Here is a 57,671-nt window from a genome sequence, read left to right as displayed (position 1 = left end):
ATACCAGCGCCTCGGCATAGAGGATGATCATGAGGCAGGCGGCCATCCACCATGGCGCCCCCATGTTTGTCGTGAACCAGACCGATGCGATCAGCCCCACACACGCGCCGATGAGCCTCAGGCGTTGTCCCCAGGACGGCGAACTCGCGGCGCCGACGATGGCACTGCGATTGGACCAGATGAGAACCATAGCCAGGGCTATGATCGCGCCCATCGATTGCTGGTGTTCCTGCCCGATGTGCCAACCCGGCCGGCGGAAACCATATGCGGTGAACAGCACCCACATGAACTGCTGGGCGAGATACGTCACCCAGATGGTGAGCAGGTTGTCGGTGCTCATCAAATAGCCGAACCCAATCAGGTGGGGAAGAGGCCGCATGTAGATGCGACGCAATTCATTCCACGGCGTCGCGTTCATGGCCTGGAAGGGGTAATAGGTCACCTTCCAGTCGGGGAAGTTCGGCCAGAATGGACTCACCACTACAGGCAGGGCGTACAGAAACCCGATGGCGAACCCGACCCACATGAGTGCACTGCGTAGGAATGTCCGCCGTGCCTCGCCGCTGTCCACGGACAGCTCCAGGGGCAGGTACAGCAGCGGGAACCGCAGGTGCTCCTGGTCGGCCCAGCGGGTGCGGAACAGGTCCAGCAGACAGAAGATGCCGATCCACGAGACCACGAGGAAGAGCGTCCAGGCGGTCAGGGGGCCCGTCCAGGCACTCCAGGGGACGAGGCCATCTCGCGAGGACTCGAAGAACAGGCGGATCACTTCAGGGTCCGAAGGCGCATACCACTCCTGCATCGCCCCGGCAACGTCTTCCAGGTTCTCGTAATACCGCGGGCACGCCAGAAAACCCAGAAGAATCCGGACCATCCGCCGGCCGCTCATGGCAACAGCCAGAACGAGCATGGCGTAGATCGTGAGCATCTCGCCACGGCCCAGCTTCAAACGGTGGTGGATGCACCCGAGCAGGGGATTCAGGGCCGCGAGCAGCAACAGGACCATCACCGCTGGTACCGGCGGCACGCTGCTTTCGATCTCGCCCGCATTGTACACGAGCGCGATTTGCTGCACCGCGAGGCCCGTAAGAACGACGAAAACGAGGCCGAGAAGCAACGCGCGCCCCGACGGCAGGCGCGAATCACGAACACTGTGATCGGGGTTGGCGGACATGTAGCGTCTCCGTTGGTTACTTTGGCGGCGGCATGTTTCGCTGTCACGGGCGCTGTGACCTTCCCCGTGACCGCCCATTCATCAAACCCAGTAGCGCCTGCGCCACATGCTGTCGGCGGCAGGTCCTTTGCCTGTCCCCGCGGAACGACTCCCGTGCACACTGACCTACTTCTCACACAAAGAGGCACCGACATGCCTGCATACACGATCAGCCGCGAAACATACCGCCGCAAGGTCCTGGGCTGCTGGCTGGGCAAGAACGTAGGCGGCACTCTCGGCCAGCCCCATGAGGGCAAACCGGGACCGCTATCACTGACCTTCTACGATCCGGTGCCCGAGGGCGCCATTGCCAATGACGACCTGGACCTGCAATTGGTCTGGCTGGCGAAACTGCGACAGGTAGGCCCGAAGATCACTGAGCGCGACCTTGGGCAGGCCTGGCGTGATCATCTCACCTACCCCTGGGACGAGTACGGTCTGTGCAAGGCCAACCTCTTCCTGGGTATCGAGCCCCCCGTTAGCGGCCAGCATAACAACTGGTTCACCGACAGCATGGGGGCGCCGATCCGCAGCGAGATCTGGGCCTGCGTGGCTCCCGGGAACCCTGATCTTGCCGCCGCACTTGCCTATCAGGACGGATGCGTGGATCACGGCGGCCAGGGGCTCTTCGGCGAGATCTTCTTCGCAGCGCTGGAGAGCGCTGCCTTTGTCATCGACGACCGAGAAGCGCTCCTGGACCTGGGCCTTGAGTTCCTGCCGCCTGACTGCCGCGTGTATCAGGGCGTCGTGGCCTGCCGGGAAAGCCACGCACGCGGGGATGACTGGCTCCAATGCCGCCAGGCGATCATGGCTGCCGTCGGCCACGAGAACTTCACCGACGCCCCGCAGAACATCGCTTTCACCATACTTGGCTGGCTCTACGGCCAGGACGCCGGGGACGCCATGTGCAAGGCCGTCAATTGCGGCCAGGACACGGACTGCACGGGCGCGACCCTCGGGGCAATCCTCGGACTCATCCACGGGCCCGAGTACTTCGACGATAAGTGGACCGCGCCTGTGGGCAACGAGATCAAGATCATGTACGGAACCATCGGCTGCGAGATTCCGGCGACCCTGGATGAACTCACAGACTGGACCTGCGAGGCCGCCGAAGAGATGCTGGAGGCCTACGACTGCCCGGTGCGGATCGGCGACGTGGATGCCCTGAGCGGTCTGGCGTGCGAGCATCTCACTGGTCAGGGGCGGGTGAAGGCCAAACTGAAGAACCTGGACTGGAAGTTGGTTGTGGAAGATCAGGGCCTGCGCCTTGTCACCGACTACGGCGGCGACTGCACCATCGCGCCGGGGGTGAGCATTACGCTGACCCTCACCGCGACGGGGAAACTGCCTGAAGACGCCGCATTCAGCCTGAACGCCCCAGACGGTTGGGCGATCGAGCCCGGCGCGAGCCACCGCGAGCACGGCCTCATGCGCCGCTGCTTCACCCTGAAACAGCCCGCCGGGGCCGTCCCACAGGCCGTATACTTCGTAGATGTTGCGCTCACCGGGAAGGACTGCAATCTGAAGGACCGGGTGGCCATTGCGGGTAAGCGCTCGTGGCGCATTGTCGGACCTGTTGTGGTGGAGGGGGATCTTGCGGACGCGCTGGACATGGCCCTGCCCGAAGACGGCTGGCGCACGGTGCGCACGGACGGTCACGCGCTGGTGTTGGACCCCGGCCTGGATCACGACCGCATCTACTTCGTCCAGACAGTACTGCACAATAATCTACGCGAACCGGGCCGGATCGTTTGCGCCACACCGCAGTTGCAGCGAGTGCTCCTCGAGGGCGAAGAGATCATCCGCAAGAGGGAGCCGACCCGCTTCGTTCCCGCTCCGCATCGGTCGGGTCCGGGCACGGTTTTCGAGATGCCCGAACTACCTGCGCGGATTCCGCTGACCGTGACCCTCGCCGTAAACGCGGGGGCCCGGGCGGAACTGCACTGCTTCCTGACCGAGCGCAATGATCCGCAGCACATCAACCGTAACTGTCCGGTTGTGGGCGTGGTGGGCACGGACGGGTGAGTGGACTTCAGCCGTCCGCCTACACGGTGATTGAGGGCCATTGCTTCCCGAAGCAGTCCTCGCCGCGGAAGCTGTCCGGATGGCTCGCAACTGTCTGCGTAGCACCTGCCCAACCAGTCAAAGGACGTGATCGACCTTGCATTTCCTTCTTGGTCTCGCCCTTTCTCTCGCCGCTGTGTGCGCCCTGCATGGGGCGGAACTGGCCACCGACTTCGAGAAGCCCGAGTCGACGGAGCCGTGGATTCTCCATCAGGAGGGCGACGGCGTTGTTTCCATCGACCATGGCTCACTGCTCATGGACATGACCGCTCCGCGCGTCGGAAAGCACGCCTGGGTGGAACTGGATCGCACGGTAAAGCTTCCGCTCACACTTCGATGGGATCAGCAGATCGCCACCAACTCGCCCCACCTGTACTTGGCTGGTGTCTGGTTCGGGGTGCCGGAGATGTTCCTCGCTGTCGCGGGGCTTTCGGGGCAGCCGCTGGGCAATGTCGCCCACTGCGCCGGGGCCAGGGGGGATAGGGCGCTGGAGCCAGGCCGCTGGTACCGCCTGGAGCTTCAGGTGGGCGCCGACTGGAACGCGCACCTGAAGGCCATCGATCGTGCGACCGGGGAACAGGTCGCCGAGTTCACGCGCCGCATCGGAGGTCTCGTGGGACGCCTGTGCAGGCTGGGCTTCTACCACAACCAGGAGCGCGCGGTTGGTCCCGACGAGTATCCGCAGAACCGCGGCGCAAGCCGCTTCGACAACATCAGCCTCACCGCGGACGCCATCATTGCGGGGCGCATGGAAGACTACCGGGATGCCGAACTGCGGGGCTTTGACCCCCGCGCGCCCATGACCTTCAACCGCGCCACGCGCTGGCTGGGCGAAGGGGATGGCCTGCGCGGGACGGTGCTCGCCTATGACGGCGGCCCGCTGCTCACTCTCACCGGAACCAGGCAGGCCGGGTCGTGGCATCCCAACCGGCTCTGTAAGGTGGAACCCGTCTCCGATACCGAGAGCATCTTCACCCGCCCCAATGATCTCGACGGCTATGACGTTGCCGCCGTGCGCACTTTCCAGTGGTGCATCCGCCAGCGGCCCACGCTGGAGTACCGGATGACCCCTGAAGCGGGCCGCTGCTACCTGTCCATCACCCAGGTCTGCCCATATCTCGGCAACGGGATCGAGCTCTTCCGCACCGAGCCGACCACCGACTCAATCAATGGCTCCGTGGACCTGGACAAACTCTTCGCCGAGCGGGGTCTGGGTGACCGACAGTTCGCGGAAATTGGGGTCTTCATCTATCAAGATCGACCGCCCGCAGGTATGCCGGAAGGTCGCGCGAAGCTATCGATCAGCCTCACCGGGCCCGGCGCGCTCGTGACTTCCCCCCAGATCGTGCGCACATCCGACCGCGCGGCTGATGGGGTGGACATTTACGCCGTTCTCGCTGGGCCGGACGGACAACTCCGCCACGCGCCGGATGCAAGCTTACGCGCGCAGGTCGGCGATAAGCGGATCGCCATGCATGAGCTGGCGGACACCGGCGTCTTCACCTGTCGCCTGCAAGGGCTACCGATGGGGGACACGCCGGTCTCCCTGTCCGCTAACGGCGACGCAGGCAATGAGTACGCGTCATCACTGATCGTTACCCTCACGAACCCTGATGACTTCCTGCGCTGGGCGCCGCCGTTCAGCACCTACCAGACGGGTGACGGTCGCGTATCGCCCTGTCTGTTGGGCGATCTCTACGCCTGGACACCCGTATTGGGCCCCACCGAGGTTGGCCGCCGAGTTGTCGTGTCCGCAGACGACTGGCGCGCATTGTCAACCGAAGAGCAGAGCCGGGTACGCTTGCTGAAACTGCGCACTCTCTCGCGTAAGGAGATCCACTCCCAACTCGCTGCTCATCACGCGGCGGGGATGCGGGTAATCCGGCTGGCGATGAATGTGACCCCGCATGAGGCCTACCTTGACGCTGGCGGGCACGTGTCCATGCAGGGCCTCGAGACCCTCCAGATTATTCTGTCGGAATGCCGCGCACTGGGCATGAAGGCGGTCCTCAATGTCTTTCACTACCCGTATGGCAGCCCAAGCACGGGACGTTACCCGCCCTGGCAGCAGTACGTGGACGCGGGCTACAAGTCCACGGCATCCTTCACCGACCCGGTGCTGCGCCCGATGCTGAAGAGTTACCTGTCGGAGCTTCTGACCGTCTTGCGCGATGACCCCGCGATGATGGCGTATTCCCTCACGGGAGAGAACGACCAGACATACGGACCGGAGTTCATCAACGATCTTTTCGATCACGTGAAAGCGTACGCGCCTGCGCAGATGGTGACCCAGGAACAGGGCGGCGGGGCACAGAGCATGAGCGGCGGCAACCCGTGGGGCGCCGACGAGTACAAACCTACCCATTCCGCGGGTCTCGGATACCGCACCTACTACACGGCGGGCGCAAGATCCGACGCCTACTTTATGGCCTGCGCCCGGGCATACCGCGCGAATCCACCGGTCTTCTGCGCCGAGTTCGCCAGCGGACCGGGCTGGTACCCGGGTTTCGCGGCTACCTGGACTCACCCCGACTTCATCACAAAGGTCCGGGATAACTGCTGGGCTTCGCTCCTGTGCCAGCAAACCATGTGTATCTCCTGGTCTGCGCCGTGGACCCAAGAGGAGCGCACCATACCCCAGGCCTGTGCGGACCTCATCGACTGGACCCGGTTCGTCCGCGCGAAGCCGGACATCGCCGTGAAGCTTCAGAAGCTCACCCCCGACCTTCTGTCACGTCTGACTGACCTGGAGAGCCGCCTGGCCGCGTTTGGTCTGGACTGCGACTACATCTGGGAAGGCCACGAAGATGTTGCTGCCCCTTCCGACTATGCCCTGGTGCTTGATCCGCAGGCCGACTTCGCCCCGGATTCAGTCCCAGCCGAGATTCTTGCTTCGCGCCCGCTACTGACCACCGGCGAGTACTCGGTTAGTTACCTGATGAACTCCGAGCGCAGCGCTCTGGTGGCTTTCGTGAAGAACACCGCTGAGTACAAGCTTGGGCCGGGGTACGGGACCGCAGTAAATGAGCTTCACCGCCAGCGGGTGAGGCGGTCCCCGCTCGCTCTGAGCCTGCGCGGCCTGAAACCTGGCAGCCGTTGCCGGGTGTACGATGTCGACCAGCGGAGCATTGTGTTCGAAGGCTCATGCGCACCCGACCTGACCATTGATCTGGGCGACACGAACCACGATTTCGCCGTGGTAGTCTGGTAACTCAGGCGGGGGCATGACAGCCCCCAGGAGCCGGCCGCACCACCATTAAGTGGGTGTCCAGGAGGTGTCGCTGATCAGTCCCGAAGCCCTGTCCGAATACCTGCGCCGTTCCTACCATGCGGTGGACGGCCTCTGGTTCATGATGGTCGAAGAGGAATTCGATTTCGACCGCGCGCTTGATCTCGATGAGCGGGTCTGGCGGGTGCTCGCGAAGATCCAGGCCCGCAAGGCCCGGGAGCTTCTCCAGTGCGCCGGGAATGAACCCGAAGACTTGCTGCGCTGTTTCAGCCTGAAGCTCACCGCGGATGGACACCAGTTCGATGCGCAAATTGACGAAGATCACGTCACCTTTCGCATCGCCCGATGCCCGTGGCAGGACCTCCTGAACAAGAGCGACCGCCAGCATCTCGCGTCGCTGGTGTCGAAGCGTATCTGCCCGGCGGAAGGCGAGGCCTGGTGCAGGGAGTTCGGGGAAAGGTATGCTTTTGAGATGACCTGCATGATGTGCGACGGGGCGGGGAAGTGCGAAATGGTCTTTGGGCGACGCTGACCCCAGATCACGAAGAGAGCGGGGACCTGCTCCGGTCCCCGCTCCTGTTTTCCGCGCTGACGTGCCCGAAGTCTACTCGTCAAGCATCCCCGGGAGCAGCCCCATGGGCAGCGGCGCCGGGCGATCAACACGGCTGCCCAGGTCCACGTACGCCCGCGCCCTGGCAGCCTCGTAGAGAGACTCCATAATGTCTAGCACGTGGAAAGCCAGTGCCCCGCTGGCACGATGATCGCGGCCGGACTGGAGAGCATAGGCCATATCCGCAGCGCCAATGCCCCGGCTCTGGTCCGCGTAGCCATGGCTCAAGGGCATTTCCGTCCAGCCCTCCGCGCCCGCTCTCTTCAGCCGCACCGGACCGCCGAAAGTGTTTGGGTCAGGAACGCTCAAGGTGCCCTCCGATCCGTACACCTCGATGCGCGGCAGTTCGCAGGCCCAGACGTCGAAGCTGGTGGTGATGGTCCCCACTGCGCCCGTCTCGAACTCCAGTATCCCGTTCACGTGGGTCGGCGTGGTCACCTGGATGGCCTTGCCGAAATGCTCCTTGCAGGTGGCGATGCGTTCAGAAAAGCTGATGGTGGCGGATGCGGCCACGCTCTTGACCGGTCCCAGAAGATTCACCAGGGCAGTGAGGTAGTACGGGCCCATGTCAAACAGCGGGCCCGCTCCCGGCTGGTAGAAGAAGAACGGGTTGGGGTGCCAGGCTTCCGGTCCGTGCCCCAGCATGAATGCTGCCGCGCCGATGGGCTGGCCGATCCAGCCGTCATCGATCAGCTTGCGGCAGGTCTGGATGCCGCCGCCGAGGAATGTGTCCGGCGCGGAGCCTACCCGTAGTCCCTTCGCGGCCGCCAGCTCCATGATTCGCTTCCCGTCCGCACGCGAAACGGCCAGCGGCTTTTCAGCGTAGGCGTGTTTCCCGGCCTGCAGAGCGGCCAGGTCGATGGTGGAATGGAAATGCGGCGGCGTCAGGTTCACGACAATCTCGATTGCCGGGTCGGCCAGGAGTTCGTCCACCGTGCAAGCTCTCGGGATCCCGTATTTCTCAGCCTGGACCCGCGCGGCATTCATATCAATATCGGCGCAGGCAACGATATCGAGAATGGGGAACTTCTGCGGCGCCTGCAGGTAGACGCCGCTGATATTGCCGCAGCCGACGACGCCGATCTTCATCTTGCGCATATTGTGTGTGCCTCCTGCGGGAACGACCGATGCGGGGCCGGCCATTCCGCGATCGTGATCGCTTTCCCGCTCACACCGGAGCGGGCCGTTACGGTGAAATAGAGTACCACAGACTGCTGTCGAATGGGAGAGTCACGATGGACAGGCTGAGAGTGGGAATCCTGGGCCTGGGGCGGGGAATGACCCATCTGATCAACTTTCTGAATCTGGAGACCGCCGAAGTCATCGGCGCCGCGGACCGCTTTCCGCGCTTGCATGAGCGGGCGAGTGAACGCATTGCTGCGGCGGGCGCGCAGACCCGCCTGGTCTGGGAGTTCGATGACCTGCTGGCCATGCAGCCCGACGCTGTCGTTGTGGCTACCAATGGCCGTCTGCAGGTTGACCATGCTATTCAGGCGATGGAGGCCGGTTGCCATGTGCTTTCCGAAGTCCCCGGAGCATTCACGGAGCACGAACTGATACGCCTCAAGGATGCTGTAGAGCGCACCGGGCGCACCTATATGCTTGCCGAGAACACCTGCTTCTGGGACTTCTTCCGCTACTGGCGCCGGTGGATCATCGAAGACCGGTTCGGACCAGTATCCATCGCCGAAGGGGAGTATCTGCACTACCTGCCGAATACCCTTTGGACGCCTGAAGGCGTGCGAATGACCCCCTCGCAGGCCAGGGCCGAAGGCCGCACCGACTGCAAGCCTACCTGGCGCGCGGACCAGCCGCCTATTCAGTACCTGACCCACGACATCGGTCCGCTGCTGGAAGTCCTGGACGACCGCGTGGTCTCGGTCACTTGCCGAAGCGCGCCGTGGCGAAACCCCGAGTGCCCTCTGCGCTCGGATGGGCAGATCGCACTCTTCGAAACCGCGAAGGGCACGTTGATCAAGATCATGGTGACGCTCAACACACGCCGCCCGAGCGAACATCGCTACCGCATCTTTGGCACAATGGGTGGGTGCGAGTATTTCCTGTATGAGGACATGTGCCGGCGCATGGACCGCGACAGAGAGGAGAGCGACGGGTGGGAAGTCCTCAAGATCGGCCTCGCAGCCCGGGATGATGACACATCCACGGGACACGGCGGCGCCGACTCCAAAGTAGCCCGGGCCTTCGTGGATGCCGTGCTCAATGGCCGCCCGTCACCTATCGATGTCTACCGCTGCATCGAGTATTGTCTGCCGGGCATCGTCGCCAATCGTTCCGCGGAGATGGGCGGGATTCCGCTGCCGATACAGGATTACCGCCCGACCCCCTATACAACCACCGGTTTCTGGGACGTAGTCGGTCTGCCCGAGGAGGACCCGCCCGGCCAGAAGTACGCGAGTGCGGACTGGATATAGGCTGTTGCATGCCACAGCCTCCCGCGCTGCCTTTCCCCTCATCCAGGGTGGAGCGACCGCCCAAGATCCACGCGACGGGGAGTAGGCAGGAGGGAGTGGCAGGCCGTCCTTACGGCTAATGCTGGCCGCTGATTGCGTTCAGGATCCGCTGGAACAGGCCGGGATCCGCGGGGGTAACGTCCTCGCCGCATTCCGACGCGAAAGCGAGAAGCAGTTCGCGCTGGTGGGGAGTGAGGTTGCGGGGGATCTGGACGTTTGTGCGCAAGCGCAAGTTGCCCCGCGCCGTGGAGTTGAGATGGGGGAGGCCCCGGCCGTGAAGAACGAACTCGCGCCCCGGCTGGGTGCCCGGCGGCACCTCGACCTGCACTTCTCCGTCGAGCCCCTCGAACACGACTGTATCGCCTAGAGCCGCCTGGACCATGGAAATGGGCAACTCGGCAAGGAGGTCATCGCCATTGCGCACGAACCGCTCGTGATCCCTGACAATGAACCGCACATGCAGGTCGCCCGCCTGACCTCCGCCCACAGGAGCTTCGCCGAACCCCCGCAGCAGGAGCTCATTGCCGGTCACGACCCCCTGCGGAACGCGGATGGTCAAGGTCTCCTCGCGCCTCGCAACCGCCCGCCCGTGACAGGCCTCGCAAGGTTCCTCGATCACCTGCCCCGCGCCCGAGCAGTGGGGGCACGTCTGGACGGTGGAAATGGTGCCGATAAATGTGTTCCGCGCGCTGCGAACCTGCCCCATCCCACCGCAGGTTGGGCAGCTCTTCGGTGAGGTACCAGGCTTTGCGCCTGTACCGTCGCAGGTTTCGCAGGCTGCCTGCCGGGTGAAGCGGATCTCGTGCTCCGCGCCAGTCAACACTTCCTCCAGGTCGATTTCGAGATCATAGCGCAGATCGCGACCAACCTGGACCTGCCTGCCGGTTCGCGAGCCGAAGCCGAATGGGTCGCCACCGAATACGCTGGCGAACATGTCGAAGATGTCCACCGTGGCGGGCCCGTAACCGAACTCGCCGCGACCATCGTGGCCATAACGGTCATATCGCGCCCGGCGCTCCGGGTTCGAGAGGACCGCGTACGCTTCGCTGATCTCCTTGAAGCGCTCTTCGACCTCGGGGTTGTCAGGGTTTACATCGGGGTGGTACTGCCGGCCCAGCTTTCGGTAGGCGCGCTTGATCTCAGCATCGCTCGCGTCGCGCTCAACGCCCAACACTTCATAGTAATCGCGCTTGCCAGTGGTGCTCATCGTAACCGGGTATTGCGAAACTGGTGATGAACAAGTGAGCCCAAGGGAACAGTTTCCATGTCCCCCGCGGGCTGTGCAACTGTGAGAGGTCCGCGAACGGAACTTGTCGCCCGAATTGCTACGCACCGACTCCGGGGCGCGCAATCGAGCACGCGCGGTCAGCAGACGTCCGATATCTACTCCTCGTCGTCTTCCAAATCGTCGTCGAGATCCAGGTCATCGTCGAGGTCCAGATCATCGTCTTCCAGGTCCAGGTCGTCCTCGTCCTCTTCGCTGTCAAGACCGATGGCCACCCGGCTCTCATCGGCTCGCCGGAAGCTGAAAGCATCGTCGCCCGCCCCCTCACGCCCGGCGAAGTACTGGTCAAGGGTGGCTACGCGGATGTCCTCTTCCTCCTGTCCCGGCGCCTCGATGATCACCTTGCCCATGGCGATTTCGGTGAGCGCTATGGTCAGGGGGTTGTTGGATTCGATCTCCACCAGGGGGGGCGACCCGTCCTTGATCTGCTTGGCACGGTTGGCCGCTGCAACCACCACCGCGAAACGACTCCCAACCTTTGCCACGACTTCTTCGAGAGGGAACTGGTCCACGTATCTGCCTCCTGGGCTGCATACGACGTCAAAGAGTTCGTCGACGTACATGCACAACAAAAGGACGCCTCGGCTGAGCCCTGGGCGTGGTCTGTCTCAGGCCGGGCTCGAGACGCCCTCACTTTCGTAGGATATGAAAGTATACAGACCCACGCGGCACGTGTCAACACCGCACGCACGCAAATCTTGAGCAAGTAACATACACGGGTTACACCGGGAAGTCCAGGTGTGCGCCGCCCCCGTTCGGGGCATACCAGGCGCAACATCGTCGCTGACCACGCGGTCCGTTTCGCCCTGCTCCGCGCCACCCGTGGCTATCGATTGTAGTCGGCCATGGGGCTGTGACAGTAGACCCCAGGGGCACAGGCCCGGAAAGGCTCAGGCCGGCACTGAGACGGCATCCAGTCTCCGGCAAGACGGAAAGGAGCGATGGCGACGCTAAAGCCTCACTCGTATCGTAGGGCTTCGATTGGGCGAAGGCTGGAAGCCTTGTGGGCCGGGTAGGCACCGAAGATAACTCCGACTGCGAGCGAGAAGGTGAACGCGAGGAGAATTGAGCCAGGGCTTACGATGGTGCGCCATCCGGCGAGTTTGGCGATAATCACGGCTCCGCCGACACCCACGGCAATGCCAATAACCCCGCCCACAAGGCAGAGGGTAACGGACTCAATAGCGAACTGCATCATGATGTCATGGCTTCGCGCACCCACTGCTTTCCGAATACCAATCTCCCGCGTGCGTTCAGTCACGGACACCAGCATGATATTCATGACGCCAATGCCGCCCACCAGCAGGGACATGGCCGCGATGCCGCCCAGGAGCATGGTGAAAGTCTTCGCTGTCTCGCCGAAGGTCTGCAGGATCTCGGTCTGACCACGCACGTTGAAATCGTCTTCGCGGCCTTCGCGAATTCGGTGCCGCCGGCGCAGGAGCTTGTTGATCTCGTTTGTTGCGGGTTCAAGCTGTGCCGGGGTCTCAGTGGTCACAAAGATGCGGTCCACGTAGTTCCGTCCCCACAGGCGCGTCATGCCCACATTCAGGGGGATGACGACGATCTCGTCGGGATCCCGGAAGCCTCCCGCGCCACCTTTCTCGGTCAGAACCCCGATCACCTCGAAAGGGATGTTCTTGATCTTCAGCTTCTCACCGACGGGGTCGCTGCGGCCGAAGATATTGCGGACCACAGTGCTGCCCACTAGACAGACCATCTGGCGGCCGCGATTCTCAGCCTCGGTGAAGTACCTGCCGCGCTCAGCGGGATGGTTGTTGACCGTCTCATACTGGGGCGGGACAGCGAGGATCTGGGCTTCGGCACTCTTGTTGCGCCACTTCACCTGCTCATTGCTGCTGACCTGGGGCGCGACATCCTTCACGGAGGGGCAGTCCTCGCGGATCGCCTGGACATCTCCCATCTTGAGGGTATCCCGGCGCCCGGCACCCCCGAATAGCCGGCCTTCGCGCGCCGCGCCGGGCCAGACGATGAGGATGTTGGTGCCCATGGCGGCGATGCGCTCGGTCACGTCCGCGCTGGCGCCCCTTCCAATGGCAAGCATGGCGATGACCGAGCCCACGCCGATGATGACGCCGAGCATGGTGAGGATGGAGCGCATCTTGTTGGCGCGGATGGCAACCAGCGCCACGCGCAGGGCCTCAATCGGGCTCATGAGGGCTCCTCATTCGGATCGGCAGTGACGGCGCACTTTCCGGTGTCTGTCAGTTCGTCCCTCTCGACGACACCGTCCAGGATATGCACGATCCGTTTGGTGCAGTGTGCGACGTTGTCATCATGGGTGACCATTACGATGGTCATCCCTTGCTCATTGAGTTCATGCAGCAGTTCCAGGATACCCGCGCCGGTGCGGGAATCCAGGTTTCCAGTGGGCTCGTCGGCGAGTAGGATGCGGGGCTCATTGATGAGCGCCCTGGCAATGCCGACGCGCTGCTGTTCGCCGCCGGAAAGCTGTGACGGCAAGTGGTAGATGCGGTCACCCAGCCCCACACGCTCCAGTGCCGCTCGGGCGCGCTCGTGGCGGTTGCGGCCATTGCGCGAGTACAGGAGCGGCAACTCAACGTTGGCGATGGCCGGGGTGCGGGGAAGCAGGTTGTAGGACTGAAACACGAAGCCCAACTTGCGGTTGCGTACCGCCGCCAGTTCGTCATCATCCAGGCGAGAGACATCCTTACCGTCGAGCAGGTAGGTGCCGGCCGTAGGCTTGTCAAGGCATCCGAGAGTGTTCATCAGCGTGGACTTGCCGGAGCCTGAGGGCCCCATGATGCTGACGTACTCGCCTTCTTCCACCACGAGGTTGATGCCGCGCAGGACGGTCACCAGTACTTCACCGGTGCGGTAAGTCTTCTCAACTCCCTGCAGTTCGATCACAGGCATAGCGTTAGCGCCGTCCGCCTCCCGGACCGCCGCCCATGCGCATCATGCGCCGCATGTTTTCCTGTGAGCCGCCGGGGCGCGAGTTGTCGCCTGGCCTGCCGCCGGGGCCACCCATTCCGCCCGTCGACTCAAGGACCAGTTGGTCTCCTTCCTTCAGGCCCGAGACAATCTCGGTCCATTCGAAGTCTGCGAGACCTGTCACCACCGGGACCCGCTCAGGCGGCACATCCTCGCCCTTGTACAGTTCGGCGACCGACTGGCCCTCAATGCGGAAAATCGCCTCGGTAGGCGCGGCGAGCACCTGCCTCTTGCGGGCGCAGATGATTTTCACCTCGGCCGTCATTGCCGGCTTCAAGAGTGGATTTGGCTCCAGTATCTCCACGCGCACCATGAAGGTGACCACATCGTTTTCCACGGTTCCCCGCGGGTACATCTGGACTACCTTGCCGGCGAAGATCTTGTCGGGGAGGGTCTCCACCTGGACTTCCGCAGGCTGCCCGACCTTCACCTGTCCGATGTCCGCTTCGTCCACTTCGGCCAGGACGAACATGCGGCTCACATCGGCGATCGTGATGATGCTGGGCCCGGTGGCCACCGCGGATCGCCCCGAGGAGATGACCGTGCCCTCCTCCACATAGCGGTCGATAACGAGGCCGTCACGAGGTGCGACGACCGTGGTGTACGCCAGGTTCTTCCTGGCGTTGTCCAGCTGAGCCTTGCTGCTCAGGGTATCCGCTCTGGCTTGAGTGACCTGATGCGCCGCCGTGACTGCCGCGAGCGTATTTGCCCGCGCAACGGCCAGCTGTGCTCTTGCTTCGCCCGCGGCGGCCCGTGCAGCTTTGAGTTCGTCCTCTTTCACTGCGTCCTGGGCTCTGCCCGCCTGCGCCCTGACAAGAGCAGCCTCGGCCTCCCGCAAAGACGCCCGCGCGGTGGCAAGCTCCTCGCGGGCCACCTCAATGTCCACTGCCCCGGCGCGCGCGGTCTCCAGACTCGCCTCGGCCTGATCCACCTGTGCCTGGGCCTCCTGGAGCTCTGCCGCTTGTTTCTGGGACAATGTGTCCGCCGCAGCCTGCGCACTTGCGTAGCGATCTTGGGCGTCAGCGACCAGGCTCTGCTGTGTATCCAGCTCTTGCTGGGAAGCCCCGCCGCGTTGTAGCAGACGCTCGATCCGCTGCAACTTCTTCTCTTCCGTATCCAGCGCGATTTTCGCCGCTGCGAGTTGCGCCTTGACGGCAGCCCGTTCCTGAGGCTGTGTTGCGCTCGTGAGTTTGGACAGGCTCTCCTTGCTGGCCCGGAGCGCAGCCTCAGCCCGCGTGATTGCTGCGGTTGTGATGCCCGGTTGCGCGTTGGCCCGAGCCTCCGCTGCCCGGACCCGGGCCTTCGCAGTCTCCACGGCCTCCTGGGCCTGCCGGATCTCGGTCTCAGTCACCCGCCGCTGATATGCCAGCGAACTCTCGGCCTGTCGCACTCGGGCATCCGCCGAACGGATCGAACTGGATGCAGCGCTGACTTGTGCGCTGGTCGAACGACTCTGGCGCGTCTGGTCCGTGGCGCGTTCTGCGACCCGGGCATTGGCGGACTGGACGTTCGCCTGCGCCTGCTCAAATTGCGTCTTCGTCTCGGTGGGGTCAATGCGGGCGATGAGGTCTCCCTTCAGCACCGAGTCGCCGCGATCAACGGCCATCTCGATGATCTCCCCGGCCACGTTGGCCTTTACATCAACTGTGGTCAGGGGCTCGATGGCGCCGACTGCAACAACCGACACCACCAGGTCCCTCCGCTCCACTGTCGCCGTCGCCACCGGGGGGCCTGCCTCCTGCTTCTTCCTGCCGAAGAACCAGTACCACAGTCCCACCAGCACGAGGATGGCGATTGCGGGTCCAGCGGCCTTTCTCACGATGCGCATATTGCCTGACCTCCGCCGGGCAGGGAGCGTTGCTGCCGGCTCCGGGCTACTCCGTTTGCTGACCCCACAGACCCACCGCGGACCTCAGGCGGACAGTGGCCACCTGGAGGTTATACTGTGCGTTCACGACATCCGCGTCCGCGCGAGTCAAAGATGCCTGGGCGTCAAGCACCTCAATGCCCAAGGCGTACCCTGTCTCGTACCGTACCCGCGCGATCTCATACCGCTCGCGAGCCTCGATGAGGCCCTGCCGGGCCACTCGCAAGCGCTCGCGAGCGTCTTGCAGCAGAATTGAGGCGTCGCGCACGTCGAGCGCAATATCTTCCTGGACTTCCCGCAGACTCACCTGCGCCGCATCCAGACGTGCACGGGCCCCCAGAACCTCGCTCTCCTCCTGGCGGCCGTCGAAGATCGGCTTCGTGGCTGACACCGCAATCTGCCATTGCCAGTCGCTGGTGGAGAGCCCGATCTCGTCTCGCGACATGGACCCGGACACACCGACGCTGACATTGCGGGAGGTGAACGCCAGCTGCAGGCGCGCCGTGGCAACCTCCACAGCTGCGGCTGCTTCGAGAGCCTCCGGTCGTCGTTCCAGCGCGATTTTCACTAGGGCGTTCTCGTCACCCTGCGGCAGCGGAGGCTCTTCTCCGGGTATCACCATCAGGGGCTGATCCTGGGGCATCACGAGGAGACGGCGCAGACTGGCGAGGGCGCGCTCGTAATCGGTGCGGGCAGCGATCACGTCTCCCTGGGCTCGAGCCAGTTCAGTCTCGGCCTGAACGACCTCGAAACGCGCCACCGATCCCACTTCCAGCAGATCCTTGCTCACTGCCAGGTGTTCGGCGAGGGCATTGGCCTGGTCCACGGCCACGCGGATGATCTGTTCCGTGCGCAGAACTTCGTAGGCGAGCTCGCGGGCAGTGAGGTCCAGTGCGCGGGAGACGACGTCCCGTGAGAGTCGGGCCTGATCCAGGGATCTCCGCGCGACCTTCCGTTGGCGCTCAAGCTGTCGGCCGATGCTCAGCGTCTTGCTCAAAGACAGACGCTGGGTGGTGATCGTGTTGTCCGATTCGCGCACCCCGGTGGTGCCGTCGGGCTTCGTATAGACAGTCGACGTGGACGGGCCGGTGCGGCCCAGGGTCATCCCGGCGCTCAGGGTGACATCATCCAGGCCCAGGGCACGGAGAAGATCGGCCTCAGCCTGCTGGATCGTGGCGGTATTCAGGTCAAGCTGGAGACTTTCGCGAACCGCGATCTGCGCTGCCTGCTCGGGCGTGATCTGCCGGATCGCGAGGTTCGTGGAGGGAGCGTCTCTGCTGCCAGAGGTGGTGGGGCTCGTCTCGGGAGCGAGCAGATCCAGCGTCCACGCGGGCTGTTCCGTTCCTGTCGAAGGGTCGCCGTGCTGAGGGCCCAGCGAAAGCTGCTCCCCGGTCGGGGCAAGAGTGTCGCCGGCCGGCCCGACCACGAAGACTCCTACCTGATCATCTGCCGCAGTTGCTGTGGTCAGCGAGGTCAGTGCAGCGCCTGCAACGTAGAGCCACCACAGTGCTCGGAGAACATAGGCTCGGCTGATCGGGACGGGAACTCCCGCCCCATTCGTCGATGCGATTACTCCTGGCATCATTCCTCCCGGGCTACGTGCTCCGCCACGCGGTCGAGAAGGTCGGCCAACGTCTCCTGCTCCTCAGCAGTAAGACAGCTCATGATGCCGTCTATCCGCTCAGAATACCGCGGCGCGAGTTCGTTGAAGACTTCAGTGCCCGATTGCGTCAACCTCGCCATGACCACGCGCCGATCGCCCGGGTGCGGCTCTCGCACCACAAGACCCCGCTGCTCAAGTCCATCCACAAGGCTCGTGATATTCCCGCAAGTGACGTGCAAAGCGTCGCTGACCTCGCTGAGTTTCAACCCGTCAGCTCCCGCTGCATGCAGTACCCGAAGCACTCCGAACTGTGGCCCCGACAGGTCGTACTCCTGGAACATGGCACGCGTGCACCGGCGCACGGACATGGTCATCCGCAGCGTCGACAACCACACACGCATCGATAGGGTCAGCGCGTAGGACACCTGAGAACCTCCGGGTAACAGTATTTTACACGTGAAATATATAAATGACAATGGTACTTCCAACGGCAAGATTCGCCATCCGCCGCGAAAGACCTGCCCGGCCAGGCAGGAAACGCCCGGCGCCTGGTGAACAGTGCTTACCACGAACGCACTGACATCGGAGGGACGAGATGACTCCCCGCGAACGATGGCTGCGTACCCTCAACCACGAAAGAGCCGACCGCATCCCGGCCGATTACCGGGCGACCCCGGAGGCCACCCGTAAGCTCCTGGAGTATCTCGGGTTGGCCAACATGGATCAATTGGCCGAGCGCCTGCATTTCGACCCCATCGTGGATGTTGGCCCGCGATGGATCGGCCCCGACCTACCTCCGCACACCGACGAATACGGGATCGGATACCAGGCCACGGATTACGGCATCGGGCAGTATGAAGATGCGATCCACCATCCTCTTGCTCGGTTCAACTCGGTCGCCGAGATCGAGGCCGAGTACCAGTGGCCAAGCATCGACTGGTGGGACTTCTCTCACATCCCCGACCAGGTCAAGGGCAAAGAAGATCAGGTCATCCGCGGCGGCTGGTCAGAGCCCTTCGCCACTTACAAGTGGCTGCGTGGCGTGGCCCAGGGCTACATTGACCTCGTCGAGAACCCCGAGATGGTCCACTACGTCCTGGGCAAGCTGTACGACCACTGTTATCGGAAGGCCGAGCGCATATACGAAATGATCCCCGGCATGGTTATCTGGTCGTGGGTTGCCGAAGACGTCGGCTCGCAGAAGGGGCTGCTCATCTCTCTCAAGCACATTGAGGAGTTTTTCATGCCGCACATGAAGCGCATGGTGGACCTGGTGCATTCCGCCGGGGCATACGCCTTCCACCATAGTGACGGAGCGGTGCGGGAAAACGTTCCCAACATGATTTCCGTGGGAATGGACGTCCTCGATCCAATCCAGTGGCGCTGCGAAGGCATGGATCGCGAGGCCCTCAAGCGCGATTTCGGCGACAAACTGGTCTTCCACGGGGCCATGGACAATCAGCAGACACTCCCCTTCGGCACCGTGGATGAGGTCGCTGCCGAAGTCCTGGATAATCTACGCATTCTTGGTGCCGGCGGCGGCTATATCCTTGGGCCCTGCCACAACATCCAGGCTATCAGTCCGCCGGAGAACATCGTGGCCATGTATGACACCGCCTATGAGAATTCGTGGCTTTGATTCGGCCGTACCCCCGGGAGGGCAAACGATGACCAGCCGCGAACGTGTCCTTGCCGCACTCGACCACCGCGAACCCGACCGGGTGCCTCTCGACCTCGGCGGCAGTTTCGTCACGGGGATCGCCGCCACGTCTCTGGACCGCCTGCGCAGGCGTCTGGGGCTGGAGGACCGCCCGGTCAAGGTGTATGACGCCTATCAGATGCTGGGCGAAGTGGAGATGGACCTGGTGGAGCGCCTGAGCCTGGACTGCCTGCCTGTGGAGCCGCCGGCACTTACCATGGGATTGCGGGCAGAGAACTGGAAGCCCTGGACGCTCATGGATGGCACCCGGGTGCTCGTGCCCGGAGGGTTCAGCGTGGACACCGGGCCCAATGGTGACTGGCTGTTTCCAGCGAGCGAAGGGGGCACGGGAAAGTACACCTGCCGCATGCCCAAAGATGGCTTCTACTTCGACACCATCGGGTATGGCGACTGGCATCTGGACTGGCAGCCGCCTCCGATTGCCGAGGTTGAGAAAGCTTCGCTGAACTGGCGCGTGTCCGAAGGTGACCTTGAGTGGCTCTCGGGCAGGGCGAACAGCTTGCGAAAAAGCACCGACAAGGCACTGATCCTCGGCGCATGGCCGTACCTGGGGCTGCGCTACGTGGGGACGCTCACCGACTGGTGGACGCTGCTTGCGGCAGATCCCGGCTACGTGAAGGCCCTCTTCGAGCTTTCCACACAGGCCGCGCTGGAGAATCTTGAGGTGCTTTGGGGGGAATTGGGCAATGCGGTCGATGTGATTGCGGTTACCGGACTGGACTTCGGAACGCAACGTTCCGAGTGGTTCTCGCGCGAGACATTCGCCGAACTCTATCTTCCCGGGCTCGCAGCGCAGTTCGCGTGGATTCACGAGAACACAACCTGGCGCATATTTGAGCACTCCTGCGGCAGCATCGCCAATCTCATAGGGATGCTCGTGGATGCGGGCCTGGATGCTCTCAACCCCGTCCAGACTTCCGCCGCGGGAATGGATCCGGTGAAGCTCAAGCAGGAGTACGGTGATCGCCTCACCTTCTGGGGTGGGGGAGTGGAGACCCAGTCCACGCTGCCCTTCGGCACGCCGGAGGAGGTGCGCGATGAGGTTCGGGAGCGGATCCGCATCTTCGCGCCGGGCGGCGGTTTCGTGTTTAACCCCGTGCACAACATTCAGCCGAATACGCCGCCACAGAATATCCAGGCGGCCTACGAGGCTGCGCTTGAGTTCGGCTCGTATCCCATCAGCGTGTGAGCTTTGTAGCCAATGGAGGAGACCGGCATGATACCCGATGACATCGCCCTTCGAATGCTGCGCCAGATGATGCGCATACGGTTCTTCGAGGAGCGCCTGAAGGACTTTTATGACTATCGGGGTTACTGCTCCATCGCCGACCCCGAAGAGGAAGCGCGCACCTCCGACCAACTCATGTCTTGCGTGGGATACGACTTCGCCAGCAGCGGAATGATCGGCGGGGCGGTGCACCTGTCCATCGGGCAGGAGGCCGTGTCTGTCGGCGTCTGCACTCATCTTCGCCACGATGACCTGATCGTCAGCAGCCATCGATCCCACGGGCACGCCATCGCCAAAGGCTGCGGCCTGAAGCCTGCGCTGGCCGAACTGATGGGCCGCACCACCGGCCTGAGCAGAGGTTTCGGCGGTTCAATGCACCTGTTCGACGTAGAGCACGGCTTCCTGGGCGGCAACGGGATCGTGGGTGGACAGGTTCCGATCGCGCTGGGACCAGCCTTCGCTGCAAAGTACCGGGGCGGCGACCAGGTGTCGGTGGCATTCTTCGGCGACGGCGCTGCAAACCAGGGCACCGTGCACGAATCCATGAACCTGGCGGCCCTGTGGAAGCTGCCTGTCCTGTTCGTCTGCGAGAACAACCTGTATGCAAATACCACCCCATACGGCCTGTCAGCGGCCACCAACGATCTTGCGCCGCGCGCGGCGGGTTATGGCATGCCCGGCGTGGTGGTGGACGGTCAGGACGTGACCGCCGTATACGAGGCGGCCGGCGAGGCCGTCCATCGCGCTCGCACCGGCGGCGGCCCGACCTTCATTGAAGCGAAGACGTACCGCTACGAAGGCCATTGTGGGGTGTCCGCGGGCCATCAGAACCCGGCCGAATGTGAAGAGTGGAAGAAGCGCGACCCGATCGTCCTGTTCGAAGCCCTGCTGCGCGAGCGGGATGTCATCGATGACGAAGGCATCGCGGGTATGACCCAGTCTGTATTGGCCGAAGTGGATGAGGCGGAAGCCTTCGCCATCGAAAGCCCCCTGCCCGATCCATCCCTGCTGGACGCATTCGAGGTCTGACCCGCGCTGCAACCGCAGGTTCACAACAGGAGGACAACTCATGCGAGAGATCACATATGCCGCAGCCATCGGAGAAGCGCTCCGCGAGGAGATGGAGCGCGACGAGAGCGTGTTCGTTATCGGCGAGGACATCGGCTCGGTGCGGGAGGCCGACGATCTGTTCGCTGCTTTCCGGGAGCGGCGTGCATGGCAGACGCCGATCTCCGAGGCCGGGTTCACGGGTCTTGCGGTGGGTGCTGCCGCCGCCGGGCTACGGCCCGTTGTGGAGATCATGTACTGCGATTTCCTGGGCGTCTGCATGGACCAGGTCTGCAATCAAGCCGCGAAGCTAAGTCTCATGTCCGGCGGCGCGTACAAAGCCCCGATGGTCATCAAGACCCCGGCCGGCTGCGGCACTCGTGAGGGTGGCCATCACAGCCAAAGCCTTGAGGCCTGGCTTATCCATACCCCTGGCCTGAAGGTGGTCATGCCCTCCACGCCCTACGACGCCAAGGGCCTCATGAAAAGTGCGATCCGCGACGACTGGCCAGTGGTGTTCATCCAGCACCGCCTGCTGCACCCACTGGCGGGCGAGGTCCCGGATGAAGAGTATACGGTCCCGCTGGGCAAGGGAAGCGTGCGGAAGGAGGGCACGGACATCACGCTCGTCGCCTGGTCCTACGCCGCGATCAAAGCACAGGAGGCGGCGAAGCGGCTGGAGGGTGAGATCAGCGTTGAAGTGGTTGATCCACGAAGTCTGGTGCCCTTCGATCTGGAAACAGTGCTTGCCAGTGTGCGCAAGACCGGCCGCCTTCTGGTCGTCCACGAGGCTTCCGAGCGCGCTGGAGCGGGCGCGGAGATCGTGCGCCTGGTGGTCGAGGCCGATATGGGTGCGCTGAAAACCGCGCCGAGGGTGCTGGGCAGCCGCAACATCCCCATGCCGTACAGCCCGCCGCTGGAAGACGCCGTGATCCCGCAGGTACATGACATCACCCGGACCATCCGCGAGATGGCCGGTTGAAGCGCCCGGATTGGAGAACACATGATGAACGCGCCTATCGGCTGCTGTGTTATCGGCTACGGACCACAACACAATTTCGGCTGGGCGCACTCGGCCTGGATCAACCACACTCCAGAGCTGAAGCTGGTGGCGGTCTGTGATCGCGACCCGGCCCGCACTGAGGTGGCGAAACAGGAGTTCCCCGGCATCCGCACTTACAACGACCTCGCCGGCGTCTGGGCGGACCCGGATATCGACCTGGTGTCCATCGTCACCCCCCACTTCACCCACTGCGAACTCACCGAGGCAGCCTTCGCGGCAGGCAAGCACGTGGTGGTGGAAAAGGCTATGTGCCTGAACGTGGCCGAGGCGACGCGGATGGTTGAGGCGGGGAAGAGGGCCGGGAGAATGCTGGCGGTTCACCACAACCGCAGGCACGATGGCAACTACCGGCGCGTGCGAGAGATCGTCGAGAGCGGCGCAATCGGGCAAGTCTTCCACGTTGAGCTTACAGCGGGAGGCTTTGGGGAGCCCCAGAACGGCTGGTACCGGGAGAAAAGCCTGTCCGGAGGCGGGTTCTTTTTCTGGGGACCGCATGCCGTGGACTGGGTGCTCGCGATGATTCCTTCGCGCATTGTGGGTGTGAATGGGTTCTTCCACAAACTGGTCTGGCACAATATGAGCAACGAGGATCAGACCCGGGCCATTATCCGCTTTGAGAATGGTTGTGTTGCCGATGTGACGTGGTCCACCATCGCCGCGGTCGGCAAACCTCTGTGGCGGATTCTGGGCACGAAAGGCGGCATTCACGACACAGGTGCTGGCGGGAACGTGGGATACCAGCTTCAGGTATGCGGGCCTCCTGGAGGCGAGTTGACGCTGGTGACCATCGACGCCCATGGCCGCAAGGAACAGCAGGTTGCGTACCTGGACTCCGACTGGCATAACTACTGGCAAGGCGTGGCCGATCACCTGCTGCGGGGCGCGCCGGTGCCGGTCAGTGGGGAATTCGGCAGGAGGGTCATAGGCGTCCTCGAAGCCGCGGAAAAGTCCTGGGCCTCGGGACAGACGGAGCAGGTGCCTTTCGAGTAGACACCTACTCGAAGAGAGTGCTCACAGATTCGCCGTAATGTATGCGCTTGATCGCTTCTGCGAACAGGGGCGCCACCGAAAGGACCGTGTTCTTGGGGAGGAGTTTTTCCTTCGGGACGTGCACGGTGTTGGTGCTGACGACCTCAACCAGCGGTGACTCGGCGATCAGTTCCATCGCCGGCCCGCAGAAGAGCCCGTGGGTGCTGGCGGCACGAACGCTCTTCGGCCGCTGGCTCTGGATCGCCTGAACCGATGCGACGAGAGACGTGCCGCGGCTGATTTCATCGTCGAAGATGATGACATCCTTCCCCGAGACATCCCCGATCATCGCCTTGATCTCGACCTCCGTGTCGCTGACCCGCACCTTGTCGATGACCGCGATCGGCAGGTTCAGTCTCTGAGCATAGCCGCCCGAGCGCTTGTCCTGGCCCATGTCGAAGAGCGCCACCGCGTTGCTCAGGTCCATCCGGCTCAGGTAGTCGCAGATCACCGGCGCCCCCAGCAGGTGGTCGGTGGGCACGCTGAAGAAGCCTCGCACCTGTTCCGAGTGCAGGGTCATGGTGAGGAACCGGTTGGCCCCGGCGGTGACGAGAACATCCGCGATCAGTCGCGCCGCGATGGAGATCCTCGGCTTGTCCTTCTTATCCGAGCGTGCATACGAGTAGTGCGGGATAACCGCTGTGATGCGTTTCGCCGACGCGCTGCGCAGAGCGTCCAGCAGCAGCATTAGCTCCATAAGGCTTTCACTGGGCGACGGGTACAGCGACTGGATCACGAAACAGTCCTGCTCCCGCACACTCTCCTGGATCTGTACGAACACGTTCTCGTTGGAGAATCGCGAGATCGTGACCCCGCCCAGAGGCATATCGAGGTAGTCGCAGATCTCCTGGGCAAGGGGCAGGTTGGAGTTCCCGGCGAAAATCTTGAAGCCGTTGTTCATGGGTGCATCTCCCGCTGGCGGCAGTGGGTCCGGTCCGCGCCCATAATAGCCCCGCCGGTTGGTTTCGGCAACGGCGACCTTGCAGAAGTGCCGCCTGAAAAACCGGACGCCGCCAGGTTGACCCGGCGGCGCCCGAAACGGTCTCGTCTGGGGCGGCCTACATGATGTCTACGCAGCAGATCGCTTCCTTGTTGCGGATGATCAGCTTACCGTCTGCGATCACCGGCATGGTCCAGCTCTGCCCACCGAGGGGAGTGAAACGTCCCAGTTCCTGGTAGCTCTCGAAGGAGTTGGAGAACATGACGACCGCGCCGGAATCGGAGTTGATGCCGATCAGGACGCCGTCCACCGCAACGACGCCACCCTTCTGGCCCATTTCGCGGTTGTTCCACAGTATCTCTCCGTCGCGCGGGTTGATGCACACCAGACCGTAGCGATCGCCGATTCCGAAGAAGCAGTTGTTGGTGAACACAGGCGAGTTGAAGTGAGCCTGGAGGTTCTTGTTGGTCCAATGGGTCGTGACCCCGTCGGGGGTAATCTCGATCAGGCTGCAGCCTTTGCCATAGTTGCTGGAAAAGAACACAAAGTTCCCAGCGACGATGGGCTGCGCGGCGTTCACGTCGTAGCTCGTCTCCCACGGCACCGACCAGAGCACCTTGCCGTCCGCCGCCGCCGCGCCGTAGATGTGCTTGCCCGCGAATATGACGTATTGCTTCACACCCTGGATATTGGCCACTACTGGCGAGGCGTATCCCGGCACCCCAGGCTTGCCGCCCGTCCAAACGGTGTCCCCACTCCGGGCATCGAGCGCAACAATGCCTGTCTGCCCGCCGGGGCAGAGAATCACCTTGCCCTCATCTACGATGGGGGAAGCGGAGTAATCCCACTCCGGGGCCTGCCCACCGAAGTCCTGCCTGATGTTTACCGACCAGTATGGTGTGCCGTCCGTGGCATCCAGGCAGTTCACAAGCCCCAGGCGGCTCAGTGTGTATAAGCGGCCGTTGCTGTAGCAGGGGGTCGATCGTGCGAATCCGTAGTTTTCGCGCGCAGTGTCCGGGTAGGGGAAGCGCCAGACTTCCTGTCCTGTGTCCAGTTTCAGCGCCCGGACGATGTCCTTGTCGCCCGCGTGATCGATGATGAAGACCTTGCCGTCGGCCACGCACGGTCCGGCGAATCCCCGGTCGCCCAGCGCCACCTTCCACTCCACCTTCGGCGGCTTGGCGTTCCAGTCCTTGTTGATCCCCGTGTCCGGGGCGATCCCGTTGGCCGTCGGGCCCATATACTGCGGCCAGTCGGCGGAAAATGCTCCACACATCAGGCCCAGGAGTAGGAGTGTCGCACCTGCTCGGGTCATGCTGCGCATGGGCTCATCCTTTCGCGTGTTTGATGCGTCAGATATCGGCGCTCATTTAGCGCCCAAAACAGTGTACCTCACCGTCGTCAGTGCCAATCACCATCCGCGTTCCCTTCGCCCCGAAGGCAGGGGACGATGCTACTCGAGCCCCCGCAGTGAACTTCCAGAACTGATTCCCATCGCTCAGATTCAGACCGTACACAGCCCCGTCATCACACCCCACGAACACCCGGCTCCCCGCAATAACAGGTGACGAATCCACTTCACCCCTTGTTCGGAACACCCACCGGGTCGCCCCGGTCTCCCGGTCGAGACAGAAGACTGACTTGTTGCGCGAACCGAACACCACATAGTTGCCGGAGACAGCGCCGGAACCAAAGCTCGCGCCACCGTTCTTGCGGGAGATAACCCGCCACAGGATCTTGCCGTCACTCACCCGAACCCCGAAGTACTCGCCGTTCATGCTCCCCACGAACACAGCGCCCTGGGAGTATGCCGGGGATGCCGCATAGTTGCCACCGATCTCCACCGAATCCCTCTCGCGCCCCTTCTCCACATCGATCATGCGCAGGACGCCGTCGCAGCCATCGATGATGGCCGTGCCGTTGATGACGCAGGGGGTGCAGTGAACCTGGGCGTCGGTGCCGAAAGACCAGATCTTGCTGCCGGTGTCGGTGTCGAAACGGTACAGGTAGTTGTCATACGAACCCACCAGCACCGACCCGCGGTAGGGGGTGGCTGAGGAGATGATCTTGTCGCCTGTCGTGTATTTCCAGGCCAGCTTCCCGGTGGCGGCCTTCACGGCGTGGAAGACGCCGCCCTCGTCACCCACGCAGACCAGACCATTGGTTACGCAGGGTGATGCGGTGATCTTGTCCGTGGCCTTGTAGACCCACTTGCGGCTACCGTCCTTGAGGCTCAATGCCACCAGCTGCCCGTCCGCATTGCCCACGTAGACCACACCGCCAACGATGGCTGCCGTTGATTCCACGGCCCCGCCGATGTCTTTGGTCCATAGCAGCTTCGGCCGGTCGCTGAAAGGCCCACCGAGTTCGCCTTTGAGATAAGGAGAGCCCCGGAAGCACGTCCAGTCCGGCAGTAACGCCGACCAGGCAGTGGAGGCGCACACGGTCAAGATGAAGACGAACGCAATCGCGCGGGGCAGAGTATTCGGTCTGTGGTACACAGTCTCACCTCCACGCGGGGGAAGGTCCCGCGCTTCCATTCATTCCTCTCGCAGAGCGCCCAACAACGGTCCGCGCACAGACTGGACTGCAGTCACGAAGCTGGCGCTGGCCCCCACCGCGAGCACCAGTATGAGCAGGTCCGCAATGGCCACCCAGTTGACGGCCGCATCCACGGACGATAATCTCGGAGCGACAGCCACCAGCGCACAGAGGGTCCCGGATGCCAGTCCGGCAACGAGCAATGACCCGTTTTCGACCAGCAGCAACCAGGCCAGTCGCGACCGGGTGAAGCCGGTAGCCATCAGCAGGGCAAGCTCCCCGCGGCGCTCCAGGGCGGATCTCAGGAGCACCGCCGCGATGCCCACCGTGCCCAGCAGCAGCCCCAGCCCTCCCAGGGCAAGGAACATGGATAGATAGGCATTCTGTACCTGCATGAACTCATTCAACACCTCGCGGGTGGGTTTGACCTCCACCCCGAGTTCGCCCAGGCCGCGCCGAAGGGCATCCGCCACCCGATCCATGGTGCCTTCCGGGGTCTCCACGAGAAACCAGGATGGACCTGAGACCTGCGGGTAGATGCGTCGGAGCGCGGGCTCGGAGACCAGGAGCACGCCCTGAAAGATGCTGCCCTGGACTGTAGGCCCGAGCCGAAGGCGCACGTCTTCGCCGCCGGGCCCGGGCATGGTATAGACCTTACCCGGCGCCGAGTGCAGGGTCCAGCGGATGCTGTCCAAATCGCCGAGGGCAACCGCGGTGACATCTTCCGGGGAATCCCAGATCGAGAGCCAAGGGTTCTCGGCCGTGGATCCCGGCGCCGGGTTCGCGCCAAAACCGCCTCGTTCCGCGAGCTCACGGGGAACTCCCAGCAACCTCGGGTGTGTGGGCCGCGAGATGTTCAGGCAACTGATATCCTCGCCCGGACCCGTAGGCAGAGAGTAGATTCGCGCGCCTTTCAGCGCTGCCTCGTCTTCATCGGTGAAGCCCAGATTTCGGCGTCCTTCGGGGGTCGCGGGGTCGAAAGGCAGGGGGACCGATGCCCTCGCAAGCAGTGCGAAGCCGCCCGTGCCCGAATCTTTGCGGGTGACGTCGATACGGGAGAAATCCCGCGCGTTCGCGCCGACCGCCACCAGTATGAAGGTGGCGGCGGCCAGGAGGCCCAGCATCAGGAGGCTTCGCGCGGCGTTGGCCGCCGCATTGCGCAGGGCAAGACGGGGCAATGTACGCGTGACGGATTTTCCCGCCAGTGCTTGAGACAATATCACCGATGCCCCGGCCACTGTGGCTCCCAGGAGCGCGAATCCAATGCCGAAAAATGCGCCTTCGGCGGACATGCCCTCGCTCAGCGAGGGAGCGGCGAACAGCCCGGCGGCACACACCAGGCAGGCCACAAGGACGATCACCGGGCGTCGAGTGGAGCGGCCGATACCCGTGACGGCGATGCCCTGCGCTCCCGCGAGAAGCTGCAGGTCCGTGCGCCCCTTCGGCCGCCGGGTGCTCCAGACCGCCGTCCCGATGCCCACCACTAGGCCCGTCACACCGCCGGCGACCAACGAGCCCGGTACCAGGTGCAGCCAGACGGTCTCCGTCGCACCCAGGGCGCCGGCCCACCAGTTGGAGAGCCCTCGGATGAGTGCTCCTGCATACCATGCCCCCGCCGGGACACCGATGGCGACCCCGAGCACCGTGAGCACAATGCCTTCGGCAATGAGTGCCGTCCGCACGATCTTTGGAGGCACTCCGCAGGCGCCGAGTATCCCGGATTCTGCAGACCGTTGCTCTACGGACAGCTTCAGCAGCATTGCCGCCAGTGCTGCGCCCGCGAACACCAGGAACATGCTCAGGCCCAGGAACAGCTGCCCGAAGTCCGACGTGCCCTGAGACCCGCGCAGCGCCATCTCTCGCAGAGGACGGAAGGACAGCCCGGACACGTCAGGGGTCAATACGCGACGCAGGGTAGTGGCGAGGTTGCGCTGGTAGGCCTCCGGGTCCGCTCCCTCCGGCGGGTAGATGCGCACGGATGTGATCCAGTCCGATTCCTCCCCCTGCGGTCCGCTCTGCCACATGTCACTCGCCGCGGACATATTCACGAAAGCCTTCGGCGTGGCCCGGTACTTGTCCCAGTAGTCCTCGTCACGCTGGGTGACCTTGTTCAGGTCAACCGGAAACGGAGGGTCCCAGGCGTCAATGCTCACGGCATCCGTGATACCCTCGAAGGTCGGGACTAAGGCAGGGTCAGCGAACTCCCTCGCGAGGGGTACGATGCGCGTCAGCCGAAGGACCAGCTCGCGCTCCGGGTACTCGCCACTTTCCGCGGGCACCATGTATGCGATGCGTAGATCATCCCCCACGGAGACGCCCAAGTCCTTGGCGGCCCAGTCGTTGAGCCAGACCTCATCCGGCCCCGGGAACTCCCCACTCCCGGGCGCCAACGGCGCGTCGATCCCACACACCACACTGTAGGCGATAGATCGTGCTCCCGGCCTTCCCGGGGCCGTGATCTCGCTGGCCAGATACACCGACGTGGCGCGCGCCTGACCACCCGTAGCCTTCGCCGCGCTTTCGGCGCGGACGGCCTGGGTACGGCTGAGCAAGGTTCCCTTGCTCTCCAGCGAAAAGTACCCGCCGGCGGTCGCTGTGAGGGTGAGGCCGTAGTCCGACAGCTGCGCGCTCTGCTCGAGCCCTTTCTCCAGGGCGCCGGTGGCATACTCGTCCTGCGGATCGGTACTCGCAAGAATCACGTTCGCCTGGCCCGCACGGCCAAGACGCTCGGCCAGCCAGTCGCGGTCCACGAACACGTTGCGGGGAGTGGCATTCTGGCTGTCCAGCCGGAAGTCCGCTGGGCCTCTGCCAAGCACCTGTTCAACCTTGAGCCGCACCGTGGGCGCGGTGTCCCCGATCTCGCGCCGCGCGAAGAGGGTGTCCAGGGCAATCTCGGGGCGGTTCTCCAGGGTGACCAGAATCGAGTCGCCCTCTGAGACTCCCAGGTCCAGGGCAAGCGCCATGTTCAAGATGCAGCCGCGGTCGGACAGTGTCTTCACCGACATCGGCGCGATGTCGTGGTATTGCTTCCAGAAGCCCTGCGGGACGGCGTAGACCGCGACACGCGGGATGACGACTTCAGTCTGGGGCTCGCGTGCGGCACCGTCCGCGGCAAGCAGCGCCACGCAGTCAGGGGAGATCTCCTTCGCGAGATCGGCACGGAGATAGCGCGGAGATACCAGGGCATGGGTGATCCTGCCCAGTCGGCTCAGAGCCGTGTCGCGTAGGCTCCCGCTTACGGAGTCTCCGATAACCAGCGATCCGGTGATCACCGCGGTCGCAATCGCCAGCCCGAAGGCCGCCACCAGCCCTGTGCGCCGGTGGTAGATCAGGCTGCGAATCACAAGTCGCGCGAGGGTCAAGCCGGGGCCTCCGGAGAGGTGTCAAGCGGGGCGAGCTTCCCATCTGATAGCGCAAGGGTCCGGCCCATCCGCGCCGCCTGATCCAGATTGTGGGTGACCATCAACACCGTTGCGCCTTCATCCCGGGCAAGCTCCAGCAGCAAGGCCACAATCTGCTCGCCCGTATTGCGATCCAGATTACCCGTAGGCTCGTCGCACAGGAGCAGTCCGGGGCGGTTCATAAGCGCCCGGGCCACAGCCACGCGCTGCCTTTCGCCGCCCGAGAGCCGAGCCGGGAAAGCTTCTGCGCGCGCAGCAAGGCCCAGGCGATCCAGCAGCTCCTCTGCACGGGCCTCGGCACCGTCAATGCCGGGAGCGGCAAGGGTCGGCACCAGCACGTTCTCCAGGGCATTGAGTTGCGGCAGCAGATGGTGGTCCTGGAAGATGAACCCCACGCGCTGCGCCCGGTACCGGGCAAGCTCAGCCCCTGACAGCGAGGTCACGTCTGTCTCACCCAGCCTGACCGTGCCATTCGTCGGGGGCTCCAGGCCACCGATGATGTTCAGCAGCGTGCTCTTCCCCGAACCTGACGGGCCGACGATGGCCACCGTGTCGCCCGCCTCTGCCTCCAGAGAAATCCCGTCCAGCACTGTCAAAGGCGTGTTGTCGGGAAGCACGAAGCTCTTGGTCAGATTCTCCACCACGAGTCCGTCCCGAAGCTGGCTCATGCGGATTCTGACGCCTCCGTGTCCGGGCTGGTTCGGATGGGAACCGGCTGGTGGACGTAGACCAGGGCGCCGGTGGGACACGCCTGCGCGCATTCGAGAGCCAGTCCCGAGATTGCCTCGCGCATGTCCGCACCGAGGGGAGCGCCGACGCGCAAGTCAAAACCGCGCCCGATGAAACTGAGGCCCATGGCTTCCCGCTCGCCTTCGGCGATCTGCACACACAGCCCGCATGCAATGCACTTGCCTGGCTCGTAGATGAGATTGGGGTGGGAGGTCTCGCGGCGGAATGTGCGTTCGTTCCCGGACCAGTTGCGCAGGTCTGCCCCGTACTTCATGCCCCAGAGCCGCAGCGCGCACTTCTCCAGACCGGCGCAGTCACAGTGCAGGCAGCGGTCCGCTTCCGCCTTGGCTTCCTCGTCCAGGAAGCCTAGCGCCTCACCCGCTGATGGGTTGATGCGGCCATGTTTCGGGGTGTCCGCAGCGAACTCCGCCAACTCTTCGGGGCTCAGGCGGCCCATGCGCACCGTGTAAGGACGCTGTTCCCCCTTGGGTGCCCGACCGTGCAGGAACTCATTCACCGCAAGCGCGGCAGACCGTCCGCTGCCCACCGCCCGCACCGCCGATCGCGACGGTGTGAGCGCTGAACCCGCGACGAAAACTCCCGGCAATCCTGTCTCGTGAGTCGCACGTTCCGGGATGATCTCGACGCCGACCCCGGTTCCCTGAGCCGGGTCTCCTGTGGCAAGGACCACGGCGTCGAACTCGTCTCGCAGGGCAGCCAGTGGCAGGTCTGCGCCCACGCGGACTCCGGAGCGCAGCTCAACACCCGCCGCCAGGATCGCGCCGACCTCACCATCAAGCACCCGGGGCGGCAGGGCATCCTCGGTCACGCCATAGCGCAGCATCCCGCCGGGTTCCGGCCGGTCGTCGATGATGGTGCAGGCGTGGCCCATGCGCCGCAGGTACCACGCCGCTGAAAGCCCTGCAGGTCCGGCGCCGACGATTGCCACCCGCTTGCCCGACTCCGGCCTGCAGTGAACGGGACGGGGAGTTTCGCGGCCCAGCAGGTAGTCCCCCACGAACCGCTTGAGAAGCTTGATCGCCACAGGTGAATCCACATCCCCGCGCCTGCAGGCCTTCTCGCAGGGGGCCGGGCAGATGCGGCCCAAAATCGAGGGGATGGGAATGTGCTCCAGCACCACTCGCGCCGCCTCATCCATTTCACCCGTTGCGATGTGGCGGATCATCCGCGGGATATCCATGCGCGCCGGGCAGACGGTATGGCACGGGCCGAGACAGTCGCCCAGGTGGTCGCCCAGGAGCAGTTCCAGCGCGGTTTTCCGCGCTGCGAGGACCTCCGGGGTCTCGCTCTCCACCGTCATGTCATCGCTGACCTTCGTCGCGCAGGCAGGCACCAACCGGTTGCCCCGGTCCACTCGCACCACGCACACCAGGCACGAGGTCTCGGGACGGCAGCCATCGCGGTAGCAGAGGGTGGGTATGACAATTCCCGCGAGCCGTGCGGCCTCGAGGATAGTCGTGCCCTCAGGCACGCGAACAGTCCTATCGTCGATCGTCACAGTCAGCATCAACGGCTAACCTCTCCGGGCCTGTCGGCGGACAGCAGGCCGGTTGATATGGCGGTGGCCGGGTCCGATAGCCTTCGCTACCCCAGCGACTTCACGAACTCCAGCACTTCATCCGCGTGTTCCTCGACCTTCACCTTCGGCCAGATCTTCGCGATCTTGCCCTCTTTGTCGATGACGAAAGTGGTGCGCACGATGCCCATCGACTTCTTGCCATACATGTTCTTCTCCTGCCAGACGCCGTACTTCGTCGCCACTTCCGCGTCCTTGTCGGCAAGCAGCGGAAAACGCAGGTCGTACTTCGCTGCGAACTTGTCGTGGGATTCCAGGCTGTCGGTGCTGACGCCGAGGATCACCGCTCCGGCCTCCTCGAACTCCGCCTGCAGGTCACGGAAACTGCAGGCTTCTTTGGTGCAGCCCGGTGTATTGTCCCGCGGGTAGAAGTACAGAACGACGACGTTCTTACCCTTGAAGTCCTTCAGCGCCACTTTGTTCCCAGTGCTTGCAGGGAGCGAGAACTGCGGGGCTTTCTGGCCTGTCACCAGTTCCGACATCCATCCCATCTCCTTCCGTGATATCAGGGCTGACTACCCGCCGTCACCAGCGGGGAGAATACGGAAGTTGTCGAACCAGAATTGCTGGCCCTGCTTGCCGTTGGCATTGGTCCACAAGCGGAACATCTGCAGCAGGCGCACGCCCGGGTACACTTGTCGGATCGCCCGGGCATCAAGCTCGATTTCGTGCCACTGGTCGTCATCCAGCAGCACTTTCCCCGGCAGTGCCGGGGCCGCACCTGGATGCAGCGCCGGGCTTGCCGCCAGGCATACCTGCCCCGTGCCCCAGGTCGCTGACTTGAAGGGATGCACCCACATGCCCACAGGCACTCCGGGCGGGATCCGGTATGCTACACGGACCGTGGGGAAGCGATCGATATCCCACCAGCGCGGCTTGATGTCACATGAAAGTGTGGCTCCGTCGCCCGTGGCCTCGACGCGCATCGAGCGCCGACCCGAAGCTGCCGTCTCCGTCTCAAGCTTTGTCACCGTGGCGCGCTGGCGCGAGAAGTTCCAGTAGTAGTGCCAGTCCTCCTGGTTTTCCACTTCGAAGTCGGTGACCACCACCGGCTTCGTCGCGGTCTCCATTGTCTCCACACGCAGGCCCGGAGGGATCGTCGGCGCGCGGTGCCAGTCCCGTCCTTCCGCCCCGGTCTCATACGCGCCGAGGTCGGGTGCGGCACCGGCGTAGGCCACTGTGACGGCGTCCCCTTCCTGCCATGTCAGGTCCCGGTCCAGGGTGACCGTGTTTGCCTCAATATCCGCCTTCAAAACCACCGCTGCGGTTCTTCCGGCCCCGACGAAGACGGTGTCGCCGACCTCACCGGGAATCCCGAAACCGTCGTAGAACCAGCGGGCATCATCCACTGCGATCATCCGTCCAGAGCCGCCTGCTGTTGCCCTCGCCAGGGGCGCGCCTGCGTCAATCGCCGGGCTTCCGGTGCTCAGGCGGTAGTCGTCGGCCTCCATGTCCACGAAGAGGGGGTCTGCGTCGATGTTCCCCGCGAACTGTCCGGGCTTCATCTCGTTGGCCTCGTCCGCCGTCATGCGCAGGCCGTCCCACTTGTTGTGGGCAGGCCAGGCCCAGTCATAGCGCACCGTCCTGCAGCCGGGTCTGTCGCCGTACAGCAGGTTGTGCAGAAACCGATTGTCCTCGGCGATGTTGCTCACGAGATACAGCGCCAGGCCGTCGCCACCAGGGTCGTTGAAGGCGAAGACATTGTTCTGGAAGACATTCCCGTGGACCATGTGCGGATCGGGATTCTGGTTGAGGTCCACCATCTCGTACCCGTACTCGTGGTTCCGCGCCCACGTATTGTTGTACAGCCGCGAGCGCATCATGCCGAACGTGGGCAGGTCCTGATACTTGTAGGCGTTGATCACCATCGGCCCGTAATAATTGCGGTAGATTACATTTCGGCGGAAGATGGAGTCGATGATGAAGAGTTTGGCGCGTCCATCGGCTGAACCCGATCCGTCGAAGCCGTTGGTGATGACGCAATCCTCCACGAGCAGGCGCGGAGTGGAGAAGAACTCGAAGTTCCGCCCCCACCGGCAGTCGAAAACGCACCTTCGCACCACGTTGTTCGGGCAGTCAAACCACAACCCGAAGGGGCGATGTCCGGCGCGGCTGATGTGCACACGGTCGAAGATGCAGTGGCTGACATTGTAGTTGTTCCACATGTCCCCGCTCACGTGGCCGTCAGCGCCGATGTTGTTGGACCGCCGGCACTCCAGGTTTTCGTACCGATTGTAATGGCAGTCGGTGCAGGTGATTGGGGAGTAGTGGCCGGTTGCGTTCTCCATCCTACAGTTGCGGATGACGCAGTGGTTTGCGCGGTCCAGTTTCATCCAGCCGCGTGCGGTGGGCAGGAGGTAAAGGCCGTCCAAGACGATGTGGGACCGATCTTTGATGCGTACGCAGGTTCGTTCGCCGTCGGACGAAAGGCCGCCGGCGATCACTGCCATCAGAGGGTTTTCAGCGCGGTAGGTGACGGGGCGCCCGGGCTCGCCAGACTGCGCCGGCTCGATAACGCCCGCGTGGCTCCCGTCCAGGAGCGTAACCGCATCGCCCGGGGAAAGCGCGGCATTGGCCTTCGCCAACGTCCGCCAGGGTGCCGCGCGAGTCCCGGCGTTCTCGTCGTTCCCGTCTGGCGAGACGAAATACTCGGCCGCCGCGCTCACTCCCGACAGGCATACTGATGCAATCGCACTGATCAGGACAATTCTGAGCATGGCAGGCCTCGCATTCCGGACGGCATCTCTCCGGTTCGTCTCTACTCGAAGAACTCTGCGTGAAGCGCCTCCACGGCTGCGTGGAGATCGCGCTCGCTGATCCCGACCATGAGGCTGATCTCGCTGGCGCCCTGATTGAGCACCTCGATGTTGATCTTCCTCGCCGCCAGCGCGGCTGTGACCCTGCAAGCGATGCCCGGCGTGTCCTTCATGCCCTCGCCGACCACCATGATCAGCGCCAGCCCTGGCTCGGCCGACTCACCATTGTCGTCGACCGCCGGTATGATCCGGGCCTCATCCGGCTCCAGTTCGTTCTTGATGCGGTCCAGAATGATGCCCGCCTTGCCACCCTTGAGGTCGCTCTTGCGCAGGATGACCGAGACGTCGTCGATGCCGGAGGGCATGTGCTCCACCGGCACTTGTTCCTGCTCGATGATGTGCATCAGCTTGCGGACGTAACCTACTTCCCGGTTCATCAGGAACTTGGTGACCAGGAGCGTGCAGAAACCGTCTTTGCTGGCAATGCCCATGACCTGTCCCGGCTTGCTCTCTCTGCTGCGGGTCACCATGGTTCCCGGCGCGTCGGGGGCGTTGGTGTTGCGGATATTGATGGGGATGTCCCGGTGCATAGCCGGGAGTGGGGCTTCCTCCTGGAAAATGTTGAAGCCCGAGTAGGAGAGTTCGCGCATTTCGCGGTAAGTGAGATGGGCCACCGGTTTCGCATTAGGGACGATGTTGGGATTCGCAGCACAGACCGCGTCCCTGTCTGTGAAGTTCTCGTAAATATCCGCACGCACCGCCGCCGCAAGGATAGCGCCCGTAATATCCGAACCGCCGCGCGGGAAAGTGACCACGTACTGCCTGCCGTTCTCATCGGGTTCGGTGTAGCCGAAAAACCCGGGGAAAACCACAATTCCCTCAAGATCCCGCAGGGAAGCCAGCAGGTCATAGGATTTCGGCAGGACGCAGCGGTTGTCGTCCAGGAGCATCCCGGCCGCGCGCGGGTCGACGTACTGCGCGGTGTGCCCGAGCTTGTTGAGGATCGCCGCGAAGAGGCGCGCCATATTGTCCTCGCCACCCGCGATCACCAGGTCGCGGTAACGCTCCGGGCCGAGGCCAGGCTCGTCAAGCCGCGCCTGAAGGTCTGCCCGGATCTCCTCCGTCAGCTCTTCAGGGAGGTCGAAACCTGCCCGGATCTCGTCATACCGGGAAACGGTTTCGTCGAGGTAATGGCTGTAGTCGGTACCGATACTGTGGGCCTCGACGGCCTTGATCAGCAGCTCGGTGACCTTGGTGTCCTCGCCCCCAGCTTCCTTCACGCTCGGCCGCTCGCCGGGGGCTGAGACAACTACGATGCGTCGACTCGGGTCGCTGGTGACAATGTCCACCACTTTCTTGACCTGTACGAACTCGGCCAGAGAGCTTCCACCGTACTTGCAGGACTTATACGCCATGGTTTGTCACCCGTATCCAGGGATATCTGCAGAAGGCCCAACACGGGGCAGGACTATACATATACCCGGTTTGGAGGGGTCTTGTACAGGGGGAGATGGACCGGGGCGCCGTTCAATCGTCCGGCTCCTTTTCGCGCGTGATGAAGCCCTTCCCTCGCTGGTAGATGACCTCATCCACGGCTTCATCGTGAGACGTGGTGGCCTTCATGAGGACCCACTTGCCATTTTCCTTGCCCATATGAGCGATGCACCACGCGCAGGCCTCAGGCGGTCCGACTATGAGCTTCAGGTCCGGGGGCTCGCGATCATCCCACAGGTACACCCCCAGTTCGTCTTCCTTGTACCACTCGTAGTACTTGTCGGGCATCTGCCGGCTTTCCCAGAGCGGGGCGGGGAGCAAGACCAGTTCTTTCATCTCGCATTCGGTTCGCAGCCACTGTTCAAGAGCAGCCACTGCCTGCTCTTCATCCGTCGTCTGAGGGGCGTGGGGTGAGGTCTCACGGACCCATGCTTCGAACTGCACACGGTTGGAGGGTACCTGGTCGGGGCTCACGGCGGGCTTGCTCTCGGCCGCCACTTGCTCAGGTGGGGGGACATTTCCTGGCTCGACGGGAGGGCGGGCTTGTGTACTCGTGACCCGGTCAGCGGGAACCGGGCAGCCGGTCAATAGGGCACAGGCCGAAACAACCAGAATTATGAGCATAGTCGTCGGCATTCGGGCCACAGCACTCGCCTCCCCGATGATGTTCCCGTGCTTATCCCGAACCATCGTGCCCAGCTATCAATTCGTTTCGGCGAGTGCTTGCACCTGCAGCGGACTCACAGTGCCCAACCCGCGAGCCCGTCGCCATCGCCCCAGAGAGCATCTCGCAGCGCCTGGTGCTCGGGAAGGGCCAGGTCCGGGTCGGCTTCAATGATCGCAAAGGCCTCGGTGCGGGCCCTGACCAGCGCCGGGGTGTCCCCGATCAGATCAGCCATGCGCAGGTCCGGCAGACCGCTTTGGCGGGTGCCGGCGAGCTCTCCCGGACCTCGCCTGCGCAGGTCCTCCTCGGCGATCTCGAATCCGTTTGTGGTTCGCTCCAGCACCCGCAGGCGATCCACCACTTCGGGCGTACTGGCACGGGTCATCAGGATGCAGATGCCCGCCTGAGTGCCCCGTGCGACGCGTCCACGCAACTGGTGCAACTGGGCAAGACCGAAGCGTTCGGCATTCTCGATGAGCATCACGGTGGCATTGGGCACGTCTACGCCGACCTCGACTACGGTGGTTGAGATGAGTATCTCCAGGTGTCCCTCGCGGAATTGGGTCATCACCTGGTCTCTGCGCTCCGCGTCCATCCGGCCATGCAGAAGCCCCAGCTTGAAGGAGGCAAAAGGTCCCAGAGACAGCCGCCGGAACTCACGTTCGGCCGACGCCGCCTCGCCCTCCTGTTCTTCCACCAAAGGGCAGATGACGTACGCCTGGGCTCCCTGGACTAACCGGCCGACCACCGTCTCATACGCGGCATGGCGGCTCTTTCCCCACGCGAGGTGGGTGACCACCGGCGTCCTGCCCGGGGGCAACTCATCCAGCACCGAGACGTCGAAGTCCCCATATGCGGTCAGCGCGAGTGTACGAGGAATCGGGGTCGCCGACATGAAAAAAAGGTTGGGATGCAGGCCCTTCGTAGCCAGTTGCGCGCGCTGACGGACGCCGAACCGGTGCTGCTCATCCACCACCGCCACCGCAAGATCCCGGTAGGTGACCGCCTCCTGGAAGATGGCGTGAGTGCCGACGATGACCCGGGCATCGCCGCGCTGGATCTGTCCGAGGGCATATCTGCGAGCGGACTCTCCCATGGACCCTGTCAGCAGGGCGCAGGAGACCTCGAAGGGCCGAAGGAGTTGGGTCAGGGTCGCGAAATGTTGCTCTGCCAGCAGTTCAGTGGGAGCAAGGAGTGCGCCCTGTCGTCCTCCCAATGCAGCCGCGAGGAGCGCGAAGGCCGCGCAGATTGTCTTTCCAGCACCCACATCCCCGTGGATCAGTCGGCACGCCGGAGCGGTGGCCTCCAGGTCAGCGGCGACGTCATTGAGCACTCGGGACTGCGCCCCCGTTGGTGGGAAGGGCAGGGACTGCACGAACCGTTCGACCAACTCTCGGGCGGGCAGAACGGCGCCCGCGCGAGTTTGGACATGCTGGCGCCTGCGCTGCGCAAGAGCCGCCTGGAGGACAAAGAGCTCCTCGAAGACGATTCGCTCCCGTGCCTTCGCGCGGGCCTCCTCGCTCGAGGGAGCATGCACTTCTCGCAGCGCCTCGGGGTAGTCCATGAGCCCGTGCTCCCGGGCGATCCTCTCCGGAACAGCCCCGGATGGCAAAGGCTCGCAGGCCTTCAGGGCATGTCGTATCAGGCCGCGCATAAAAGTCTGTGTCAGCCCTGCACCCAGCGGATAGACCGGGACAATGCCCTCAGGCGCCTGTTCCGGCGCGGTTTCACCCGGACGTTGGATCACTTCCGTCTCGCTCACATGGAAGCTCATAGCGCCCTTGTGGATCATGGCCTGCCCGGTCACGAGCAGCACCGTTCCAGCCTCGAACTGGCTGGCTCGGTAAGGTTGGCCGAACCACACCAGCTTGACCTCACCCGATGAATCCTTCGCCGGGACCTCGGCGACTGCTATCTTGCCTCGGCGCCTGCACTCACCCGCACCGATCACCTCCACTTGCAGGCACGCACTCTCCCGGTGCTCCAGGTTCGCGGCCGCCTTCATGCGGGTGCGGTCTTCATAGCGTGATGGGTAATGGCGCAGGAGGTCCCCAGGGGTGCGTATGCCCAGTTGCGCCAATTGGGCCTCGCGTTTGGGGCCGACGCCTTTCAAGAAACGCAGTGGGCCTGGAGGTGGGGAAGAGGAGGCAGCGTCGGGCGCAATCCTGCTCTGGTAAAGGGTCAGCGCCTGGATGGTCCTGCGGCAGAGGACCTCGCGCTCCTGTGGGGTAAATGCGCCGTAGGCGCCGAATGCCTGGGCGATTCGCCCCAGGCGGGCCGCCAGCCACTCATCCAGCATCGGCGTCGTGCAGTCGGCCCATGCGACGATGAAAGCAGCCATGCCCCCTTCGACGGCATCATCCATGCAACCCCGCCGAACCTCAAGTTCCAGGGGCTTGATGGGCCGGGTGATGGCGGACGCCGGGTCTTGGTCGGTCCTGAATGGTCTCTTCGAGCGGGGGCTCTCCGGTCTCACGGGCTATTTCTGGACCGCGTCCGGGTCGATACTGGGAGTGGGCATCTCGCTCGAGCGACGCTGGGCGTCCCAGACACTCCAGCCCAGGAGCGAGACGTAGCCGATGCAGCCCACCAGCGCACCCACGATTTCCCCGGCGCTCATGGGGTCCGAACTGGTGATAACGGCGGATGTGAAGAACTCCATGACACCCCACGCCGCCAGGCCGAAGAGCACGAAAGCGATAAGCACGGTGACGACACCGCGTTCGTAGTCGCCATTGTAAAGCTGGCCCAGGCCTGGAAAGAGCACCGAACGCAGAGCTGCGTGTTTCGGGTCCTTGTGCATCGCGCCGCGGAGCATGCTGATGTCGCCACTTGTCAGGAGGTTGCGGGTGCGCTCCACCTGGCCGATAAACAGCATGGCCTCCGCGTACTTGCGCTCGGCGTCTGCGTTTGCCGGCTCGATCTCCATCGCCCTCTTGTACTCATCTTTGGCGCGGGTGCGTTTGCCGGCCAGTGTGAGGGCGTCGCCCATGAGTTCGTGGGCAGTGGTCGAATCGGGGTACGCTTCCACCAGGCTCTCGGCGGCGCGAACCGCTTCGGCCCCGTCATTGCGGGAAATGGCGGCGCGAACCAGATCGCACCGTTCCGCCATCAAATCCTGCTCGGCCTGGCGTTCCAGGTTCGCCTGTACACGGCGACGAATGATATCGCGCGGGTCATCAGCCATCTGAAACTGGCTCCCCGTCAGGCTTCGGCCACGTGTTCCACAACCGGGGCGTCTCCCCACAGGCGCTCAAGGTCGTAGAACTCGCGCGCCTCCTCGGTGAAAATGTGGGCCACGACGCTGCCGTAATCGAGAATCACCCAGGTCGATCCGCGCCCGCCTTCACGGTGCAAATGCCGCAGGCCGTGCTGCTCTGCCCACTCCTCCAGGCTCTCGGCAATGGCATCCACGTGGGTCTGGGATCGCCCGTGACAGATGACGAAATAGTCAGTCACTGTCATGAGTTCCTCCATGTGGAGTACCATTACGTCCAATGCGCGCCGTTGTTCCATCCCCTCAGCGAGAAGCAGGGCCTTCTCCAGCGGTTCGATCGCCAATTCGCACCTCCCCGGACCCTTCCACAGGCCCGGAATCAATCTCTGGTTCTATCGCCGGACGCGATGTCTCTGCCCACCGTGACCACGATCCCCGCGGCGCCTGGTGCGTCGAAGTCTTCATCCTCGATGAGCCTTGCTGACGCGGCCCCGAGCATTTGCCGGATTTCCTCTGCCGCGCCCCGGGATGCCGGATGGTAGCGGATTTCCGAGCGGGAATGGCCGGAATCCTCGGCATTTCCCACACCGGTTACCAACACCCCCTCGGCTCGGAGCCGGTCCGCAAGTCTTTTCGCCGCGCCAGTCTTGCCAGAACCATTCAACACCACGACCCCGCAGTCCTTCACCGAAACTGTGTTCGACTTCTCTCCCTGGAGGAACTCGCGCAGTTTGGCGAGCAACTCCTGAGCCTTTGCCTCATCTACCCGGCTATAGTAGACGCCATGTGCGGGTGCTGGTTCGACCGGCAGCATCTCGGTCATGATGTCTTCGGGCTTGATCCCCTTGAGAGCGGTGGCAATGGCGAGCGCGCGCCCTAAGGGGATATCGGTGTCCACTTTCCTGATCGCATGCTTCGCAGCCCCAATAGTACGCGGCCAGCCTGACGGCCGGAAATGCTGGCGCACCACGGCTTTGAGGAATTCCCGCTGGCGCTCGGCCCGCATGATGTCGCTGTCTTTGCGGTAGCGTACGAAACCTATGGCCTGCTTGCCGTTCAGTGTCTGCTTTCCGGGCTTCAGGTGAATGTGCAGCTTGCCCGCATTGTCATCGTAGTTCATCCCCCGGCCTCGGCCCTCCGGGTCGCCAACCGTGATCTCCACTCCGCCCAGTTTGTCCACGCATTCTTCGAAGGTCTCGAAATCCAGCTTCACGTACCCGTCCAGGCTCTGCCCGACCAGACGCTCCACGCAAGTTTTCAGCAGGGGCACGCCGCCAAACTTGTAGGCATGGTTGATCTTGTCCCGCCTGTGGCCGGGAATGTCCACAAGGGTATCGCGCTGGATGGAGAGCAATGCTGCCCGGTTGCGACGGGGGTTGAGGTATGCAACGATGATCGTGTCCGCTCGTCCCCGGGAATCGCGATCATCGGCGCCCACAAGCAGGATTCGCGCTGGTCCAACTCCGATCCCCGATAGCCGAGGCGGCGGAGTAAGCATGTGCGGGAAGCCGCTGGGGAACCGCGCCGGCGAATGGGGGTCGCGAACGCTGTCAATCGTTCCCGCCGCTATGGCGGCGAGAAGGGCGAAAGCCGCCAAGTGCACCAGGCTGTTGATGAAGGGGACGGGATAGGCCTGTCGCATGGGTCACCAGCCAGGCAAGCTGTACCGGGCGCAAGTCCGGTCAGTGCGAACCATACAGCCCGTGGGCGCGAATGTATTGATCGACCGCATCGGGCACCATGTAGCGAATGCTCAGCCCACGTGCCACACGAGCGCGAATATCTGTTGAAGAGAGCGCTATCATCGGCCCTTCGAGCACTCTCACCCGCCCCGCAAGCCTGTCGCCAAGCGCCTCACCGATGCGCCCGAGATCGAACCCCGGGCGTGGGAGAGTCACCACCGTAGCCTCACTCAGGATCGCTTCGGGCATGCGCCACATCGGCATTTCCAGCACCGAATCGGCCCCGGTTATGAACACGATCTCGGCGCCGGTTGCGGCCTTGAGCTCGCGGATCGTTACGATGGTATACGAGGGCCCGTCACGCTCGATCTCGCAAGACGAGACCTCGAAGGCGTCATTCCCCTGGATCGCCAGTTCCGTCATGTGCAGGCGGTGTTCGGCATCCGAGACCGCACGCGCCAGCTTGTGGGGTGGCCGGCCACTGGGGATGAACAGCACGCGTGACAGCCCGAGCTGCTCGCGGGCCTGTTCAGCAAGGAGCAGATGGCCGTAGTGGATTGGGTCGAATGTGCCGCCCAGGTACCCCAGGGCGCCACTGGCTGCAGTAGGGGCCTCAGTCAACATTGCCGCGATTTTAGCACAAAGCCCCAGGCCCCACAATCTACTCGCGCGGAATGCGCCCCCCATGCTTGACAGGTTCGCCTTGCGGTGGCTAATATCAAGGTGTGGTTGGAATGCGGGGAAGATCCGTCGTGAGGGAGTTGGCGAGCCCCGGGGCAATGACTGCCGGGGCTCGTATTGATTCTGATGTTAGAAGACGAACTGCTGGAGCAGGTTGAGAAGCCGGCCAGGTACACCGGAGCAGAGCACAACGTGGTCATCAAAGACCCCGCCGCGGTGGATCTGCGCATTGCCCTGTGCTACCCGGACCTGTATGAGGTCGGGATGTGCCACGTCGGCCTGCAGATTCTTCAGCACATCGCGAATCTGCGCGAAGACACCTTCTGCGAGCGCGTCTTCTATCCCCAGCAGGACGCTGTGGACCTGCTCCGGCGCGAGGGCATTCCCCTCGGTACGCTGGAGACCGGCGAGGCATTGTCCTCCTTTGACGTCCTCGGCGTCACTTTGCAGCACGAACTGACCTACACGACGGTACTGAGCATCCTGGAACTGGGCGGCATCCCGCTCCTCGCGGCTGAGCGTGGGGAAGACCACCCACTCGTGCTGGGCGGAGGGCCCTGCGCCGGCAATCCGGAGCCCTTGGCGCCGTTCTTCGACGCATTCGTGGTGGGGGACGGGGAAGAAGCCCTTGGGGATGTGCTGAACGCTGTGAAGTGTTCTCGGACCGGGGGACGCGAGTCGACCCTCGACGCGGTGGCCGCCATCGAGGGCGTGTATGTCCCGGCGCGCCACGACCCGGCAACCTGCGAGATCCGCAAGCGCGTCATCCAGAATCTCGACGCCGCCGAGTACCCCACTCGTCCCTTGGTGCCCTGGATCGAGGTGATCCACGACCGAGGACAGGTGGAGGTCGCCCGCGGCTGCACCCACGGATGTCGATTCTGCCAGGCCGGGTACACCTACCGGCCTGTGCGGGAGAGGGCGCCAGACACGCTCCTGAGGCAGGCGCGCGAGATCATCGCCTCCACCGGTTACGATGAGCTGTCCCTGGTGTCTCTCAATTGCCCCGACTACACCGACATTCACCCCCTGATCGACAATCTGCTTGCTGAACTTTCGCCGCAAGGGGTCTCCATCGGCCTGCCTTCCCTTCGCATCGACACCTTCAGCGTAGAGCTGGCTCGCAAGGTCCAGGCCGTGCGGAAGTCAGGGTTCACTTTCGCGCCCGAAGCCGGGTCTCAGCGCTTGCGGGATGTGATCAACAAAGGGGTCACGGAGCAGGACCTGCTGGACACCGTGGCGGCGGCTTTCGAAGCGGGCTGGAACACAATCAAGCTTTACTTCATGATTGGCCTGCCCACGGAGACGGATGAGGACGTGCTGGCCATCGCGGGGCTTGTGCGCGAGGTGGCGAAAATCGGCCGCCAGACCATGGGCAAGCGCGCGGGCCGCATGAAGATCAATGTGTCCGTCTCAAATCTCGTGCCCAAGCCTCACACGCCTATGCAGTGGGACGGGCAGATCAGCGTGGACGAGATACAGCGGCGCCAGAGATTGCTCGAGACGGCGATCCGCGACCATCAGGTGCGCCTGGCTTGTCATGACGCCCGGATGAGCTGTCTGGAAGCCGCACTGGCACGGGGCGACCGAGATACCTCGGCGGCGATTTTGGAGGCCTATCGCGCCGGGGCGGTGCTGGACGCCTGGAGCGATCGATTCGATTTCTCACTCTGGAACCGAGCATTCGAGGCCTGCGGGATGAACCTGCAGCAGCGCGCAATGCGGCAGTTCGCCCTGGATGAGCGGCTGCCGTGGGATCACATTGTTGCAGGTGCGGACAAGGCCTTTCTCTTGTGTGAGCGAGAACGGGGGCTCCGGGGCGAGTTGACGCCGGACTGTCGCCGGGCCGGCTGCCACGGATGCGGCGTGAACGAGTGGGCTGACTGCCCGGTGGTGTGCGGGGTGCGAAACCGTGAGTGATTCCACCCGAACCTGCGCGGTCATCCGGTTCGCAAAACGCGGTCCGGCGCGACTGGTTGGCCACCTTGATATGGCCCGCGCGTTCGACCGGGCCGTGCGACGGGCAGGAGTGCCGGTGACGTACACGCAGGGGTTCAATCGCCATGCGCGAATCGCCTTCGGTCCCTCATTGGCACTGGGGATGGAGGGCCTCGCAGAACTGTGCGTGATGGAACTTGACGAGCCGGCGGACGCCCAGACGCTGAAGCAGCGCCTTGGCGCGCAGATGCCGCCGGGGTTGGAGATCGTGGACGTGCAGGTGCAGGGACGGGGGCGGCGCTCTCCCCTTGCCGACCTGAGCCGGGCCGGGTACCGGGTCGAGTTGGCGTTGCGGGGCGTTGATTTCGAGAACCTGCGCCGGGCCGTCCAGGGCGTGCTGGAAGCGGGAAGCCTGGAGATCGTGCGGCGGACCAAGAGTGGGGAGAAGGTCGTGGACATCCGTCCCGGCATTCTCAGTCTCGAATTGACGCCGGGTGACCCGCCCATGCTCAACATGGAACTGGCAGTGGGGGACGGGGCGATCACCAAGCCCCAGGAGCTGTGCGAGGCCCTGAACAGGGCTCTCGGGACGGACGCAGTGGCTTTTCGCAGACCAGTCCGGACCACCCTGTGCTAACAGGCGCCGGGGTCTGCACACACAGGAAACTTGGACCCGTGGGAATGGGCACAGAGCGCCGGGGATGCCCTCATGGCATCCGGTGGCGTGTCACCGGCCCACGCTAACCCCGGTCCAGAAGGAAGCGGATCATCGCAGCAATGGGAACAGACATCGTAGTCAATGTCCACGGACGAGAGACGCGAGTCGCGATTGTTGAGAATAAGAGACTCGTCGAGGTGATGTACGAGCGCGAAGACAGCCTTGTGGGCAACATCTATATGGGAGTCGTGGAAAACGTCGTGCCGGCGCTGGATGCGGCTTTCGTGAACTGCGGCGTGGAGAGGAACGTGTTCATCCACGTTTCCGACGCTATGGAGGAAGAACCCTCCAGGCAGCAGATGCGCCACAAGATGAACGGGTTCCCGCCGATCCGCGAAGTTCTCAAGGAAGGCGACAAGATCCTCGTCCAGGTGACCAAGGGCCCGGTAGAGCTTAAAGGCGCCCGCGCAACGCGACGCATCGCCTTGCCTGGCCGCTACCTTGTGCTTACCCATGACGGGCGGGGGAAAGTGGGCGTCTCCAAGAAGATCACCGACGATAAGGAACGGGCGAGGCTTCGCGACATCGCCCAATCCCTCAAGCCGGAAGAGTTCGGGATGATCGTCCGCACTCGGGCCGAAGGCGCCCAGCGCAAAGACTTCGAGGACGATGTGAAGTTCCTCACCAAGCTCTGGCGCTCGATTCAGGGGAAAGCCCGCCAGGTGAAGGCTCCGGCCCTTGTGCATGAGGACCTCACGCTTGTGTTCGAGGTCGTGCGAGACGTGATGAACGAAGACACCGAGCACTTCTACGTAGACGACAAGGTCACGTATGATAAGGTGCTCAACCTGTTGGACAACGTTGCCCCCGAACTGCGCAACCGAGTGCAGCTTTACAAGGGTCCGGAGCCTATTTTCGCCCACTTCGACCTGGAGAAGGCGATTATGCGGGCGCTTCTGCCCAAAGTCTGGCTGCCCCACGGCGGGCACATCAATATCGAGCAGACTGAGGCCCTTACTACTATCGACGTGAATAGCGGCAAGTTTACCGGCGCCAAGACCCTTGAGGATACGGTTCTGCGCACCAACATTGAGGCTGCCGAGGAGATCGCCAGACAGTTGCGCTTGCGGGACATTGGCGGCATCATCGTCATCGACTTCATCGACATGGACAAGCAGAAACATCGTGAGAAGGTGATGACTGCACTGCGCGGGGCGTTCAAAGAGGACCGGATGCGCACCCGGATCATGCACATCACGCCTCTTGGACTGGTGGAGATGACCCGCAAGAGAACCAGCATGAGCCTGCAGCAGAAGCTCACCACAGCCTGCCCGTGCTGTCAGGGCCACGGTTTCATCCTGAGCGCCGAAACCATGGCAGGGCGGATTTCCGAGGAATTGCGCCTGCGGGCCGCACAGGAGGACGCCGAGGCCTTCGCGGTCGTCTCCGACCCCCGCGTCTGCCTCACGCTCATCGGTCCTCAGGGCGAGGATGCGGACAGGCTGGAAGAGGAGCTTGGTAAGCAGTTGCACTTCCGCGCCGACGAGGGCATCCACCCCGAACGGTATGACATCCATGCAGGCACGAAGAAGGAAATCGAGAAGCAGTTCCCAAGCTTCCGCAAGGGGCGCAAGCTGACGATCACCCCCGACGTTGTCTTGCCGATCCCTGGCGAAGCGCTAATCGCGGTGATCGACGGGATCGTGGTGGAACTGCCGGAGGTCTCGCCCAAGACAGAGGGCGAAGTCAGGGCCCGGGTGACCGCCAGCACTCGGTCCTACGCCAGGGCAACGCCCGTCGGGAAGTAGCGCGTCTTCGCAGGACAATGGCGTGGCGACGTTGAACCAAAGGGCGCGGAACGAGCGACGATAGGTTCGCAGGTTCGCGCCCTTTTCTCATGCCCCGGCGCTTAGCGACCGGGTGACACCGGAGTCACCGATGGTTGAACAGATCAGCGTAGATGTTCTCGTGATTGGTGGCGGGCTTGCGGGCCTGCGCGCAGCGATAGAAGCGGCCACGCTGGGCCGCAATGTGCTTCTCGTCTCGAAGACGGAGCCGGGGGTCGACAACTGCTCCGCGGCTGCCGGAGGGCATCTGTCCGGCGCTGTGGGTGGACGGGACGAAGCCGGCTACCTGGCGGCGTTGCAGGAGCACGATAGTGACTGCGCCGATCCTTGTCTGCAGCGTATTCTCGCATATGACAGCGGGCCGGCATTGACGGAGCTGCTGCAGAGGTTTGGGGTCGAAGCGAAGGTGAAGCATGGGACCCTCACCATGACCGGCCCCACGCGCTGGTGGGGTAGACCAATGACACAGAGACTTGCCGCCTTCGCGAGAAAACAGGGCGTTGAAATGCGCTGGCCAGTCTGTGTCTCGCGGCTCCTGATGCACGAGGGCGCCTGTGTCGGGGCGATTGGTCTTGACCTGGAAAAGGGAACGACCGTGGGCATTTCTGCGAAGGCCACGATTCTGTGCGGTGGAGGCCACTCCGCCATATACCCGCGGCATGACAACCCCGCCAGTCCGATGGGCGACTGCCTCTTGCTGGCCCTGGACGCGGGAGCGCGGGTGCGAGACATGGGCTTCTGCAAGTTCCACACTGTCGGGCTCGCGGAAGGCCCGGAACCGCAGGATATCCTCGTGTTCGGTCTTGCTCTTGCATCGGCCAAGTTCACCCTGACGGACGGAACTCCTGTTGAGCGCCGGGAACTGGCGGACATCTGGAAAGGTCGGGCATCTATCCCCGAGCGGGATGATGCGCGTTTCGATGCCCTCGCGGACATGACCCACCTTGACTGGAGTGGTGATCCGGAGCTCGCAGCGGTTCTGGAGGCCGTGCCCGGGGCGGCGCCTGCTCGCGAACGCCCGGTGAGGGTATCACCTCTTGCCCACTACACCCCCGGCGGAATCGCTATCGATGCCCACGGATGGACGGGGGTGACCGGCCTGTACGCCGCAGGAGAATGTACCGGCGGCGTTTTCGGCGCAGATCGTCCCGGCGGCGCCGCGCTTACCGACTGCGTGGTCTTTGGGCGTCGTGCCGGGAATGAAGCCGGCCGGGTTTGCCGCGATCTTCCCGCGCCGGTGCTCCCGGACATTGACCCCATCGATCTGGGGGGGGGCGGATGATGCCGGGCCGCTCCTTGCTGAGGCGCGCTGGCTCATGTGGAACTACTCGGGATTTGCCGATACACCGGAGGGGCTGGCACTGTGCGCACGCAGGCTGGGCGAGATCGCCAGGGTCGCGCGCGAAATGAAGCCGGCAGGGCTCGACGGTTGGATAGCCCTGCATGCGCTCCATTGTGTCAGCAATGTGGGCAATCTGGTTGTGCGCTTCCGCCGTGGTTAGGCGGGTCTGGTGCGGAGCGCCCCATTGTTGCGAATCAAGACATATTGAGGAACTTTTGCGGAAGCCGGAAGGAATGACCGTATCGCCGGCGAATCAGATGAAAGCTGCAAATGCTCGGACGCAGCGGGAGTGAACCGGGAGGCATCCGTACCATGGTGATGGACGACGTTTCCCCCCAGCGCAAGATCGCGATGTTCAAGTTCCACCAGGCCGAGCAGGAAATGTCGCGCGGGCACATGGACCGTGGGCTGCAACTAGCGCGAGAGGCGATCAAGGAAGACCCGACCTATCTCGACGCCCACCTGTGGCTTGCCCAGCGGTTCATCGCGTTGGAAGAGCCGCGGAAGGCTTCGCACGAGTTGGAGACCGTGCTCCATGCAGACCCGAAGAACGAGGTCGCCTGGCAACTCATGAGACAGGTCGACCCGGCTTCGGCTGAGCGGCTAGAGCGGCTTCAGTCCATCGCTCCGGACCCGTTTGTTGCTCGGAACAGGGGGGCCCTCACGGACGACGTGGCGGATATCGCGGACTATGTAGATGATGACGAGCCCGTTGACTTTGGCGATGATGGCGGTGACCCATTCGTGGCGGGAGACGTGGATGAGAACGTAATCGGTACCTGGGGAGAAGACGAAGAAGAGGGTGATTACGTCGAGGAAGGGGAGGGTGATGAAGTGGCAGAATCAACGGATACGAGAAGCGCCGGCGATCCACATCTCTGGGAGTATGAGCAGGACCGCCAGTTCCTCGCGAAATGGGAATCAGAGCCGGTTATCGCCGAGGCCGTGGCCAAGATCCAGGAACTGTGGAAGGACATCGAAGCGTGGGACTATGTGCTGAACCTCTGCGCTCACGCCAACCCAGGTCTGCATGAGAAGATTTTCCAGGCAGCGAAACAGGCCTCTGAGCGCCTCGGGGTGGAAATGCCCGAGCTGTTCGTGTTCCCGGAACGCTGCATGCACCCGGTGCTGATCAAGGATCGACCGCCTCTACTCGCCGTGCCCACCGGTGTTCTGAGGGCCATGACCCCCGATGAAACGCTGTTCCAGATCGGCCGGGAGATCGGCCACCTGAACACCGGCTATCTGGCACAGATGCAGATGGTGAAAATCGTCACCAACCGCAAGGCACAGCTTGTCGGCGACCTGGCAAGCACGCTGCGGGACTTCCTGGGCGGCGCCGTGAAATACTGGGATGCCCAGTTGAGCCGCGACGAGATCGATCGTCTCAAGAAGCTAGGCCATGCGTGGCAGCAGCGCTGCGAACTCACCGCCGACCGCGCGGGGCTAGTCTGCTGTGGTGATGTGGTGGTGGCGTGCACGGCAATCGCGAAGACCACCGCCAAGAGCATCGATGAAGCCTCGACGATGACCGTGGGCGCGTTCCTGAAGCAATTCGAGCACGAGGACGTGGGCAAGCTGGCGGCCATACCCGTGGAGGAGTCGCCCTCGCGTAACCCGCGGTATGCGGCCTATCGGATACACATGCTCAAATGGTGGGCGACGACCCCGGCGGGAATGAGCGTGCTGTTTTGAACGAGGCCCTGGGCGGACACCCAAGTGCGGCGGCCGGCCGGTCGTCGTTCTACTTCTCCAAGGGAACCGTGTGGAGAAGTCGCTGAATGATGTCCGCCGACGAGATACCATCCGCCTCGGCAGCGAAACTCGGGATCACCCGGTGGCGCAGTACAGGCAGAGCAAGCGCTGCCACGTCCTCTCGCGAGGCCGCGTAGCGGCCATCCATGAGCGCCCGTGCTTTGGCGCCGAGGATCATCGCCTGGGAGGCCCTCGGCCCTGCGCCCCACGTGACCCAGTTGCTGACGAAACCCGGAGCCGCCGGATCGCCGGGGCGTGTGGCGCGCGCCAGACGCACCGCGTAGTCCAAAGCGTCCTGGCTCACCGGCACCCGTCGCACCACCTTCTGCAGGCGCAGGGCTTCCTCGCCAGACATGACCTTCTCCACCTGAGGCGACCACTCGGATGTCGTTGACGCCACGATGGCTCGCTCTTCTTCCTCGGATGGATAATCCAGGTGAACGCTGAGCATGAACCGGTCAAGCTGTGCTTCGGGCAAGGGGTAGGTGCCCTCCTGCTCGATGGGGTTCTGGGTGGCCAGCACGAAGAACGGGGGCGGCAGGTGGTATGTCCGGCCGCCGGCTGTCACGTGGCGCTCCTGCATGGCCTGCAAGAGGGCGCTCTGGGTCTTGGGCGGGGTGCGGTTGATTTCGTCCGCCAGCACAACGTTGGCGAAGATCGGTCCGGTCACGAACTGGTAGCTGCGCTGCCCCGTGGCCGGGTCCACCTGGATCAGGTCCGTCCCGGTGATATCCGCAGGCATGAGGTCCGGTGTGAACTGGATGCGGGAGAACTTCAGGTGCAGGCATTCCGCGACCGTCCGGATCAGCAGGGTCTTGCCCAGCCCGGGCACCCCGATGAAGAGGCAGTGGCCTTCGGAAAACAAGGCGATCAGGAGCTGGTCCACTACATCCCGCTGGCCGACAATCACCTTGCCCACTTCACGCAACAGAGCATCGCGCCCTCGTGCGAGTAGTTCGGCGGCAGTAGCGTCATCCATAGACTCCAGCGGTGGCTCGGAGGCAGGGGTCTCGGTCATGCGGGGGATGGTAGCACCCGCCGGAACGGGGCGTCAAGCGCTGGCGGCGGTCCGCCGGCCTGGACGCCGACCCAAGCCGGCTCGACCCTGACGCATCGGGCGCTTGCAGGAACCGGCGCTGCAGCCACCGAAGTGGTGAGTGGAAGCGCCCCGGCAGCGCGTGCCGGGTTCTCCGCCGGCGTGTGTCGGCCATGCGAGCGGCATTGCTGCCGCTCATGGATGTGGGGATGGCGCCATGAAGACCTTTGCTGCCAGCACAGTTCTTCTCTTGACAGCGATCGTGCCGATTTGCGCAGACGTGATGCAGGCCGAGGACGATGCGAAGCCTGTTCCGGCCTGGCCGAAGTACCAGCACGATCTCCGAAACTCCGGTTGTACTCCCCTGCTCGGCCCCTCAGCCCCCTCGGTCCTTTGGAAGTACCACACAGGCTCGACCTGCCTCGCCTCGCCCTCGGTGGGGGTGGATGGGACCATTTACCTGACCTCCGGTGACCGGGTGTTTGCCCTCACACCGGACGGACGCGCAAACTGGAGTTACCTGGCGGGACCTGTGGGCAAGTCCGTGCCCGCCATCGGCCCTGATGGAACCATTTACGTGGGCACTCCGGTGACGCGAAGACTGCTCGCAATTCCGGCGGAGCCCGCGAAGGATCTCACTGCGCAGGGCGTGGGTGGGAGGACCGACTTGCGCTGGTTCGTTCAATTGGACGAGGGTATCCAGAGCTCCCCGGCGGTGGCGCGTGACGGAACGGTGTATTTCGGCGACGAGGGCGGCAAACTCCACGCGATCAGCCCCGACGGCATGGTGGCCTGGCAGATCGACATCGGGCAAGCAGTGGACGGTTGCCCGGCTGTGGGTGAAGATGGGACCATATACGTTTGCGCCTCCGACATGAGCCGGGCATTGTACGCCATCAGTCCCGACGGGAAGATCAAGTGGCGTGCGGAGCCGGATTTCAGCTTCGATTTCTCTCCTGTCATCACTCCGGATGGCACCGTCATTGTCTGTTCGGCCTGGGGATCAGTCTCCGCTTACATGCCGGACGGGGAGCAAGCGTGGTCCGCAGAGTTTCCGGACCAGGCCCTGCCGTCATCTCAACCCGCGGTGGGGCCCGACGGCGCGCTCTACATCCCCTGCGACGACCGACGGCTCTATGCGCTCTGGCCTGATGGAAGCATCCGTTGGGACTTGCTAACCCAGGCTCCGGCCGTCTGCCCCCCGATCATTGACGGCGCGGGCACGGTATTCCTGGGGACCACCGACGGCAGACTGTACGCAATCGCAGCCGACGGCACAGTGCGTTGGCACTTCGATACCCAGGGCGCCATCCAGTCGCCACCGGTCATTGCCCGAAACGGCCTGCTCTTGGTGGCATCGGGTGATGGGAACCTGTACGCGATCGGGCAGTGAGCAACCATCGACGTGCTGCGCACGCGGGAGGTAAGACTGATGCTACACGTCCGTCACGGTTACATCGCTCCGATCCGGATCTCGGTTCCAGCGCTCTTGCTTCTGGCCATTATCAGCTCTTGCAGGGCTCAGCAGGCCGAGACCACCCGAATTGAACAGCCTCAACTGGAGCGCATCGCCGTCCGAATCGCTTCGGACAGCCGCTGCGAACGCCTGGCCGCCGCGCAGGAGCTTGCCGCTTTGGAGACTTTCGGGGATGAGGAGCTGGCTCTGTTGCGCAAGGCAATCGAGGACCCTGACGTTGCGGTTCGTCTGACATCCGTCGCCGCGCTGTCGGGGGCCCGGGAGATGACGCCCGAAGTCGTCGGGGGCTTTGAGACCGCGCTGAGGGACCCAGATCCACGCGTTCGTCAGACTGCGGTGCGGTCCGTCGCCTGCGTGAAAGGTGCCCCCGCCGCCGGGTTAGGACTGCTGGAAGCCGCAAGCCGTGATGTCGACGCGGGAGTCAGCGATCTTGCGAAGCTGAAGCTGCGAGGCCTGGAGGGTATGCGCGCACCAGTTGAGGGCGTCCGGCAGGGCGGAGTGCCCGGCGCTGCAGAGCCTGCGCAGGCAGTTCTGCCGGCGGGTCAGGAACCAGCCCGGCCAGGAGGGACGCCGGCGACCGGAGCAGGCCCCGGCACGGCTCCTACTGCCCCCGAACAGCCGGCCGCAACGCCGCAGGCGGCTAGCGGGGGGCTGTCTATCGACGACCTCATCGAGCGCCTGAGCGACCCGCTCCCCGACATCCGCCTGCAAACGGCTCAGACCCTTGGCGGCATGGGTCCATCGGCCGTCAAGGCCTTGCCTGCCCTGCAACTGGCCCTCACGGACAAGGACGCGCGGGTGCGGAAGATGGCCGAGTGGGCGATCGCCCAGATCTGGAAGCCCAGGCGTCCCTCGAGCGAACCATCCGGGCCCCCTCCCAAAGGCCGCATCTTCTTTCTCACAGACATCACGGTGGGCTGCGACGAGAACGGGCCGGAACTCAACGACGAGATCACCTGCGAAAGCCCCTCCAGCACTGCGGACTTGTTCGCATTCACCACGCTGAGCTACCTGGACCTGGCGGAAGTCGCCCGGTACCGGGATGATGCCCGCAAGCGCGGGCTGCCAGCTGACAAGCCTCTGGCAGAACTGGTGTCCGAGGACCCCAACTGGGAGGAGGCGATGCTTGAGTTCCCCATCGCGCAACCCTACCTCAAAGATCACGTGGTTGCGGTGGTCTGCAACGGACAGACGCGATTTCTGCACCGCAGATTTGGAGCGGACGGCGAGTGCCACCAGTGGGGCGGCGGTGAGCACTGGGGAATGTCAAATGGGAAGCACAAGGCTACAGTGCATGTCTTCACTGTGGAGGGCTTCCGTCTCATTTTCGAGTTCGAGTTCACTTTCGTTCGTGACGGTAGCAATCCGGCCCACCTGGAGGCGCTCAAGGGACCGGCGGACGTCAACAAGGCCGGGCGCCAACTAATCGAGGAACTCGAGGCCGACGAAAAAGCAGCCGCGGCATCGGGAGAGGAAGGGGCCGCCGAGAGAGCCCTGGATTTCCGCCGGCAGCGTGCCCAGCGATTGAGCGGCCTTTCGGGCACACTCTGGGTGGCGGCGAGCGACCTGGTGCGCTTTGCCGCGCGGACACCCGACGACGTGGCGCCTTTCATCCATGACGCCACCGCCATATTGGGCGCCGCCCGCGCCCTGGATCCCGCGGCTCTCAGAGACTGGACCACTCTCGGTGAGATGGCCTACGCCTGCGATGTCATGAACAGGGCTGACCTGTGGCCCGTTATGCTTCAGGCGATGGTCTGGTACGAGTCGTCCCTGCGCGACGTGTCCGTGGATTCCGCTGACTTCTGGGATCGGCAGGCGTGGTGTGGCTGGGCATCGGCCTGGAACCGACTCGCCGAGACGGCGATCACCCATCGGAATGACGTCGACAGATTCTGGCTGTACCAGGAGCGCTGGCTCGCACTGGCCGACCGCATCTTCGAAGCGCATACGGGCCGACCCATCGAGCTGGGGACTTCGAAGGACCGCGATACATGGCCGCAGCCCGGCTGGTGGCGTACGGAATGGAATGACATCCTGCCCTCTGGACTGCCGGAATATGAGCCCGCGGAGGAACCGGAGCCGACCATCGCGCGAGAGGAAGAACGGAGGCATCTGTTCGATGCGTTAGAGGAGACCCTCCGGGAGATCGACCAGGAACGGGCTCTGGAGAAGAAATGGGCGGATGGCCTCTGGGATTCTGTCCGTACTGCGGAGCGTAAGAGGGCCGAGGCCGTGGCGCTTCTGCGGGCCCAATCGGAGGTGGCGCGAGCGATCCGGCAGCGTCTGACCTACCTGCGCGGGCTTCTGGAGAAACTGCCTGAAACGGAATCGGCCACATACCTCGAGGCCGCGATCAAGTTCGGGATCGACTTCTGGGACGATGCCTGGGGGCCGAAGCCCCAGCCCACAGACCGGGCAGATGATGTGGTCAGGCGGCTCATCAACGACCTCACAAAGCAGCATGCCCAGATTCTGGCAGAGCAGGACAAGCTCATCAAGGAGACCCTCGAAACTTATTACGACGGCATCATTCTCGAAGCGGAGGCCAAGGGTAGGAAGGCCTACGTGGAGGAGAACCGGGACACGGCAACCCGGGTCATCCGAGACACGCAGGGCCTGCGCGCCTTAGCCAGGGCCGAACTGTATCTTGCTTCGGAGCAAGGAGACCTGTTCCGGGTGGCGGCCCGTGACGCCATAGATGCTGGCGCCCCGGAGGCCGAAGTTCGGATGCTCGAAGCCATCTACTTTCACCAGAACGGCGACATCCGTCACGCATTGCACGGTTACCGCAAGGTCGTGGAGTTGCTGTCGGGGGGCGAACCTGGCGGCGCGCCGCTAACGGCCGAGGAGGCCCGGCGATTCATCACCGTCGAGAAAGCGGGCCTCGAGGACCGTGCCCGGGCCATGGCCTGGACACTGGAGCACGCCTATCTCAAGGCGATCGACGCCAAGGCTGAAGGCGAAGCGGCGGACCTGCGTGGCGAACTGGACCAACGGCTGGCGAAAGGCGGTGAGAAGGGCTGGCTCGGTGCGGTCGTCGGGTTCCTCAAAATGGGCGTGTTCAGCGCCGTCAGCGCTACTGTGGGCCGTGAGGACGCCCTGGAGAGCCTCGCATCGCAGTTTCAGAACGATGTCGCCCGGCAGCACTGCGGGATACTGCTTATCCAGAGCCTCCACGAGCGGGGCGTGGCACTCCAGGGCCTGGATAGGCTGTCCAATGACGAGTTCATGAAGCTCATGCGCACCGCGTACCCGGAAGCCGGCCAGAGCGTGGATGCCGACGACGCTCTCCGCATGCGCGCCGCCATAAAGGCCGCCTTTGCCAATGTGGATGTGAAGCGTCTGGCTGAAGTCCCCAAACAGATGCTTGACGTGGACACCGGAGTCCCCTACTTCGAGAAGAGCGACTACCAGGAAACAGCCCTCGAGTGGTGGGGCGACTGCGTCAACATCGCCAATGTCCTCACCTGGCTGGGGCCGGGTGCGGCCTGGCGGGTGGACGGAAAGGTGGTCTTCTTCAAGAACTGGGGTTGGATCGGCGAAGCGCGCCCGGCCACGTCCGCAGTGGTCACGGCCAAAGAGGCGGCCTCAGCCGCGTTGGGCATCGGCAAGCTTCCCGCCTTGCTCTCCCAGAGCAGCGCCGGGAAGATGCTGGTGGACCAGTTCAGCCGTTTCTTCACCACCAGCACCTGGGTACAGGAACGCGGCCTCGACATGGCGATGCAGCTTGCCATCGGGAAAGTGGGCGAAGCAACCGGCGGCACCCTCGGGGTCCTCACCGGTTCTGACGGGCGCGCCGAGGCGGAAGCCGGGCGACTGTTCGGGGAGCTGTTCGCCGCCTGGGGTGCGGGTGACGTGGACGTGATGAAGAAGATCATGATCCAGCACGGCATTACCACCGAGCACCTGCGCAGTCTCATCAAGGCGGCCGAAGAGACTGCGTCCTCCGCGCAGGCGGCAGGCGAACTGGGTGCCCAGCACTCCCAGCATCTGCGCAGGGCGCTGGAAGAGATCGGAGACGGGGCGCCATCCGCCGAAGCCCGCGCCGCTCTGCGGGCATCGGGTGACAGGGTGCGCGAGATGCTGGACCAGGCCGGCTCTCAGTTCCGCCGTGGAGAGCCGGGCATCGGTTGGGAGCGCCTGGAAGAGTTGCGCATCGCTCGCGAGGCGTATGCTGCAGCAGAGGCGGGCATGTCGGCAGAAGCTCGTGCGTGGCAGGAACTCCTGGACAAACGCATTCAGGAATGGGGCGTCCAGACTAAGCAAGCGACCCGGGCGCTCCAGGAACTCAAAGCTGTGCCGGGCACGAAGCAGGTGGCACCGCCTCAACCCGCGGAGGCCCCGGTCTACTTCCGCCAGCAGTCAAGTCGTCTCACGGACGACCTGGATCGTCTCGTGATCAGGGGCGAGTACGAAGCGGCGCTGGTCGGCTATCACCAGCGCCTGTCGCTTCTGCGGCAACTGGGCGCAGGAGATACCCCGCAGGTGAAAATGCTGGCTGAGAAGAC

At 63.7% G+C, this 57,671-nt stretch carries 41 protein-coding genes and 1 pseudogene (2 of these 42 cut by a window edge); 17 read left to right on the top strand and 25 right to left on the bottom strand.

Annotation, left to right across the window (positions count from 1 at the left end; all coding sequences use genetic code 11):
- Positions 1-1,174: the 5' portion of a hypothetical protein gene (locus HPY44_10515; GenBank protein ID NSW56439.1), read on the bottom strand. The gene continues 770 nt to the left of window position 1, outside the view; only the first 1,174 of its 1,944 coding nucleotides appear in the window; it begins with the start codon at positions 1,172-1,174; its stop codon lies beyond the left edge, outside the window.
- Positions 1,175-1,366: 192 nt separating this feature from the next.
- On the opposite strand from HPY44_10515, the gene HPY44_10510 reads away from it, so the two are divergent.
- From HPY44_10510 to HPY44_10500, 3 genes are all read left to right on the top strand, one after another.
- Positions 1,367-3,238 (top strand): ADP-ribosylglycohydrolase family protein, encoded by a 1,872-nt coding sequence (locus HPY44_10510; protein NSW56438.1) that lies wholly within the window; start codon positions 1,367-1,369, stop codon positions 3,236-3,238.
- 136 nt (positions 3,239-3,374) lie between these two features.
- Positions 3,375-6,488, top strand: coding sequence for a hypothetical protein (locus tag HPY44_10505; protein ID NSW56437.1), 3,114 nt, complete (start codon positions 3,375-3,377; stop codon positions 6,486-6,488).
- A gap of 64 nt (positions 6,489-6,552) precedes the next feature.
- Complete coding sequence (locus HPY44_10500) at positions 6,553-7,038, top strand: hypothetical protein (protein ID NSW56436.1); 486 nt, start codon at positions 6,553-6,555, stop codon at positions 7,036-7,038.
- Positions 7,039-7,110: 72 nt separating this feature from the next.
- Here the strand turns inward: HPY44_10500 and HPY44_10495 are convergent, their stop codons facing one another.
- Positions 7,111-8,214 (bottom strand): Gfo/Idh/MocA family oxidoreductase, encoded by a 1,104-nt coding sequence (locus tag HPY44_10495; protein NSW56435.1) that lies wholly within the window; start codon positions 8,212-8,214, stop codon positions 7,111-7,113.
- A gap of 137 nt (positions 8,215-8,351) precedes the next feature.
- Between HPY44_10495 and HPY44_10490 the strand changes: the two genes are divergently transcribed.
- Complete coding sequence (locus HPY44_10490; protein NSW56434.1) at positions 8,352-9,548, top strand: Gfo/Idh/MocA family oxidoreductase; 1,197 nt, start codon at positions 8,352-8,354, stop codon at positions 9,546-9,548.
- Positions 9,549-9,663: 115 nt separating this feature from the next.
- Here HPY44_10490 and dnaJ read toward each other — a convergent pair whose 3' ends face one another.
- The 7 genes and pseudogenes from dnaJ to HPY44_10455 form a co-directional block, all read right to left on the bottom strand.
- Positions 9,664-10,794, bottom strand: coding sequence for a molecular chaperone DnaJ (dnaJ, locus tag HPY44_10485; protein NSW56433.1), 1,131 nt, complete (start codon positions 10,792-10,794; stop codon positions 9,664-9,666).
- Positions 10,795-11,210: 416 nt separating this feature from the next.
- A pseudogene (gene rpoZ, locus HPY44_10480) lies at positions 11,211-11,435 on the bottom strand (DNA-directed RNA polymerase subunit omega).
- A gap of 395 nt (positions 11,436-11,830) precedes the next feature.
- Positions 11,831-13,048 (bottom strand): ABC transporter permease, encoded by a 1,218-nt coding sequence (locus HPY44_10475; GenBank protein NSW56432.1) that lies wholly within the window; start codon positions 13,046-13,048, stop codon positions 11,831-11,833.
- Positions 13,045-13,764 carry an ABC transporter ATP-binding protein gene (locus tag HPY44_10470; GenBank protein NSW56431.1) on the bottom strand — a complete coding sequence of 240 codons (720 nt, stop codon included), beginning with the start codon at positions 13,762-13,764 and terminating at the stop codon, positions 13,045-13,047. The genes HPY44_10475 and HPY44_10470 overlap by 4 nt, the downstream gene beginning before the upstream one ends.
- 10 nt (positions 13,765-13,774) lie before the next feature.
- Complete coding sequence (locus HPY44_10465) at positions 13,775-15,676, bottom strand: efflux RND transporter periplasmic adaptor subunit (GenBank protein NSW56430.1); 1,902 nt, start codon at positions 15,674-15,676, stop codon at positions 13,775-13,777.
- A gap of 46 nt (positions 15,677-15,722) precedes the next feature.
- Positions 15,723-17,297 carry a TolC family protein gene (locus HPY44_10460; protein ID NSW56429.1) on the bottom strand — a complete coding sequence of 525 codons (1,575 nt, stop codon included), beginning with the start codon at positions 17,295-17,297 and terminating at the stop codon, positions 15,723-15,725.
- Positions 17,297-17,743 (bottom strand): MarR family transcriptional regulator, encoded by a 447-nt coding sequence (locus tag HPY44_10455; protein ID NSW56428.1) that lies wholly within the window; start codon positions 17,741-17,743, stop codon positions 17,297-17,299. Before HPY44_10455 ends, HPY44_10460 begins: the two co-directional genes overlap by 1 nt.
- 170 nt (positions 17,744-17,913) lie before the next feature.
- Between HPY44_10455 and HPY44_10450 the strand changes: the two genes are divergently transcribed.
- Genes HPY44_10450 through HPY44_10430 form a run of 5 tightly spaced genes read left to right on the top strand, consistent with a single transcriptional unit; the run spans position 17,914 to position 23,366 of the window.
- Positions 17,914-18,957, top strand: coding sequence for a uroporphyrinogen-III decarboxylase-like protein (locus HPY44_10450; GenBank protein NSW56427.1), 1,044 nt, complete (start codon positions 17,914-17,916; stop codon positions 18,955-18,957).
- Between the two features lie 28 nt (positions 18,958-18,985).
- A complete protein-coding gene (locus HPY44_10445) occupies positions 18,986-20,227 on the top strand; it encodes a methyltransferase (protein NSW56426.1) in 1,242 nt (413 codons plus the stop codon).
- 27 nt (positions 20,228-20,254) lie between these two features.
- Entirely contained in the window at positions 20,255-21,295 is a 1,041-nt protein-coding gene (locus tag HPY44_10440) for a thiamine pyrophosphate-dependent dehydrogenase E1 component subunit alpha (GenBank protein ID NSW56425.1), read from the top strand.
- A 40-nt stretch (positions 21,296-21,335) separates the two neighbouring features.
- The gene (locus HPY44_10435; GenBank protein ID NSW56424.1) at positions 21,336-22,295 is read left to right on the top strand and encodes an alpha-ketoacid dehydrogenase subunit beta; all 960 of its coding nucleotides are present in this window, start codon (positions 21,336-21,338) and stop codon (positions 22,293-22,295) included.
- A gap of 21 nt (positions 22,296-22,316) precedes the next feature.
- On the top strand, positions 22,317-23,366 hold the full coding sequence (locus HPY44_10430) for a Gfo/Idh/MocA family oxidoreductase (protein NSW56423.1): 1,050 nt from the start codon (positions 22,317-22,319) through the stop codon (positions 23,364-23,366).
- A gap of 4 nt (positions 23,367-23,370) precedes the next feature.
- Here the strand turns inward: HPY44_10430 and HPY44_10425 are convergent, their stop codons facing one another.
- The 15 genes from HPY44_10425 to HPY44_10355 all read right to left on the bottom strand — a co-directional run bounded on the left by HPY44_10425 (position 23,371) and on the right by HPY44_10355 (position 43,050).
- Positions 23,371-24,306 carry a ribose-phosphate pyrophosphokinase gene (locus HPY44_10425; protein ID NSW56422.1) on the bottom strand — a complete coding sequence of 312 codons (936 nt, stop codon included), beginning with the start codon at positions 24,304-24,306 and terminating at the stop codon, positions 23,371-23,373.
- Positions 24,307-24,463: 157 nt separating this feature from the next.
- On the bottom strand, positions 24,464-25,669 hold the full coding sequence (locus HPY44_10420; GenBank protein NSW56421.1) for a PQQ-like beta-propeller repeat protein: 1,206 nt from the start codon (positions 25,667-25,669) through the stop codon (positions 24,464-24,466).
- 46 nt (positions 25,670-25,715) lie between these two features.
- Entirely contained in the window at positions 25,716-26,846 is a 1,131-nt protein-coding gene (locus HPY44_10415) for a PQQ-binding-like beta-propeller repeat protein (GenBank protein NSW56420.1), read from the bottom strand.
- Between the two features lie 39 nt (positions 26,847-26,885).
- Entirely contained in the window at positions 26,886-30,248 is a 3,363-nt protein-coding gene (locus HPY44_10410; protein NSW56419.1) for a hypothetical protein, read from the bottom strand.
- On the bottom strand, positions 30,245-30,955 hold the full coding sequence (locus tag HPY44_10405; protein NSW56418.1) for an ABC transporter ATP-binding protein: 711 nt from the start codon (positions 30,953-30,955) through the stop codon (positions 30,245-30,247). The genes HPY44_10410 and HPY44_10405 overlap by 4 nt, the downstream gene beginning before the upstream one ends.
- Positions 30,952-32,544, bottom strand: coding sequence for a (2Fe-2S)-binding protein (locus HPY44_10400; GenBank protein NSW56417.1), 1,593 nt, complete (start codon positions 32,542-32,544; stop codon positions 30,952-30,954). Before HPY44_10400 ends, HPY44_10405 begins: the two co-directional genes overlap by 4 nt.
- A gap of 77 nt (positions 32,545-32,621) precedes the next feature.
- The gene (bcp, locus tag HPY44_10395; GenBank protein ID NSW56416.1) at positions 32,622-33,095 is read right to left on the bottom strand and encodes a thioredoxin-dependent thiol peroxidase; all 474 of its coding nucleotides are present in this window, start codon (positions 33,093-33,095) and stop codon (positions 32,622-32,624) included.
- Between the two features lie 33 nt (positions 33,096-33,128).
- Positions 33,129-35,330 carry a right-handed parallel beta-helix repeat-containing protein gene (locus HPY44_10390; protein ID NSW56415.1) on the bottom strand — a complete coding sequence of 734 codons (2,202 nt, stop codon included), beginning with the start codon at positions 35,328-35,330 and terminating at the stop codon, positions 33,129-33,131.
- Positions 35,331-35,371: 41 nt separating this feature from the next.
- Positions 35,372-36,784 (bottom strand): aspartate kinase, encoded by a 1,413-nt coding sequence (locus HPY44_10385; GenBank protein ID NSW56414.1) that lies wholly within the window; start codon positions 36,782-36,784, stop codon positions 35,372-35,374.
- A gap of 112 nt (positions 36,785-36,896) precedes the next feature.
- Positions 36,897-37,238 (bottom strand): hypothetical protein, encoded by a 342-nt coding sequence (locus HPY44_10380; GenBank protein ID NSW56413.1) that lies wholly within the window; start codon positions 37,236-37,238, stop codon positions 36,897-36,899.
- 365 nt (positions 37,239-37,603) lie between these two features.
- Positions 37,604-40,003 (bottom strand): ATP-dependent DNA helicase RecG, encoded by a 2,400-nt coding sequence (gene recG / locus HPY44_10375; protein ID NSW56412.1) that lies wholly within the window; start codon positions 40,001-40,003, stop codon positions 37,604-37,606.
- A 3-nt stretch (positions 40,004-40,006) separates the two neighbouring features.
- Positions 40,007-40,714, bottom strand: coding sequence for a hypothetical protein (locus tag HPY44_10370; GenBank protein ID NSW56411.1), 708 nt, complete (start codon positions 40,712-40,714; stop codon positions 40,007-40,009).
- A 17-nt stretch (positions 40,715-40,731) separates the two neighbouring features.
- On the bottom strand, positions 40,732-41,043 hold the full coding sequence (rsfS, locus tag HPY44_10365) for a ribosome silencing factor (protein NSW56410.1): 312 nt from the start codon (positions 41,041-41,043) through the stop codon (positions 40,732-40,734).
- An 80-nt stretch (positions 41,044-41,123) separates the two neighbouring features.
- Positions 41,124-42,386, bottom strand: a complete 1,263-nt coding sequence (locus tag HPY44_10360; GenBank protein ID NSW56409.1) for an LCP family protein — start codon at positions 42,384-42,386, stop codon at positions 41,124-41,126.
- A 40-nt stretch (positions 42,387-42,426) separates the two neighbouring features.
- Positions 42,427-43,050 carry a nicotinate-nucleotide adenylyltransferase gene (locus HPY44_10355; protein ID NSW56408.1) on the bottom strand — a complete coding sequence of 208 codons (624 nt, stop codon included), beginning with the start codon at positions 43,048-43,050 and terminating at the stop codon, positions 42,427-42,429.
- A gap of 177 nt (positions 43,051-43,227) precedes the next feature.
- On the opposite strand from HPY44_10355, the gene HPY44_10350 reads away from it, so the two are divergent.
- The 6 genes from HPY44_10350 to HPY44_10325 all read left to right on the top strand — a co-directional run bounded on the left by HPY44_10350 (position 43,228) and on the right by HPY44_10325 (position 50,587).
- On the top strand, positions 43,228-45,027 hold the full coding sequence (locus HPY44_10350; GenBank protein NSW56407.1) for a TIGR03960 family B12-binding radical SAM protein: 1,800 nt from the start codon (positions 43,228-43,230) through the stop codon (positions 45,025-45,027).
- Complete coding sequence (locus HPY44_10345) at positions 45,020-45,682, top strand: DUF2344 domain-containing protein (protein ID NSW56406.1); 663 nt, start codon at positions 45,020-45,022, stop codon at positions 45,680-45,682. Before HPY44_10350 ends, HPY44_10345 begins: the two co-directional genes overlap by 8 nt.
- Before the next feature lie 140 nt (positions 45,683-45,822).
- Entirely contained in the window at positions 45,823-47,511 is a 1,689-nt protein-coding gene (locus HPY44_10340; GenBank protein ID NSW56405.1) for an Rne/Rng family ribonuclease, read from the top strand.
- Positions 47,512-47,641: 130 nt separating this feature from the next.
- Positions 47,642-48,832: an FAD-binding protein gene (locus HPY44_10335; protein NSW56404.1), complete on the top strand. Its 1,191-nt coding sequence runs from the start codon at positions 47,642-47,644 to the stop codon at positions 48,830-48,832.
- Complete coding sequence (locus tag HPY44_10330) at positions 48,801-49,052, top strand: hypothetical protein (protein NSW56403.1); 252 nt, start codon at positions 48,801-48,803, stop codon at positions 49,050-49,052. Before HPY44_10335 ends, HPY44_10330 begins: the two co-directional genes overlap by 32 nt.
- A gap of 152 nt (positions 49,053-49,204) precedes the next feature.
- Positions 49,205-50,587 carry a tetratricopeptide repeat protein gene (locus HPY44_10325; GenBank protein NSW56402.1) on the top strand — a complete coding sequence of 461 codons (1,383 nt, stop codon included), beginning with the start codon at positions 49,205-49,207 and terminating at the stop codon, positions 50,585-50,587.
- 49 nt (positions 50,588-50,636) lie between these two features.
- On the opposite strand, the gene HPY44_10320 is transcribed toward HPY44_10325, so the two are convergent.
- Entirely contained in the window at positions 50,637-51,665 is a 1,029-nt protein-coding gene (locus HPY44_10320; GenBank protein ID NSW56401.1) for a MoxR family ATPase, read from the bottom strand.
- A gap of 235 nt (positions 51,666-51,900) precedes the next feature.
- Here HPY44_10320 and HPY44_10315 point away from each other — a divergent pair, with 235 nt between their 5' ends.
- Together HPY44_10315 and HPY44_10310 are read left to right on the top strand one after the other, a co-directional pair.
- A complete protein-coding gene (locus HPY44_10315) occupies positions 51,901-53,076 on the top strand; it encodes a PQQ-like beta-propeller repeat protein (protein NSW56400.1) in 1,176 nt (391 codons plus the stop codon).
- A 39-nt stretch (positions 53,077-53,115) separates the two neighbouring features.
- Positions 53,116-57,671: the 5' portion of a HEAT repeat domain-containing protein gene (locus HPY44_10310; GenBank protein ID NSW56399.1), read on the top strand. The gene runs 964 nt beyond the window's last position; 4,556 of the gene's 5,520 nt are visible here — the first part of the coding sequence; it begins with the start codon at positions 53,116-53,118; its stop codon lies beyond the right edge, outside the window.

The organism is Armatimonadota bacterium (assembly GCA_013314775.1).
GTDB lineage: Bacteria > Armatimonadota > Zipacnadia > Zipacnadales > JABUFB01 > JABUFB01.
This window is presented reverse-complemented; position numbering and strand designations above follow the sequence as displayed.

What these genes read in the sequence shown, in the direction of transcription:
- HPY44_10510 (NSW56438.1), top strand. Translation starts at nt 1,367, where the DNA reads ATGCCTGCATACACGATCAGCCGCGAAACATACCGCCGCAAGGTCCTG.
- HPY44_10495 (NSW56435.1), bottom strand. Translation starts at nt 8,214, where the DNA reads ATGCGCAAGATGAAGATCGGCGTCGTCGGCTGCGGCAATATCAGCGGC.
- HPY44_10490 (NSW56434.1), top strand. Translation starts at nt 8,352, where the DNA reads ATGGACAGGCTGAGAGTGGGAATCCTGGGCCTGGGGCGGGGAATGACC.
- dnaJ (NSW56433.1), bottom strand. Translation starts at nt 10,794, where the DNA reads ATGAGCACCACTGGCAAGCGCGATTACTATGAAGTGTTGGGCGTTGAG.
- HPY44_10475 (NSW56432.1), bottom strand. Translation starts at nt 13,048, where the DNA reads ATGAGCCCGATTGAGGCCCTGCGCGTGGCGCTGGTTGCCATCCGCGCC.
- HPY44_10465 (NSW56430.1), bottom strand. Translation starts at nt 15,676, where the DNA reads ATGCGCATCGTGAGAAAGGCCGCTGGACCCGCAATCGCCATCCTCGTG.
- HPY44_10460 (NSW56429.1), bottom strand. Translation starts at nt 17,297, where the DNA reads ATGCCAGGAGTAATCGCATCGACGAATGGGGCGGGAGTTCCCGTCCCG.
- HPY44_10450 (NSW56427.1), top strand. Translation starts at nt 17,914, where the DNA reads ATGACTCCCCGCGAACGATGGCTGCGTACCCTCAACCACGAAAGAGCC.
- HPY44_10445 (NSW56426.1), top strand. Translation starts at nt 18,986, where the DNA reads ATGACCAGCCGCGAACGTGTCCTTGCCGCACTCGACCACCGCGAACCC.
- HPY44_10440 (NSW56425.1), top strand. Translation starts at nt 20,255, where the DNA reads ATGATACCCGATGACATCGCCCTTCGAATGCTGCGCCAGATGATGCGC.
- HPY44_10435 (NSW56424.1), top strand. Translation starts at nt 21,336, where the DNA reads ATGCGAGAGATCACATATGCCGCAGCCATCGGAGAAGCGCTCCGCGAG.
- HPY44_10430 (NSW56423.1), top strand. Translation starts at nt 22,317, where the DNA reads ATGATGAACGCGCCTATCGGCTGCTGTGTTATCGGCTACGGACCACAA.
- HPY44_10425 (NSW56422.1), bottom strand. Translation starts at nt 24,306, where the DNA reads ATGAACAACGGCTTCAAGATTTTCGCCGGGAACTCCAACCTGCCCCTT.
- HPY44_10420 (NSW56421.1), bottom strand. Translation starts at nt 25,669, where the DNA reads ATGCGCAGCATGACCCGAGCAGGTGCGACACTCCTACTCCTGGGCCTG.
- HPY44_10405 (NSW56418.1), bottom strand. Translation starts at nt 30,955, where the DNA reads ATGAGCCAGCTTCGGGACGGACTCGTGGTGGAGAATCTGACCAAGAGC.
- HPY44_10400 (NSW56417.1), bottom strand. Translation starts at nt 32,544, where the DNA reads ATGCTGACTGTGACGATCGACGATAGGACTGTTCGCGTGCCTGAGGGC.
- bcp (NSW56416.1), bottom strand. Translation starts at nt 33,095, where the DNA reads ATGTCGGAACTGGTGACAGGCCAGAAAGCCCCGCAGTTCTCGCTCCCT.
- HPY44_10390 (NSW56415.1), bottom strand. Translation starts at nt 35,330, where the DNA reads ATGCTCAGAATTGTCCTGATCAGTGCGATTGCATCAGTATGCCTGTCG.
- HPY44_10385 (NSW56414.1), bottom strand. Translation starts at nt 36,784, where the DNA reads ATGGCGTATAAGTCCTGCAAGTACGGTGGAAGCTCTCTGGCCGAGTTC.
- HPY44_10370 (NSW56411.1), bottom strand. Translation starts at nt 40,714, where the DNA reads ATGGCTGATGACCCGCGCGATATCATTCGTCGCCGTGTACAGGCGAAC.
- rsfS (NSW56410.1), bottom strand. Translation starts at nt 41,043, where the DNA reads ATGGAACAACGGCGCGCATTGGACGTAATGGTACTCCACATGGAGGAA.
- HPY44_10360 (NSW56409.1), bottom strand. Translation starts at nt 42,386, where the DNA reads ATGCGACAGGCCTATCCCGTCCCCTTCATCAACAGCCTGGTGCACTTG.
- HPY44_10355 (NSW56408.1), bottom strand. Translation starts at nt 43,050, where the DNA reads ATGTTGACTGAGGCCCCTACTGCAGCCAGTGGCGCCCTGGGGTACCTG.
- HPY44_10340 (NSW56405.1), top strand. Translation starts at nt 45,823, where the DNA reads ATGGGAACAGACATCGTAGTCAATGTCCACGGACGAGAGACGCGAGTC.
- HPY44_10335 (NSW56404.1), top strand. Translation starts at nt 47,642, where the DNA reads ATGGTTGAACAGATCAGCGTAGATGTTCTCGTGATTGGTGGCGGGCTT.
- HPY44_10325 (NSW56402.1), top strand. Translation starts at nt 49,205, where the DNA reads ATGGTGATGGACGACGTTTCCCCCCAGCGCAAGATCGCGATGTTCAAG.
- HPY44_10320 (NSW56401.1), bottom strand. Translation starts at nt 51,665, where the DNA reads ATGACCGAGACCCCTGCCTCCGAGCCACCGCTGGAGTCTATGGATGAC.
- HPY44_10315 (NSW56400.1), top strand. Translation starts at nt 51,901, where the DNA reads ATGAAGACCTTTGCTGCCAGCACAGTTCTTCTCTTGACAGCGATCGTG.